Raw genomic sequence first — 57,671 nt, 5'->3', positions numbered from 1 at the left:
TGGCTGAGCGTCATTAAGAAGTGCGGTACTCTTACAGATAGTTTCAAGTTCAAATTGTGCTTGGTGAGCTTTGCTGTAAAGGATGTCGAAGTCAGAATATGGCTGAGTTGGTGTGGTGTCGATTGACTGAATGCCATATAAACCGCTAAGGCTGTGTTTAAAAAGTTTCGAACAAACTTCGTTTTGGCTGGTTGAACGATTTTGTTCGCCATTAGGCGCAGGGGTAATTGGAAGTGCGGCAAATGCCGGTGCACGGCTAAGTACCAAAAGCATCAATGCTGTAGTACGAAGAAATAAGCTCATTCACTCTCCTTAACTTGCTTGTACTTAGAAAATAGGGAACATAAAGGTCGCTAAGTTCGGCAAATCAGGTACTAACTTATAAATGGGGCCATTACGAAAGATTCCAAGGTTTCAGTTTTATCTTGAAGTAGAATCGTGCGTTAGATCACCATTTATCTTTTCTTTATTCTGATTATCAGATAAAGGCGCGTCTCCTATGAGACCGATTACATCCTATCACCGCAGTATTAACCAAAGATGAACGGCATAGACAAATTGAAAAAAAACGTTAGTCTTACCTCTCAAAATGAAAACAGCCGACAAGTAGAAAGTAAAATGAGAGACCAAGAATTTTGGCATAACAAATGGGCCAGCAATCAGATCGGATTTCACTTGGAAGATGTAAACCCGCTATTACCAGTATATTGGAAACACACTAATCCAAAGCGTGAAGATAAAGTGTTAGTTCCTTTATGTGGAAAGTCAGAAGACTTGATTTGGCTAGCGATGAAGCATGATTCGGTTGAAGGTGTTGAGCTAAGCCATATTGCTGTGCGTGCCTTTTTTGCTGAACATTTTTACACGCCAACGGTAACGCCTCTTAATGGCATGCACGAGCTTTATCAATTTGATGAGCTCTCTATTTATACTGGGGACTTTTTCACTGCACCAGTATCTCAAGCCGATATCATTTATGATCGCGCCGCGTTGGTTGCTTTACCGCAAGATATGCGAGAGGAGTATGTAGAGCGTCTCAAGCAACTTTTGAACCCAGGCGGTCGTATTTTGCTTGTTACACTCAACTATCCTCAAGAAGAGATGGCGGGGCCTCCATTTAGCGTGCCGGTCGAAGAGATTGAGCAGTTATTTTCAGGTTACAAAGTTACTTGTTTGAACGTAGATGAAGCTGACGAGAATCATCCTAAAATTGCGAAAAAAGGCTTAAGTCGCTTCTCTGAAGAAGTGTACTTAATCGAGAGTGAATAGGCTCTCTTCGGTTTGGAACACGAAATAGCGCAGCAATTTGAGCTGCGCTATTTTTGTATGAGTGGTTCGTATTTAATAAATGATATTCACTTTTGAAGCACTTTCAACAGCATCTTGAACGGCTTCTTCGGTGGTTTTTCGTCGCGTAAGGACAACACCTAAACGGCGGCGACCATCGATTTCTGGCTTACCGAATAGACGAACTTGTGTTTGAGGTTGAGCTAAAGCTTTGCTTAGGTTTTCAAAGCGAATGTTTGTGGAAGTCCCTTGTCCAAGAATAACAGCAGACGCAGATGGGCCATATTGTACAATATTATTAATTGGCATTCCGGTAAACGCGCGCACGTGGAGAGCAAACTCAGACATTTCCTGCGAAATCATTGTAACCATACCCGTATCGTGAGGGCGAGGAGAGACCTCATTGAAAATGACTTTATCGCCTTTGACAAACAGCTCTACACCAAAGATGCCGTAGCCACCGAGCGCGTTTACCACTTTCTCAGCCGTGTATTCAGCTGCTTTTACTGCGTTTTCTGACATAGTTTGCGGTTGCCATGATTCGCGGTAGTCGCCATCTTCCTGACGATGACCAATTGGAGCACAGAAATGCACACCGTCAACGGCTCTGATGGTCAATAAAGTGATTTCGTAATCGAAGTCGATAAAACCTTCCACGATAACGCGACCTGCACCCGTACGCCCGCCTTCCTGAGCGTAATCCCATGCTTGTGTAACGTCGTCTTCGGTCTTGATAACACTTTGCCCTTTACCTGAAGAGCTCATCACAGGCTTCACCACGCACGGAATACCCACATGCTCAACCGCGGCTTTGAAGTCTTCAAAGTTATCTGCAAAACGATAAGGTGAAGTCGTCAATTCCAGTTCTTCTGCTGCCAAACGTCGGATACCTTCACGATTCATTGTTAGCCTGGTTGCCTTAGCGGTTGGAACAACATTCAGTCCTTTTTCTTCAAGCTCTACCAGTTTGCCGGTTGCGATGGCTTCAATTTCTGGTACGACGTAAGTAGGTTGTTCCTTCGTAATAACTTCTTCTAAGGCGTTCCCATCTAACATGTCGATAACATAACTACGGTGAGCGACTTGCATCGCTGGAGCATTGGCATAGCGATCACAAGCAATCACTTCTAAACCAAGTCTCTGGCATTCAATGGCGACTTCTTTACCGAGTTCGCCAGAGCCTAAAAGTAATACACGGGTAGCATTTGCGCTAGTTGCAGTGCCAAACATAGTGTTCCCTTACAAAATAGAGTGATGAGACAGAAATTGCAGGAGATCATACTGAAGTTTTATGACAAAGCAAACGTTTGCTTTTGGTTTTTAGGTAATAAAAAAGCTCTACATGTTGTAGAGCTTTTTGTTGAATTTGTCGTTTATACGTTGACAAAACTAAGCGGAATATCTGGATTCAACGCTTCCAACGTTGATTGCGTATCGGCTAAGTGACTGATCTTACCTTCAGAGTTTTCTACCAATGCAGCGGTTTTGATGCTGTCAAAGGTTTCACCCGCAAGTAAAACTTGGATTAGCGCAACTTGTAGCGGTGGCAAGCTAGGATTAAACGCTGCATTTTCTGCATAAGCGCCTTGGAATACACGGCCGCTAGTCATCTCTAATGCTAAACCACTCAAGTTGTTGGTGTATGGAGAGTGGCTCATGTTCATCGCTTCAACTGCACTTTGGATGAGTGCGTCTTCATCATCACATGAGAATTGGTGTTTAACTTCTGCCATTAAGCCGGACTCGATACCGAGATCGTTTGGTCCAAAGGCTTCAGGCAGGTATTCATGAAGTGACTTTTCTTCACGTTCTGGGAGCTGGATTTTAAGCTCGTTTGCGGTAGATAACTCATTCATGAACTGGCGGCAGTGACCACATGGGCTGAAGTTGATAGTGATATCCTTAACACCACGTTCGCCTTTCATCCAAGCATGGCTAATCGCAGACTGCTCTGCGTGAACCGTTTGACCCAACTGTACACCAAAGAATTCCATGTTGGCACCGAAGTAAAGGCGACCTGAAAGACCACGAACGATAGCGCCGACATAAAAGTCAGAAAGGGGAGCATAGGAGTACGCTGCGGCAAAAGGAAGTAGCGCAACACGAAGCTCTTTGTCTGATAGACCGGTAGCTGAAAGCAACTGCTCAAATTGTTGAACTGAAAGCGTAGCATCAAAATCATCAGCTTGGATGATAGGAGCAAGTTGTTTGGAAAGTGCTTCTGGAGCGCCTGCTAGCGCCTGTTCAATGCGACTTTTCATGTTGAATCCTTGTTATTGCATGGACAGTTATTCTATGTGAAAGATAGAAATGTTCCGTGCGTTAGATCACGATAAATAATGCAATTGATAATTCTGTTACATAATTAGAGTGAGCTCACACATGTATTCGATTGCACAGGTGTGAAGCGTTATCTCCGTCTCACAATTAACCATATCAGTATATATTCATATGACCAAGGAGCAGGAGTATGTTACTAACGCGACTTTTACCGCTATGCTACTTTATACCTACGTAATCTAGAGCGAGTGGTAGCACCTAGAATGCTAATGCTATGAATGTATATCTCGATCAAGTCCCTTCACGATATTACTGGGTGAGGTTGATAGATAAGATAGGGTTTTGAAAAGGGTAAGGAAGAAGCGGAAAGGCTACGGCCTGCCGGAAGGAGGGCAGACCGAGAGCGCTTAACTATTGATATAGCCAGACAGCCAAAGCAAAAAAGCTTGGAGCCAAAATAGAAGTTATGATCCCACATAAAACCAATGCGAGTGATGAGAACGCGGCATCTATGGGCTGTTTCTCTGCACAAGTAGCGGTGCCTAAGGCATGAGAGACTGTACCCATTGTCAGACCACGTGCAATCGGGTGTTTAATTCCAATCAAATTGTAAATTGGGTATGCCAAAATTGCGCCCAATAAACCGACAATCAGAACCAAGATCGCTGCAACGGCGGCTTCACCACCGAGGTGACTCGATATTTCCATCGCTATTGGTGTAGTGACGGATTTACCCACTAGACTCGCGATTAAACTGATATCCGCTTTGAAAGCGACTGCGATCAAGGTGGTTGTCATCATCGACATCACACTGCCTACTGTGCAAGCGAAAGTGATGATTCGCCAGTTTGCTTTAATTTGTGGTAGTTGTTCATATAGTGGATAAGCCAGAGCAACTACAGCAGGTTGAAGCAAAAAGCTAATTCCTTCGTTATCCGCATAATACGTTTCAAATGGCACATTTAAGTAAGTAAGCAAAGGAATGAGTACTGCGATACTGATCAGCAAAGGGTTTGCTAGAGGATTGTTCACTTTGATTGCGATTTGGCGAGCGATAAGAAAAACCGCAATGGTAACAACTAACCACATATCAGTGTTTCTCCTGTAGCAAGTAATCCAGCAGCCAAGCGAGGCTGACCAGTACAATGAGTGAACCGCCAACTGCGCTAGCAATGATAGGGAGGGCATTAGCGAGTAGCATATCGAAATGTTGCATTAATCCCACGCTAATAGGAACGAACAATAAGATCATATAGCGGATAAATAGCGTGGCGCCCGGTTTGACCCAGTCGACTTTTACAAGCCCAAGAGTCATGGAGAAAAACAGTACGAGCATACCGATGACACTTCCTGGAACGGAAACGCCAGTGAACTTTTGAATGGTAATTCCGATGCCAAGTGCTCCCATGATGAGGAAGATTGAAATGAGCAGTTGGATCAGTTGTAAGAATCGTTCTTTAATCATTTTGACAGTATATAAACAACAAGCACACCATAAGGTGCGCTTGTATTAGGAGGAGTTAGGAAGCTAAGCTCTCTACATAACGGTACACGGATTTTAATATCGCAATCTTCTTTTCGTCACTTTCATGTTCGTGAACTAAGTTTTCTAAATTCAGCATGTACTCTTCAATTTGGCTTTCAAACACTTCTCGACAGTGTAGTGCCCAGCGTCTTTGTTCTTGCTCGTCTAATGTGCCTGGGAAGTTACGCGCACGATAGCGGAACAATAGAGGTTTAATGCGCTTGTCATCAAATTCAATGTCTAATGCAGCAAGATTATTCGGGTCGGTTTCTCGAATGATATCCATAGCTGCGCGATCAGCCGGAGAAAAGAACCCGTCGTAAAGCTGTGTATCGACGTCATCACTTTTATCGAATTTACGCTCGACTGAAAAGAGGCTAATCAGCTTTTCTCTAATTTCAGGATGTTGGCGCAACAAAGCGAGATTAGCGAGACATTGCTGGCGATCAATGCCAATAGACTCCGCATTTTCAGCCGTTAACGTTTTTGCAGGGGCGAGAATAGGGCATTTGTTCAAATGAACTAGTTTAACTGGCACTGGTAGCAATTCACCAAGATCTTCGCGCTTAGTGTAGAGTCTTTCGTGCAGCTCTTCTGCGGATAGCTCAAGAATAGGTTGAGGGTCTTTCGCTAAATCGATGGTGATAACGGCGTTATTATTGGTTGGATGCCAAGCAACAGGCACAATCCAGCTAGTGTACTGGCATTCGCGCCCTAGCATGCCTGAAACGTGCATCAACGGTGTCATGTTGACGATGTCGACTAAATCATTGAGCTTGCGCTTTTGGCGCATAGAAAAAAAGTAATCAAACAATTTTGGTTGCGCTGCTTTTACTTTCTTTGCCATTTCGATAGTCGCAATCACATCTGCCATGGCATCGTGCGCGTTACTATGTTCTATGCCGTTAGCCACAGACAAGTGTTCTAATTTAAAGCTAGTGAAGCCATCTTCGTTTTCTGGCCATTCTACGCCTTCTGGGCGAAGGGCATGGCACGCGCGTAGTACATCGAGTAAATCCCAACGCGAGTTACCGTTTTGCCAACTCCATGCGTATGGATCGATAAAGTTGCGATAACAAGTATAACGGGTCACTTCGTCATCAAAGCGAATGCTGTTGTAGCCTAAACTGGTGGTATTTGGTCTCGCGAGTTCAGCGTGAATCTTAGCGATAAACTCTGGCTCAGAAAGGCCTTCTTGAACCGTTTTTTGCGGAGTAATACCAGTAATAAGCGCAGCTTCAGGAGACGGAAGATAATCAGCTGGTGGTTGACAGTACATGACTAAAGGCTCGCCGATGATATTAAAGTTTTCATCTGTACGAACACCAGCAAACTGGCTTGGGCGATCTTTCGCGGGGTTGGTTCCCCATGTCTCATAATCAAAGAAGAAAAAAGTGGGCTGATTATCTTGGTGCATTCTGCTTACCGTTTACAAAACCGATGACAGTATTAGACCATTCAACGCCTTGACTAGCAACGAAAGATGCAAGTTGAATTTTTGAAAATGAAAAAAGCCGATGGCGAACCATCGGCTTGATATTTTACGTTTATCGCTTTGGAAGGAATTTGAGTTCTATGCTCGTGTTTCTTCCAATGTTGCTTCACTTTCTGGTGACTTCAGCACTCGGCTAGCAATTGTACCCGCAGTCATTGAGCCTGAAACGTTTAGTGCGGTACGTGCCATGTCAATCAATGGTTCAATAGAGATAAGTAGCGCCGCGATGGTCACAGGTAAGCCCATTGCAGGAAGAACAATCAAGGCTGCAAACGTTGCACCGCCGCCAACACCTGCAATACCAAATGAACTGATGGTGATAATCGCAATCAATGACAGGATAAAGTGTAGATCAAGTGGGTTGATACCCATTGTTGGAGCTACCATCACTGCAAGCATTGCAGGATAGATACCCGCACAGCCGTTTTGGCCGATAGTGGCACCAAACGATGCTGATAGGTTTGCAATCGCTGGTGGTACGTTAAGCTTCGTGATTTGCGCTTCTACGTTTAGTGGAATTGTTGCTGCTGAGCTACGAGATGTAAACGCGAAGGTCAGTACAGGCCAGATTTTCTTAAAGTATTCCGCAGGGCTAACGCCGACAAAAGAGACTAATACGCCGTGAACAACAAACATCAGTGCGATAGCAACATAAGACGCCACAATAAAGCCAAGTAGGTTTAGGATGTCGCCTGCGCTTGATGTCGCTACCACTTTTGCCATCAGTGCTGCGATGCCGTATGGCGTTAGGGCCATGATCATCTTCACTAATCGCATAACGATAGATTGAGCAGCTTCTACGAAAGTACGAATCGGTGATTCCAACTCTGCTTTTTCCATCATCACTTTACGAGCGGCGATACCAGTTAACACGCCGAAAATCACTACAGCGATAATCGATGTCGAGCGAGCACCTGTTAGATCAGCAAATGGGTTGGTTGGAATGAAACTAACTAGCATTTGAGGAATAGTTAGGTCACTTACTGTACCGGCACGGCTTTCTAGAACGGCGATACGAGCGGTTTCACGCGCACCTTCAGTTAACCCTTCTGCTGAAAGGCCAAATGTTGTTGTCACCAAGATACCGATAAGTGCAGCAATTGCAGTCGTTACTAGAAGAACAGAGATGGTCAGGCCAGAAATTTTACCTAAAGATCCACCTTTCTCCAATTTAACAACTGCAGAGATCATCGATACCAATACTAGTGGCATGATGACCATTTTCAGTAGACCAACGTAGCCACTGCCTACAATGCCTACCCATTCAAGTGTTTGAGCAATTGCGCTGTTGCCTTCACCGTGAATGAGTTGCAAAGCAAGACCAAAAAGAGAACCGGTAACAAGACCGATCAAAACGAGACGTGAAAGAGTATGTTTCTTTTGTTGCTGACTAAATAGAAAGAACAATATGCCAACAAAGACGGCTAGAGAGGCTATCACTGCAAAATTCATAATTTGACCTTATCAACCAACCGAAGTGGCGGTTGTTTTTTATACGGGGTTTTATACGGATGTATTTATGGAGCGTAAGATAACGCTCGTGATATAACTTTAAAAATGACAAACGGGTATTAGCTAGATCTAAAATGAATATAAAAACGAGATCTAAGTCGCGTGAGAGCGTGAATTAGCACGTTAATTGTACAAAATGGTTATTCGTAGTGATGCAGTAAGTCACGCATTTCTTTCCTTTGTAAGTAAACCACCGAGTCTTCTTGATAACTGAAAAGTTGATAAATCATCGCTTTGGCGACATCTTCTGCTCGAATCGGTAAAAAGTTGGACAGTTTGCCAAGCATGAATGGGCGAATTACCTTAAACAGAGTTTGTACTAACTTCTCGTCCATTCTTGGGCTTTGACGTTGACCAACAAGCGGGCCTGGGCGAACAAATACGATTTCCTCAAAATCCATAGCTTCGATTCGTTGTTCCATTTGTCCTTTACAAGCTAAGTAATGGGATGGCGATTTACTATTTGCACCGAGGCTAGAAACAACCGCAAGGCGTTTAACTCCGATTGTTTTCATCTGCTGGGCGACTTTACACACCAGATCAACATCTACTCTACGCAAATTATCCTTACTGCCTGCTTGCTTAAGGGTCGTGCCTAAACAGATAAAGCCGATGGTTGGTGTTGGTTGGTTCTCATCCCATTGGTGGATAGAAAGGTCTGCATCAATGAGAGGAATAAGCTTGTTTTCCACATCTAGGACGCCATCGAGTGGGCGGCGAGAAAGATAATATAGGGTTCCAACACCTGATTGATTTATGAGGTTTGCAATGACTTTTGAGCCTACTAAGCCAGTTGCACCGGCGATGATTGCGCAGGTGTTGTTATCCATATCTTTTCTCCTATATGGGAACATAGTCTAAGCTATTGTAGCGGATTTCAACGAGTTACTTATAATCTCGTGCAAGAAAGGTGAGACGCTCTGCGAACTCGGCAGACTATCCTGAGATAAACTTGATTAGCGCTGCCCCAATTGGATGCAAGTGTATACAATAGTGGGCGCGCAAAAACTGTCGCTGAACAAGACCTCTTGAACAACAGAACACCTCTCACCCAGACAACATCAAAGGAACGTAAAAAATGGATGACTCTTTTGCTGCGGAGATACAAGCACGCATAGATAACAAAACCAAACCCGTCGGTTCTTTAGGCTTATTGGAAAAGGTGGCACTGCAGTTAGCTCTTATTCAAAGTCAGAATAAACCTCAGCCAGTTGATTCCATCGCTATCTGCAAACCAAGCATGCTGGTATTTGCTGGAGATCACGGCGTTGCAGAGGAGGGCGTGAGCATTGCGCCAAGCGAAGTCACTCAGCAAATGGTGGCTAACTTTCTCGCTGGCGGCGCAGCCATCAACTGTTTTTGCGACATTAATGGCATTCAACTCAAAGTAATAGATTGCGGCATGTTGGCTCCTATTGATGTGCTGGTTCCAGAATTTAAATCCCATCCCAACTTGGTTGAACAACGGTTGGGTAACGGTACGGCTAATTTTTCTAAACAATCAGCGATGTCCCCAGAACAAGTGGCGTTAGGTTTAGAATATGGTGCGAAGATTGCTGAGCATACCATTTTGCATGGTTCAAACCTCTTAATGTTCGGCGAGATGGGCATCGGTAATACCAGTTCGGCCTCAGCACTGTTATCGGCGCTGAGCTCATTAGATATTGATTATTGTGTTGGCGTTGGCACCGGAATCAATCAACAGCAGTTGAGCCGCAAATATAAACTGGTAGCACAGGGGGTAAACCGATGTCGAGGTCTTGATACCAAAGCGATTCTCGCACAGGTTGGGGGCTTTGAAATCGTACAAATGGTGGGCGCTTTTTTAGAAGCCAAGCGGCTTAAAACTCCAGTTTTAGTGGATGGGTTTATCGTATCGGTAGCGGCTTATATTGCGACGTTGTTAGACGAAGAAACGCGTGAATACATGTTGTTTGCCCATCGCTCTGAAGAAAATGGACATAAATTTGTATTGGAACATCTTAAAGCCGAACCTCTGCTCGACCTTGGTTTACGGCTAGGGGAGGGAACAGGAGCCGCTCTTGCCTTACTCTTGTTAAAAGCTGCCGCCCAGTTTTACAACAAAATGGCGAGCTTTGAGAGTGCAGGAGTTACAGTTTAGTGTCAGTCCCTGATAATTCTGAGAAAGTCACGCCGTCATCGTTAAGATACCAGTGGGAGTTATTTCTATTAGCTACCAGTTTTTTTAGCCGCTTACCCGTGCCCCAAGCGTTGCCTTACAGTGAAGAACGCATGAATCAGGCAGGCCGTTACTTTGCGTTAGTTGGTCTCGTGCTTGGAGCACTTTGCGCTTTGGTATTCTCGCTCACCTCAATTTTTTTTCCAGAGTCGGTTGCCATAGTATTAACGATGGTGTTTAGCTTATTGTTAACTGGGGCTTTTCACGAAGACGGCTTGACCGATATGGCGGATGGCATTGGCGGTGGCATGACCGTAGAGCGACGCCTCTCTATTATGAAAGACAGTCGTATTGGCACTTATGGTGCCGCCACTCTCATTATGGCGTTATTGGCTAAGTATGTTTTTTGGAGTGAACTGGCTAACTTGCCGCACTTTTGGTTGGTCATTGTCGTCGCTTACACCGCAAGCCGAGCACTAGCAGCGACGCTTATTTATGACATGCCTTATGTCAGTGACAGTGATACGTCGAAAAGTAAACCGCTAGCAAGTCGCCAGTCTTCTCTAGAAGTCTCCATTTTGTTGTTTACTGGTGGCGTAACATTGCTTGTGCTTGGTTTCGCGGATGCGATCTTGATATCGCTTGTTCTCGTGGTATTTCGTTTGATGTTCAAACGTTGGTTAACCAAGAGAATTGGCGGCTTTACGGGGGATTGCCTTGGCGCAGCGCAACAGTTGTCGGAACTGCTTATTTATCTCACTATGATTGGGTTGTATCACTCCTCATGAAGCAATTGATACTCGGTGGCGCGCGCTCTGGGAAGTCGCATTTGGCAGAAAAAACAGCTAAGCACTTATCGGTCGCTTCTCATCGATCATTACACTATGTTGCAACCGCGCTGCCATTTGACCAAGAAATGCGAGAGCGAATAGCGCATCATCAAAAGCAACGCGGGGGCGAGTGGCAAGAGCATGAATGCCCCCTTCATTTATCTGAGTTACTGACAAATTTCGCTACCACCGATGTTGTATTGGTCGACTGTTTAACCTTGTGGCTCAACAATTGGATATTTGAGTTAGGTGATGAATGTTCCAATGAGAAGCTAGAAGCAGAAATTGAAAAGCTTATAAAGATGGTACGTGGCTCAGATGCGACGTTAATATTCGTCTCTAACGAGGTTGGAATGGGCATTGTGCCTTTGGGGGCGGTTAGTCGTTATTTTGTGGATAATGCAGGACGGATGAATCAAAAACTAGCCAGTGTTTGCCATCGCGTTACCTTTGTTGCTGCTGGTTTGCCGTTGGTTCTTAAAGAGTAGGATGGAACAAAATGAAAACACTCAATATCTATCTTGTGCGTCATGGAAAAGTAGACGCTCCACCAGGACTCCATGGCCAAACAGATGTAAAAGTTACGCCTGCTGATCAAGAGAGTATTGCTCGGGCTTGGGCCGAGAGTGGACGAGGTGTGGGTGGAATAATTTCTTCTCCGCTTTCACGCTGTCAAGAACTGGCAAACATCATTGCTGAACAGCAATTATTACCAGTAATGACGGATGAGTCTTTACAAGAGATGGCATTTGGTGATTTTGATGGTATGCCTTTTGATATGCTCACTGAGCAGTGGAAAAAGCTAGATGCTTTTTGGCAATCGCCAGCACAACATACGTTGCCGAATGCTGAGAGCTTAAGCACATTTTCTGAGCGCATATGTCGCGTTTGGTCTCAAATCATCAACGATATCAATGACAATCTACTTATCGTCACGCATGGTGGCGTCATTCGTATGATTCTTGCTCATGTATTGGAGTTAGATTGGCGTAACCCAAAGTGGTATTCGACGTTGTCGATAGGAAACGCTTCTGTCACGCATGTAACAATTACCATAGATGAGCAAATTTACGCCTCGGTGCGTTCGATTGGCGTACCTCTTTTAACTCGTTAATTTATAAATATTAAAATGCCCAGAACGATATTGCTTACGGGCATAGTCACGGAAGATGTCAGTGGAAGCCCATCTGCTAGGTGCAGGAAGCGAAAATTGACTCAGTTACATAAAAAGGAAATATAGAAATGACAACGCCGAGTTGGGATTTGTCCATCGTTTATAACGACCTTTCTGACCCACGAATTCAAGACGATATTGCTCTTGTGGAACAATGTATTGATCTTTTGAATAAACAATCAGCAGATTGTGGCAACGTAGAGATCATGCAAAATGCGATTTTAACCAATGAAGCCGCGAGTCGTTTAGCGGGTACAGTTGCAAATTTTGCGAGTTGTTATGCTTCTGTTGATGCAACAAACGCCGAAGCGAAATCGTTACTTGGTAAAATGACCCGCATCTTTTCGGAGCTTTCCCAAGCGTTCAGTCCCTTTGATTTGACATTAACTCATGCCGACGAAGAGTTTATCTTGCGCGTGTTAGACCATGAGAATCCTGATATCAGTGGGCAAGCTTTTTCTATCTTGAATTCTAGAAAGTTGGCGGATACTCGTCTTAGCAACGCAGAAGAACAGTTACTGGCTGCGATGAGTGTGGATGGCAAATCGGCTTGGGGTAACCTATACGATAACCTGACTGGCTCATTGAAAGTGAAGCTTAAGTATGTAGATGGTAAGAGTGAAGAGCTTGGGTTTTCTCAAGCGGCAAGCATTCTTTATGGTTCTGAATTCGAGCGTCAAGAAGCCGCGTGGCGAGGCGTACAAGATGCAATGCAAACGCATCAAGAATCATTCGCTGCGATTTTGAATGCGTTAGCAGGATGGCGCTTAACTGAAAACAAAAAGCGTTCTACGAAGCGTGAAGTTCACTTCCTAGAGCCGAGTTTGCATGGTAGCCGAATCCAAGCTGAAACTTTAAATGCGATGATGACCGTAGCCAAAGACAGTCGAGCTATTGGTCAGAAAGCAGGTTTATTGATGGCGCAAGTACATGGTCTGGATGAGATGAAACCTTGGAATCATCTGGCGGCTATGCCTGCTTTGAGCGGTGAAGTGAAGGTTTACGACTTTGATGAAGCGATTGATGTTATTTGTGAAGCATTTGAAACAGTAAACCCTGAGATGTCGGAGTTTGTCCGTTTGATGGTACAAAATGGTTGGATTGATGCCGCGCCAAATGCTAACAAGCGTCTTGGCGCATACTGCACCAAACTGCCAGCAACGCGAACACCACTTGTGTTTATGACTTGGAGTGGCAGTCGGTCAGACCTTATGACTCTGGCACATGAACTTGGCCATGCGTTCCATAACTGGGTTATTCGTGATTTGCCACTTTGCCAAACTTACTACCCAATGACGTTAGCAGAAACCGCCTCTATCTTTGCAGAAAACATCGTTCGTGATCATTTGATTTCGAAAGCTGAGAGCGTTGATGAAAAGCTCGAGATGTTGTGGGAAGAGTTGTCATCTGCGCTAGCTTTAATGATCAACATTCCGGTTCGCTACGAGTTTGAAAAATCGTTTTATGAACGCCGCCAGGATGGAGAGTTAACCGCAGATGATTTCTGTGAGTTGATGTCAGAAACTTGGAAAGAATGGTATGGCGACGTAATGAGCGAACCGGATCCGTACTTCTGGGCAAGCAAGCTGCACTTTTCTATTGATAGCGTGAGCTTTTATAACTACCCATACCTATTTGGTTTCTTGTTTAGCAAGGGTATCTATGCACAGCGAGAAACCAAAGGCGAAGCGTTTTACACCGATTACATCAATTTGCTGCGCGATACAGGCTGCATGATGGCGGAAGATGTCGTCGAAAAGCATCTGTCGATGGATTTAACCCAGCCAACGTTTTGGCAGCAGAGTGTTGAGCTAGTGCGTGAAAAAGTCGATGAGTTTGAGCGTTTACTCGCACAGCGCGGCTAAGTTTTTCGCAGTGTTGATGCATAATCTGCTTTATAGCTACAAAAATTTGATCAAATCATAATGATCTTAATCATGGCTGTGGTAAAGTTCACAGCCCTAACACTTTGTAATTGTTTGAAAATTAAACGCCTCAATGCTTGATTTGAGTGCCTGGCGCGAAAAGGCATCGGATTTTCGAGGGAAATAGTGATTTCTACTCATAAGTGAGATCGCAGCAACAAAAATCCTTTGTACAATTTATTAACATATCCGCCGTGCTATTAAGGAGTAACGCATGACGAAGTCTCTCTTTCGCCAATCGTTTTTAACTGACACGTTAGATGTTCATATTGATGTTGCACCAGCGGAGCAGGTGCTTTCTAGCGGTGTAAAACTTAAACTCTATCAGCGTGGTGTATTAGAAGTAATCCCTGCGAATTATACTCAGGATACGAAGAACATCATCATCTCTTGTGGGGTTCACGGAGATGAAACCGCACCGATGGAGCTGGTGGATTCCATTATTCAAGACATAGAATCTGGGTTCCAGACGGTCGATACCCGTTGTCTGTTCATTATCGCTCACCCAGAGTCCACTCTGGCGCACACGCGATTCCTCGAAGAAAACCTCAACCGTCTGTTTGACGAAAAAGAACACAAACAGACAAAAGAGCTTGTTATCGCCGATACACTTAAGCTGCTTGTTCGAGATTTTTATCAGGATACCGACCCGACAACACGCTGGCACCTTGATTTACACTGCGCGATTAGAGGCTCGAAGCACTATACGTTTGCAGTAAGTCCTAAGACTCGTCATCCTGTGCGCAGCAAGGCATTGATCGATTTCTTGGACAGTGCACACATTGAAGCTGTGCTCCTGTCAAACTCACCATCGAGCACGTTTAGCTGGTACAGTGCCGAGAACTTTGGTGCGCAGGCTCTCACGATGGAGCTTGGACGCGTGGCTCGTATTGGTGAAAATGACCTCGATAAACTGACCGCGTTTGATTTGTCTTTACGTAATTTGATTGCGGAAACGAAGCCAGAGCACCTACCAAAACCATGCATTAAGTATCGCGTAAGTCGCACAATCGTTCGTTTGAACGAAGACTTTGACTTTATGTTCGACGATAATGTTGAAAACTTCACCTCATTTGTTCACGGCGAAGTGTTTGGTCATGATGGCGACAAACCACTAATGGCGAAGAATGAAAACGAAGCGATTGTCTTCCCGAACCGCCACGTCGCAATAGGTCAACGTGCAGCTCTGATGGTTTGTGAAGTGAAAACCCGTTTTGAAGAGGGTGAGTTGGTTTACGATTAATCCAACATTGCTTTGAGAAGTTAATTGCAATTTACCGAGGCTTAACTGTAAGGTTAAGCCTCGTTTGTTTTTATCGGCCGCTATGGATTTTCAACAACTTATCCTGAACAAGGAACGACGCTGGCAACGTAACCTGATGGTTATGTCGATCGTGCTCGCTGTACTCTCTGCCATTCACTTGATGGTCGGAGAAATTTTCCTTTCTCCTTTTCAATCCTTATCTGCATTTGAACAGAAGTTATTGGTGGACTTGCGTTTACCGAGGTTAGTGTCTGCGGCAATTATTGGTGCTGCGTTAGCGGTATCTGGCGCGACGTTACAAGTGTTGCTTGGGAACGTGTTGGCTGAACCTGGCGTGCTTGGTATCTCTGGTGGCGCAAGCTTAGCAATGGTCTTAATCATGTTCGCGTCACCTGTTCTTCCCACCCCGATTGTTTTTATGTTGGCAGCGATTGCAGGCTCGATGGTATTCACGTTTGTTTTGGTGGCGATAGCAAGGGCAATGGACCTGACGACGGCTCGATTGCTTTTGGTTGGGGTCGCATTGGGTATTTTATCGAGCGCGATTGTGACGTGGGCATTTTACTTTAGTGATGATCTCAGTTTACGCCAACTGATGTATTGGTTAATGGGTAGTATTGGCGGTGCAAGTTGGTATCAACATACCGTTACTTTGGTGATGTTACCGGTGCTCATCTGGTTATGTTGTAAAGGCAAGTCGCTTGATAAATTGATGCTGGGTGAGATTCATGCGACCCAATTGGGTGTCGATGTGCATCAAATGCGTTGGAAATTGATCCTCGCCATTTCTGTTTTGGTGGGTAGTTCAGTCGCTTTGGGTGGCATCATCAGTTTTGTTGGTTTGGTGGTGCCGCACTTGTTGCGTTTGGCTTTTGGTACGGAAAACCGTTATTTATTGCCACTTTCTGCAATATCTGGTGCTGCGTTGCTTGTATTTGCTGACATCGGCGCAAGACTGTTATTGGACTCCGCAGAGTTACCTTTAGGTGTCATGACAACATCGATTGGCGCACCTATTTTCATCTGGATGCTGGTGAAGAGTCATGATGCACGTTAAACATATGTCGGTTGGTAGTCGATTATTGCCTCTTTCTTTTGAATGCAAAGCTGGCGAAATCGTACATATCGTTGGGCCTAATGGTTCCGGTAAGAGTACTTTATTGGCTGCGATTTCTGGTACGTTAAGTCACCGAGACGGTATGAGTGGTGAAGTGTACGTTGGCAACAAAAACTTGCTTACTTTACCGTTGTCAGAGCAAGCTCATGTTCGAGGTTATTTGTGTCAGCAATCGCGCCCAGCGTTTAATGTTGATGTGTTTCAGTATCTCGCTTTATCTCTGCCAAGTGGTGCTGAGATTGCGGATATCAAAGTGCGTGATGCCGTCAATATGGTGGTGGAGCTGGTACAACTGCAAGATAAGCTTCATCGCAGTATTCAAACATTATCCGGTGGTGAGTGGCAGCGTGTCCGATTAGCAGGCGTATGTTTGCAGGTGTGGCGTACCATTAATCCTTTTTCGCAGTTTTTAATTTTGGATGAGCCAGCAGCACCGTTAGATATTGCGCAAGAGGGTCTGCTCTATCAATTGATTAACGCTATGGCGGCGCAGGGAATTGGAGTATTGGTTGCTAATCACGATCTCAATCGCACATTAAAGCACGCAGATAAAGTATTGCTGCTTAACAACGGTGTGCTGCACTCATCAGGAAGTGCCGATACTGTGCTAACGGAAGAAGCTCTCGGGGAAGTGTTCAATACTCAAGTCAAAAAGGTCATCGTAGATGAGCAACCTTATTTAATCTTTGATTAGTATTTAGGGACAATAAAAAAACGACCTACTTGAGGTCGTTTTTTTAATCGAGAAAGCCAAACTCAACGCTTATTGAGTTAACGGTTTTAGATCTGCTGGGCGGTAGTAAACAGATTTGAGTACTTTGCCTTTACGAATGGTTTTACCTTCCGATACGAAATCTTCGGCGCATTTCGCGATGATGTATTCACCTTTCTGCACCGCCATCAACTTGATGCCTTGTTCCGCGTAGAATGCTTCTGTTTCTGAGTACTCTTGCTCGTTACGGCATACTTTGCTCATGTTGCTTGAATGGACTTCATCCCAGCAAGGAATAAATTCGATACCACGGTTTACCGCAACGTTTAATAGAAGATCAATTAAGTAGCTGATCGCCAGGTTGTCTTCTACTTTGCTGTGGCCAAGATGAACGAGACGGCCCATTAATACATACACGCTGTCTACGATGGCATCTGCTTGCTCAGTTTTACAATCTGCTTCTGCTAGCTCTGTTAGCTCTTCGATCGCCAAAGAGGTGTGTAGTGTGTCTGCTTGCGTATCAAGGCTTGCAGCGTCTGCGACTGGTAAGTCGAACGTACTACGGAACTCGGTGATATCACGGTATAAGTGATCAAAAATCTCTTGGGTTAGCTTTGACAGTTGCATTCTAATTTCCATTGAATCGATTGAAGCGGCAATGATACCAAACCGCACTTTGAACCCCAAGGGCATTGCATCTAACTGGTGATAAATCTGCCTTTGGGAATGGTGGTGCTTAACGAAATAGGTAAGGGAACAGCTTTTTACGTTCTTCCTCTGAAAGGGCGGAAACACGAGCGATGTTCGTATCGGGAATGGATTCAGGATCAGGATAGTGTTTTAGTACCTTTTCCATACTCTCTTCGCGAATCAAATGGAAGATCGGGTAAGGAGAACGATTGGTTAGGTTTTCGTCGTCTTCAGGCCTTGCGCCGCCAAAACAGTAATCAGGATGGAAAGTCGCTACTTGGAAAACACCTTCCCAGTTTTGCTGCTTAATTAATCCTTCAACCCAATCTATGCAAAAGTTGTAGTCCCAGAAATCTTGTAGCATGTTGGGAACCACAACCAACGTGGTCTCAAGTTGTTCGGGTTCTGTGTTACTCAGCTCAATCAGCTGCAATAAAATATCTTCTAGAAGCGCTTCTTCTTGAGTCGCTTCACTAACAAAGATTTTGATTTGTTTATTACGTTGCGGCTTGGCAGCAAATGGACAAAGGTTGAGACCGATTACTACATCGTTGAGCCATTGATCGACCTGTTGAGTGATCGCTTCGATATCTGTGTTTTGTGTTGAACGCGTTGACATACGACTTTCTGGTTTTTATTAAAGTAGCGCAAGCATAGCAGAGTTGGTTATCCAAGTAACCAGAGAGGTATTACGCAAATGAGCGTACCTTAGCTACTCTTTAAACTCGCAGCGTCAGGTGTTTGGTCAGTATGCTTTCTTTCGGCAATGTGTTTCAAATACGCAATTGCAGCAAACATCGCTAGGTAGACTGCGCTTCCTCCCATAAGAACACTCGACCAACCACCATGTTGCCAACAATAAAGAAGTAAGAATCCTCCTAAGCTACCGCCTACGTAGTAGTGTACTAAGTAGAGCGCTGTCGCGGTGGCTTTGGCGCGAGTGGCGTTCTGACCGACCCAACCGTAGGCGAGGGTATGAGTAAAGAAGGCACCAAAACTTATCAGCAACAACCCAAATAGCATTGCAGTCAAGCTTTCAACCGCCGCAATCCACATCCCCGCCATGCTCACTATCGCGCCTAAGAACATACCGAGGATTGATGAATAACGTTTACTCCAGTGGCCTGCGCAACGAGAGGAGAAAGTCCCTCCCAAGTAACAAATAAAGATCAGTGAGGCCAACCCGACGGGCACATTGTGAGGTTCACTCACCAGACGGAAACCCATGACGGAGTAAAGGTTGACGAACAAAGCAAAGTTGAGTCCTCCTATCAGCATTGCGAACCACACGCGTTGGTTTTTAAAATGACCAATAAGCGCACGATTTTGATAGCGCAAGCTGCTTGATGACGGGGTGAAGTTGCGCTGTGTTGGCAATAAATAGTGAACGCCAATGACACCAAGAAGAGTGAACACCATCATAACTTCAATGGCGACATCAACACTGAAATTGTCCGCCAATAAGCCGCCGCTAATACGCCCTGCAATACCGCCTAATGAGTTAGCCGCAATGTACGTTCCAATTGCCATCGAGAAAGCGTGCTTGTCGAGCTCTTCTGCCATGTAAGCCACGGCGACTGCAGCAAAAGCTGCGAGCGCGACACCGATCAGTGCTCGACATACCACCAAAAACAGAAATGAGTCACCAAATAGCATCAAAGCGGAAAGGGTAGGAATCGAAAACAGACCAGCCATCATGACTGGCTTTCTTCCCACTGATTCTGACAACACAGCCATTGGAACGAGGCTAAAAGAGAGAGCGAGTGTTGAGGCCGCAAATAACCAGTTCACTTGCGTTTCTGAGATCGTGAAAATTTGAGCAAAAGTGGGCAGCATTGGCTGTAGTAGGTATAAATTTGAAAAAACCAAGAAGGAACCAAGCGCTAGCGAGAGCGTAATGCGTTTGTATTCCGGTGTGCCAAAACTGACCATGAATCCTGCCTAATGTGAGCAAATGGAGAGACTGTGATCAATCTATCAGTTCGTTATAAATTAAAAAAATATATTAAAAATATGGACACCATATATTTTTGATCTAATGGAATCGAAACAACTTAAACATTTTCTGGCGGTCGCTGAACACGGAAACATTACCCATGCGGCGAAAGCCCTGCATATTGCCCAGCCCGCATTAAGCATTTCTATCAAAAAGTTTGAGCAGTCTTTGGGCGTTACCCTATTTCGCCGTGATGATAAAAAAATCAGCTTAACGAAAGAGGGCGAAACGTTATTTGTACATGCTAAGCGGGTGATTCAACAGTTGCACGACGCGCAGCTCGCGATTGATGAGTTGAAAGGTTTAGCGAAAGGCGAAGTAAGACTAGGGACGCCATCAATGATGGGCAGTTATTTCTTTCCACGAATTGTGATGGCGTTTAAAAGCCAATTCCCTGAGTTAAAATTGACCTTGGTCGAAGCTGGAACTCAATCGATTCGTCGTATGCTGCTCAATGGTCAACTCGATATTGGTGTGATCAGTTGTGATAATGTGCCTGATGATCTAGAAACTGACCATTTGTTTACTAGCCAAATGGTCGCAGTTGTTTCACCTGAGCATGAGTTAGCCCAGCGACACGCTCTTACTTTTGATGAGTTCTTTGAACACGATTTGGTTATGTTTCAGCATGGCTATTTTCACCGCGAATTTTTGGATCAGGTGAGTGAGGAGCATGGGTTTACCATGAAGTCATCATTCGAGACCAACTTACTGCCTTTGATTTTGAGTATTGTAAAACAAGAGTTTGCGATTACCGCGTTACTGGAATTGGTGACTCAACATGAGTCGGGCGTTGTTGGCTTACCGTTTGAACCACCAGTGACGCTGGATCTGGCACTTGCTTGGCGCAAGCAGGGGTATTTATCAATAGCAGATCGAACGTTTATCGACTTTATCAAGCGCTACGTTTAAACGCAGCGCAGATTCATCGTCCGAGCACTAGTCGCCTTTGTACATCTTCTCGAAGTTCTTTGGGTTCCAGCCAATCATTACCCGATCACCAATTTTTAAAACTGGCACTGAACGAGCACCAAGCGCATCAAGTTCTTTGCGACCGCGTTGCATCTTAGCATTGCACAAACGATAGTTAATATTTTTCGAATCCAGATAACGTTGAGCATCTTTGCAGTGAGGGCATTTGTCTTTGACGTAAAGGACGACACGTTTCATTGAGTTTCTCTCCATTATCATTGGGAGGCGAAGTTTAACGGCCTTTCACAATAAATGAAAGGCGAAAGCTAAGGTGAAACTGTCCTTTATCTCAGGTATATTGAGCGCCTTTATTTTGTCATAACAGACGTTAATTCTATGCATCCGTCACTTCGATACATTCAAGGCTACCCACAAAACATCGTAGAGCAGGTGAGCTCATTGATAGCGAGTGGCAAGTTTGTTCCTTGGTTCGAAAAGCGTTATTCCGATAGGCACCAAATCAAAAGCGAAAGGGCGCTCTATGAGTACGCCATGGCAATCAAAAACCGCTACATGAAGAAAGCCGCGCCAATCAGTAAAGTTGTCTACGATAAGAAAATTCACGCGGTAAACAACGCGCTTGGTTTGCACAGTGTAATCAGTAGAAACCATGGCGGTAAGCTGAAGTCGAAAAACGAGATTCGCATTGCCAATGTATTTAAAGATGCGCCCGAGCCACTATTAAGAATGCTGGTGGTACATGAGTTGGCACATACTCGTGAGAAAAACCACGACAAGGCGTTCTATCAGTTATGTTGCTATATGGAGCCTGAGTATCACCAACTCGAATTTGATGCTCGTTTGTTTATGATTTACCTCGATTTAAAAGCGAATTTGAATGAAGAACAATAATCACAACGCGAAGCAAGCAAAGCCAAAGGCTTCAATGGCGGGTCAGAAGAAAGACGCGAATAAAGACAAGCCGAAGCGTGTTAAAGACAAAGTTGCGCGCAAATCCCCTCAGCCTGCAGGAAAGAGCGAAGTCGAGTTCATAAAAATAGCGAAGAATGGTTTGCATGAGCGTAATGTTCATCGAGGTCGTTACGATTTTAAAAAACTCGTGGAAAGTGAACCACAGTTAAAGCCATTCGTTATCAAAAATCCGAAAGGGGAAGATTCCATAAACTTCTCTGATCCTAACGCGGTTAAAATGCTCAATAAAGCATTGCTTGCTGCGTATTATGGTGTCGAGTTCTGGGACATTCCCGACACCTACCTTTGCCCACCGATTCCGTGCCGCGCTGATTACATTCACCGAGTGGCAGAACTACTTGATAGTGAAGTAAAAGGTCAGTACGCGCACCAAAAAGTGAAAGCGTTGGACATTGGCGTGGGAGCAAACTGTATTTATCCGATTGTTGGTGTAACAAAATACGGTTGGCACTATACGGGCAGCGATGTCGATCCAAAATCCATCCAATCGGCTCAAACGATCGTAGAGCACAATCGTGTTTTGAAGGGAAAAATTGCACTGGTACAGCAATACAATGATGCCAATATTTATCGAGGTATCATTCAACCGAATGATCGTTATGATGTGACGACATGTAATCCGCCATTCCACCGTTCGGCGGAAGATGCCGCTATGGGCAGCCAGCGTAAAATCGATAATCTAAAAGCAAACCAGCGCAAGAAAGGGCTAAAACCTCAAACCGCACCAGTAAAGACAAGTAAGCCTGCGTTGAATTTTGGCGGTCAAAACGCTGAATTGTGGTGTGAAGGCGGAGAAGCGGCGTTTATCCGAAAAATGGCGAATGAAAGCCAAGCTTTTGCCGCGCAGGTTTTGTGGTTTACAACACTCATATCCAAAAAAGACAACGTTCGCCCGATGCGCAAGCAGCTTGAAAAATTGGGTGTGAAAGCCATTCGTGTGGTTGAAATGAGCCAAGGACAGAAAGTGAGCCGCTTTGTAGCTTGGTCATACATGGATAAGCAACAGCGCAAAGCATGGATTGAACTAAAGTAACGTTGACCGTTTCACACTGAACAATAAAGTAGGAAGCCCGCTGATATCAGCGGGCTTCTCTTTTTGGGAGATCTAAAACTTAATGATGGGCTCACAATCTAGTGAACTGAGAGTGACAAAGGTATCTGTTTTGGCGTAGTACAAGCCACAGGTTTCACCTCTTATCTGCAACGTATATTGGTCTGGAAGATCCGTATAGCTGCCATCCAGCAGTTGATTGTTGTTACCTTTTACTCGTCCTTTTTCAATCAACAAATGCGGTGAGGATTCAAATACGTTATTTGCGATTCTAGGTGCTGGTGTCCCTTGGATTTCTGCGATCGCGTTTTGAATTTCTATGACTGTTTCCGGAGAGTTCTTTTTACTCAATGCTTCAACGGGTTCTTGTGACATAGCTTGACATCCTATCAAAGAAATTGAAGTGCCTAGGAAAAGCGCAACCCGAATCAGCATTCGTAAAAAGTTAGTTGATCTCAACATGAATTGCCTCTGTTCGTAGCGGAGAGCGAAGATCGCTTAACTCCGGAGATGAAATGTTACGCGGCATGGCGTTGAAACTTGAAGGGGATACTGGCGGACAGGTTCCTGTTTCCATGTAGTTTAGCGCCGCAGAAAGCATACCTTCAGACGGATCGCCTAATGGTTTTGTTAGGTCATCATTGACCCAGCAACCTTCCACTCTATTGTTTAAGCCTAGCTCGGTATTGATTTGGCTCTTTGGAGTAGGAATAAAACCATCAGCGAAGTCGCCAAATTTTTTCTCGTTCGCCGACTTGAACTGAATAGTGTAGTACATAGTGCCGCAGTTTTGTTCTGGTGAGAACCCATACGGTTTACCTGTGGTTGTTGAACCTATTTGGATAACCTCCACATCAATGCCGCGCAAAGCGTTGATTAGCAGTTCACTTGAGGAAGCCGTGCCTCCTGAAGTCAGCACATATACGCGCTTTTTGTTCAGTGTCGGAAGCACTTGATCCGAATATTTCTGTGCTGCCCAGTCTATTGCTAGATTCGTAAAGCGATAGATGTTATCCCCATCTTTAATGGTACGCATCACTTTGTCATTATGAATCAACTCACTGAAGACTCGGTTCTGACCAGCACCGCTTAGCATGTAGCCTACTTGCGAGGACTGAAGGACTAAGCCACCGCCGTTGTAACGTAAATCAACGACGATCTCGTCAACATTCTCTGCTGAGAGCGTACTGAACGCCTCAATAAGCGGGGCTTGAGCGCTTGGTTCAAAGGAGTTGTATTGCAGATAGCCGATCCGCATACCATTTTGTGTAATCACTTTGGCATTTTTAACTGGAGAGGTCATGACATCAGAGGCGGTAAGCGTCACGGTTTTCTCTAGACCGCCAACACTCTCAAATGTGAAGGTGTAATCTTGATTGATGTCAGGGTTAAAGAGCGTTTTATTAATAAAATCAATGTCGGACTGACTACCGGTGTTAACCACATCAATATTATTGATTTTCAGAAGCTTATCACCACGAGCAATGCCGCTTCTATCAGCTGGCGAGGCTTCTTCAGTGTAGGAAATACGAACGTCTCGAGGTTGTACGCCACGTAGGAATGCCCAGTTAAAACCAAATCCAGCAACTAAACCGGATTGCGATGATTTCATATCATCCTCATAAGGGACGGTAAAATGGAAGCGATCTTTTGGTTTACCCTTCGCGGTAGTAGCAGAGGTGACCAGCGTATTGAAGTAATCAGTAACAGTTTTGTAGTTTGCTGGATTATTATCAGGAACCTCGTCATACCATAGATACGTTTCGTTAGTAAAAGCTCTTAAAAAGAGTTTTTCGTGTAATGCAGAGCCCAATTTATCTGGATAGGCGGCATAGTTGTCATATGGGTCCAGTCCGACGCGGGGCGTTTCACATTGGTTGATAAACGTTTTCGACGATTGGCTAAAATCATGAACTTTCCATGTTGGACCGTTTGCACTGCTAGTGGACGGAGTAGGTGATGAGCTATCACCGCCGCCACCGCCACAGCCTTGTAATAATGCGAGAGTGACTGCCGTTGCTAAAGAATACTTAAATTTCACTTTTCTATGTCCTTATAAATAATAGAATTATAATTATGTGTTTTGCTTTTGTTTTTATTAGCTAGGTGAATGTATTAATTTAATTTGTTCGTCTGCAAATTTATAGTTAAATAGTGTGAGGTAAATAACGTAAAAAAGTTGTCTTTTATCCTTAAGCTAAATGAGTCATTACTTAAGTTTTCTGTCTATTTCAAAAGATCTAACAAGACAATTAATAAGTGTGAAATTAAGACAAGTTCTTAGTTGACTAAGCGATGCTTGCTAAATCAGAATTAGATTCAGGAAACGCTTTGAATCAATAGTTTGGTAGGGATATATGATGTTATCAGGGGTTTGTTTGATTTATTTGTCTGATGCTTTAACTTAATTTAGTGAGTTGAGCGACGTGCTTTAATAGGCTTCCGTCAATGTTAGGTAAATCATCAGCGAAAAATATCTGAGCACCGGGAGTGCAGCGCATTAATATATTTGTTAGTTCACCTTCATTGTTGGAAGTGTTAACTGCGTTAAGTTTCGCTAATTTATTACAAAGCTCGTCCTCTATTTGCACTTTCTGCTCTTCGGTGAGCCTAATGCGACCTATACATACGCCTGGGTTGATATCATGAGAAAGCGAATCTTGTTGAAATCGCTCTTTGAATAAGGTGTCTAATGCCGTACCTTCTTCCATAATAAATCGACGACCAGAACGGTAAAACAAGCCGTCTCCGAAGTTTTCGACATATCCTAGAATTTCCGCGATACGCAAATAGAATCGTAAGCTTGTATCAGAAAGTCCGTAAGTTTGGGCTATCTCTTGCGGTTTAATATCACGAGAAGTCAGCATATAAATAAAATCAAGTAAATAAGGATGCTCAACGAAAAGGGCGCTCTCTTCATCTGTTAGCATTTGCTCGTTTTGGTGCTGAAGCTCGTTGGCTAAGGTTGCGAGTTCGATGAGATCGGTATTCAGGTAGTTCAGGTAAATAAGTACTTTATCCAAACCTAAAGCTGGATTATGTAGGTGGCGTTTAATACTAGATAAAGGGATGCCACTTTTCTCTGACAAGGAGTTGTAGCAAAGCCCTTCTTCTTTAATCTTTTGTCGTAGCGCTGCGAGTAAAAACTTTGGTCCAACATTCATCCTCGAACATCACCTTATTCGTTATTCCGTTTACTGGCTGATATTTTGCCTTTCAAGCAGCAGGTTTCGAATCGCTGTGCCCGCTTCTAGAATGTGTTTTTTCAGCAGGTACTTGGCGCCTTCGATATCGCGATTTTGGCACATTTCAAACAAGTTTAAGTGCTCTTCTTCTGCCTTTTTAATGCCTGTAGTAAACAATAGCTGCATGCGTATGTATCGGTCACACTTTGTGTTCAGGTTGTAAATGACGTCCATAGTTTCAGGCATGTTGGCTGGCGCATATAGGGCTTTGTGGAACTCGTAGTTGTAGTTGCTCCATTCTTCTACTTCGTCGCCACTGTTCACTACTGACTCGAAACGTTCGCGAACTTCGCGCGCGCGTTCAAGGTCAGCGTCTGTCATATTTTGAATCGCGCGCTCTAAAATGTGGCATTCCACGACAGCGCGCAGTTCAAATAGCTCATTGATTTTCTCTGGAGATAGCTCAGTGACCGTCGCACCTTTGTGAGGTTCAAAGCTAACGAGTCCTTGTGCTTCCAATTGAACTAACGCTTCACGCACAGGAATTCGGCTAACATTAAACTCTTTTGCTAACGCATCTTGACGTAAAGGTTGACCAGTTTTTAACTCGCCCTTCAAGATCTGAGTTCGAATTGCTTCCTCAACGAGCTGAGTGCGCGTTTTAAAAACAGGTTTCTGTGACATTGAAGTCTCCCGTGAAATTAATATTGTATCCAATCCATTTTACTTTAGTAGTTTATTGTTTTTCTGGCACAAACCAACTAGGAAAGAAGGTTTTGAGAAGTAGAGTGAAATAAAAGGCATCAGTTGATGCCTTTTTGAGCCATTTGGTGAGCTTATTGGGAAACTTTGCCATCTATGGCGCGTTGAATACCAAGTGGGTTCGACGCTTTTAATGAATCCGGCAATAAAGATTCTGGCAAAGCTTGATAAGCGACCGGACGCAACCAACGATGAATAGCCTCCGCACCGACAGATGTTGAGGCAGAATTGGTTGAAGCAGGATATGGTCCACCATGAACCATAGCGTAACCAACCTCGACGCCAGTTGGCCAACCGTTGAATACAATGCGTCCCGCGATTTCTTCCAAACTTGGAAGCAGTTGCTTCGCTTGTTCTTCGTCTTCAGCGGTAGTGTGAAGGGTTGCGGTGAGCGAGCCAGTCAGTGAATCACTCAGTTTCAACATGTCATCGAAATCTTCACAGATTACGATTAACGATTGAGGACCAAATATTTCTTCCTCCCATTGTGGGTTTTTACGCCAGTTTTTACTGTCCGTCACGAACAGTGCTGGTGAGACATTGGTCGCTTCTGCTTGTTCAGAACGAGTGACGTTAATGCCTGTTTCGGAAGTTCGCTTATCCACTTCGGATTCATATGTTTCTCGGATTCCTTGCGTTAGCAAAGTGGCCGTTGATTGTTGTCGAATTAACCCTTGAGCGGTTTCGATAAAGGCTTGCGTTTCTGGGCAATTCAAGACAAATACAACGCCTGGTTTTGTACAAAATTGTCCACAGCCCAAAGTCATAGAAGCCACAAATTCTTCAGCCAATGATGCGTTTGCCCGTATGGCTGAAGGGAGAATAAATGTTGGATTAATCGCCCCTAGTTCGCCATAGAAGGGGATTGGCTCTGGTCTTTGCTGGGCTAGATTGAACAGCGCACGGCCACCACCGACTGAACCTGTAAACCCAACCCCTTTAATTTTTGGATGGGTAACGAGTGCTTGGCCAAGTGCACGTTTGTTACCTTGCAATAGCGTGAAGATGGCTTGCGGTAAGCACTCTTTCTCAAGTGCAGCCTCAATACACTCAGCAACAAGTTGACTGGTGCCAGGGTGGGCGGTATGGCCTTTTACAATCACAGGGCAGCCAGCAGCCAGTGCCGAAGCCGTATCACCTCCTGCAGTAGAAAATGCGAGCGGAAAATTAGACGCACCAAACACGGCGACAGGGCCAATTGCTATTTGCTGACGACGAATATCTGGTTTTGGCAGTGGTTGGCGGTCTGGGTTTGGCGTATCGAAGATTGCTTGATAGTGATTACCCGAGCTCACAACCTCGGCAAATAGTCGTAATTGGTTGGCGGTACGTCCTATTTCACCGCTTAAACGTGCTTCGGGAAGGGCAGTTTCTAAATGAGCACGAGCAACGATTTCTTCACTCTTCACTTCCAATTCAGAGGCGATAGAGCAAAGTAAGCTCGATCGCTTTGCATTACTTAGTTGGCGAAACTCACGCGCAACGTTTTGGGCGGCTGAGGCGGCTTGATTAACTTCTTGCTCTCCATGTACCGGAAACGCAATAGGTAGAGGCTCACCAGTAAAGGCGTTGACTGCGTAAAAAGTGGTTGGTTCTTGTGGGGTCATCATTCTTCCTTACTATCCTTATTACTTCACTTCAAATCCGTACGCATATGGGTCTTCATCGTCTACCCATATCGTGTTGTGACCGTATACTTGTGCCCATCCTTCAATGCTTGGCAAAATAGCCGCTTTGCCATTCACTTCGGTAATGCCTTCTATACGTCCTTGAAATAGGCTGCCGATGATACTTTCGTGAACAAAGTCTTCCCCTTGATTGAGTTTGCCTCTTGCATGCCATTGCGCCATACGTGCACTTGTTCCCGTACCACATGGCGAACGATCCAACGCTTTGTCGCCGTAAAACACAGCATTTCGGGCGGTGGCGTTTTCTTGAGTGGGCTCACCGGTCCATAGCACATGAGAAACACCGCATACTGTTGGATCTTCTGGATGTACGCATTCAACCGCTCGAGATACCGCTTCGCGAACTTTTGGTGAAAGCATCAATATTTCATCTGGAGAGTAGTGTTCAAGTCCGGCGTAGTTTTCTTGAGGATCGACGATTACGTAATAGTTTCCGCCATAAGCAACATCGACAGTGAGCTCACCTAAGCTCTCTATGTCCACGGTTACGTCTTGGTGGGCAAGGTAAGCTGGTACGTTAAATATCATCACCGACGTTACCTTGTCACCTTTTATTTGGTAGTGCACTTCGATTTGTCCTGCTGGGACATCAAGTATCAAACGTCCTTCTTTTTTGGGAGTGATAAGGCGGTTCTCGATAGCGGTAGTGACGGTTCCAATGGTGCCGTGGCCACACATTGGTAAGCAGCCACTGGTTTCAATAAACAGAATTGAAGCGTCTGCGTTATCGCTGCAAGGAGGCAAGACAACTGACCCCGACATCATTGAGTGTCCGCGAGGCTCAAACATGAGTGCCTGACGAATCCAATCATAATGCTCAAGAAAGTATTGGCGCTTTTCGCTCATGGTATTGCCTTCGAGTGGAGGCACACCGCCTGCTACCAGCCTAACTGGGTTGCCGCAGGTGTGGGCATCAATACAGAAAAAAGTTCCTTGTCTCATTTTTCGCTCCTTGCTGAAAAAATGGTTGAATTAAACAATAGTGATGTTAACGTAATGTAAAATATATTGTATACAATCTACGTTTTCAAGTGTGACTCGGAGCATATTTATGTTGGTCAAGGATGAAACTAAAAAGGAAAGGATCGCTGTGATAGGTGCGGGGATTATTGGCTTATCAATTGGCTTGAAATTGCAGCAGCAAGGTTATCAAGTCACGATTTTTGATCCCAATGGCGTGGGGAATGGATGCTCTAAGGGAAATGCAGGCCATATCGCGACTGAGCAAATCTTCCCTCTTGCAACGCCAGCGCTGCTTCCACAATTACCTAAAATGCTGCTAGATCCCAAAAGTCCGGTTTCGATCCGTTGGCAAGATATTCCAAACACAATCGGGTGGATGATTCGTTTTCTATTACAAACCAAGCCATCAGCCGCGGAGCGGGCAAAAAACGCGATTAAGAGTCTTAACGAGCGGTCAGTGGAAAGTTGGCGTGGCGTGCTTGATTCAATCGGAAAAGCGCATCTAATAAAAATGAATGGTTCATTGCTCACTTTTGAAAACGAGAAACTGTTTCAGAATTATCAAAGCACGCTTAACTCACTGGCTAAAAACGGTGTGGCGTATCAAGTTTGGACACAAGAGGAGATTCGAGAGCGGATACCTGATCTCAGCCATAAGGTTCGTGTCGGCGTCTTTTTTCCCGATACAGGTCATACGCTAGACCCCTATCAGCTCTGTGTTGAGCTAAGTGAAGCTTTTGAAGTTATTGGCGGTAAGGTTTTACAAAAAGATGTATCTGCGTTGGCGAAAAATGGCGAGGTGCTGGTTGAGTCTCAAACGTATTCATTTGACCGAATCATTGTTGCCGCTGGTGTACATTCTAAGCCTTTGATATGGCAGCTAACCGGAGTCAAAGTGCCTATTCAAGCCGAGCGTGGTTATCACCTAATGGTGGATGACAAGCGTGATGTACTGCCATTTCCTATTAGCTCTGCCGATAGAAAATTCATCATGACTCCGATGTCTGGCGGGCTACGCTTGGCAGGCACTGTTGAGTATGCCGATGTAGAATCACCACCCAATATGAAACGTTCAGAAATGCTTTTTCAGTTAGGCGATGAGATGTTTGAATCGGGGTTAAATCCACTCAAGCAAGGAGAAAAGTGGATGGGTAATCGGCCTTCAACAGTCGACTCGTTACCGGTTATTGATAGCATTTGGGATGGAAATGTATTACTGGCATTTGGCCACCAACACCTTGGATTAACTCAAGCGGCGATTACGGCAGATCTCCTTTTAGAGCTTATCGAAGGAAAGCCTACATCGATTGATCTTTCACCTTTTTCACTACAACGATTCGCCTGAGAAATTTAATATTAAATATTGTATAAAATATATTAGATGCTAATGTTAACTTAATTTTAACAAGGCTGGTGTCCAACAGCCGTACTCGGATGCCTCCAGAAAAACAACCAAAAGGAGTAAAACATGTCACGAATGACCAAAGCACCATTGGCGCTGTTGATTTCAGGAATGCTGTTGGGGGCCTCTGCTTATGCTGAAGACAAATTGACGGTCGTATCTTGGGGTGGTGCATTCACCAAGAGCCAAGTGGAGGCATATCATAAGCCTTTCATTAAAAAAACAGGTGTTGAGATCGTATCCGAGGATTTCAGCGGCGGATTAGCCGAAATTAAAGCGCAGGTGGAAGCGAACAATGTGCGCTGGGATTTGGTTTCTCTCGACAAGCCGGACATTGTTCGTGGTTGTGCAGAAGGGCTATTAGAACCAGTGAGCCCAAGTATTTTGCCTCCGGGAGCTGATGGAACACCAGCACAAGAGGATTTCATTGATGGTGCGATTCACGAGTGCGCAATCAATACCATCGTTGTGTCCACAGTATTAGCGGTGAACGAAGAAGCGTTTAAAGGTAAGGCTTTGCCTAGCAAGTTGACCGATCTTTTTGACCTAAAAACTTTTCCAGGTCGACGTGCATTGCAAAAACAACCTCAGGGTAATCTTGAGTGGGCACTATTGGCTGATGGTGTAAAGCCAGAAGAGGTCTACAGCCTGCTCGAAACCGAAGCGGGGCGTGAGCGTGCTTTTGCTAAGTTGGATACGATCAAATCAGAAGTGCTGTGGTGGACAACAGGTGCCCAGCCACCTCAAATGCTTGCAGACAAAGAAGTGGTGATCGCCTCGGCGTTTAACGGCCGAATCCACAATGCCCGTAAAGATGAAGGTCAACCATTTCGGATTATATGGGACCGTCAAATGGGTTACATGAATGGATGGGCGATACCTAAAGGGAGTGAGAACACAAAGCTTGCATTGGACTTTATTGCTTTTTCTTCAGGAACAAAACCATTAGCTGATCAAGCTAAGTACGTTGCCTATGGGCCTACGCGTAAGTCGTCTTCGGCGGAGGTGAACCCAGACATTTTAGCGAACCTTCCTACCGCACCTCAAAACTTCCAAACCGCCTTCCTGATTAACGATGAATGGTGGTCAGACTACGCGGATGAACTAAATGAAGAGTTCAATACCTGGCTGCTTAACTAGGCATTAATTTTTGTATGGGGCCGAGTTTTCATCCATAAGCGAGGTTCCGTACTTTTCCTCAACTGTATTTATGTTTTCGGAGAAATGATGAAAGTCATCGAAGCACAGCAAGTCGCGCAATGTTTAACAATGAAGTCTCTTATTGAAACGATGCGTGAAATGTACTCGCGGCCAGCAACAATACCTCAACGCCGAGTCATGCCCTTAGAAGAGGGAGAATACGAGGCGTTTGCGCTACTTCCAGCTTGGAACCAGGAGTTGATTGCGGTGAAAGCCTTTACGTATTTCCCGCATAATCCCGAGCAAGGCAAAGATACGCTTGCATCTAAGCTGCTTGTTTTCAGACGAAACGATGGTGAGCCGCTCGCACTCGTGGACGGTAAAGTTTTAACGTTTTGGCGCACCGCCGCAGCTTCTGCGTTGGCAGCTGACTATTTGGCGCGTCCCGATGCTGATCGTCTGTTGATCTGCGGAACGGGCAATCTTGCGCCTTATTTTGCGTGGGCATACGCTGCGGTTCGCCCACTTAAGCAGGTTTATATTTGGGGGCGTAACTCAGATAAAGCCGAGGCGACGGTAGATGCCATTGTGTCATCTTCAGAGTATCAGTCGCTTCCTGATGAGCGTCGGTTCCGTGTTTCAGTCGTAGAAAAAGTGGACCACGTTATCAAACATGTTGACATCATCAGCTGTATTACTGCATCAGCAGAGCCTTTGTTTAATGGCGCAGACGTGCAGCAGGGCACCCATATTGATTTGGTCGGTAATCATGACTTGGACAAGCGTGAATGCGACTCCGAAGCAGTGCAACGAGCACAGGTGTATGTTGATAGCCGTATTAATGTATTAGCCGAAGCGGGCGATCTTCTCATTCCAATTCAAGAGGGCGTGTTCACTTCAGACGATATCAAAGGGGAATTACCGCAGCTTTGCGTCCAACAAATCTCAGGACGTCAAAACGATGAGGTCATTACTTTATACAAATCAGTTGGCAGTGCTTTGGCTGATTTGGCCGCTGTAAAGGCGGTGTTGTTAGAAAATGGCATAGATAGCCATGTCTGAGCATTTTCGCTCGTTCATTTAAATTGCATACAATATACATATAAGGAAAGTAGTTCATGAAAATTGATTGGAAAGGTGTTTATCCGGCGGTCAGTACGCAATTTCGTCAAGATCAGTCAATCGACTTAGACGCAACGCAAACCGTTATAGATAACCAAATTAAAGATGGTGTGAATGGTATTATCTGCCTGGGTACCGTCGGTGAGAACTGCGCGTTGTACCCGGAGGAGAAACGCCAGGTCTTGCAAGCGGCAAAAGAAGTCGTAAATGGTCGTGTGCCTTTGATTGCTGGTACAGCAGAGTCTATTACCACAGCAGCTGTTGATTACATGCAGGATGCGTACAAAATTGGTATCGATGGTTGTATGGTGATGCCTGCCATGGTTTACCGCACGTCTGAGAGCGAAACGTTCGAATATTACCGCACACTAGCAGAAGCAACGCCAGAAATGCCAATCATGATTTACAACAACCCGGTTGCTTATGGTGTCGATGTAAACCTCGACATCATGGCGAAACTGGCTGAGTTTGAAAGTATTGTAGCTATCAAAGAGTCGACCACTGATACTCGTCGTATCACCGAGCTTTACAATAAATTTGATGACCGCTTTACCGTGTTCAGTGGTGTTGATGACATCGCTCTTGAATCATTGATGCTAGGTGCGACCGGCTGGATTTCTGGTTTAACCAACGCATTCCCAGAAGAGTCCGTTGCGATTTATAAACTGGCAAGCCAAGGTCGTTATGCTGAAGCGTTAGAGATCTACCGTTGGTTCTTACCCCTACTGCGTTTAGACACCATTCCTACGCTGGTTCAGTGCATAAAATTGGCCGAGCAAGTCTGCGGACGTGGCTCTGAACAAGTTCGTGCGCCACGCCAACTCTTACAAGGTGAAGAGCGTCAACAAGTCATTCAAATGGTTGAACATGCGTTAGAAACCCGCTTAGACCTATCCAAATACAATCTGTAATTGTGCTGTTTAGTAGAGCGTTAACTGACGCTCTACTCATTCGTAATATTCAAAAAATGAGAAGAGGGAAGTCATGAGCACGGAAAACAAGGACTATGTCAGCTTTCAACACGTTAAGAAAACCTACGATGGCACGAATTTGGTGGTGAAAGACTTCAACTTAGATATTGCTCCTGGAGAATTTGTTACTATGTTGGGGCCGTCAGGATCGGGCAAGACCACTTGCTTGATGATGCTAGCAGGCTTTGAAACTGCGACCGGTGGAGACATTTATATCGATGGCGTTCCTGTCAATCATCTCGCGCCGCACAAGCGCGATATTGGTATGGTGTTTCAAAACTATGCGTTGTTTCCACATATGACCATTGCTGAGAATCTTGCGTTTCCTTTAAAGGTGCGAAAACTCGACAGTGACACGATTCAAAGCAAAGTTCAGAGTGTATTAGAAATGGTCGAGCTTGAGCATGTTGCGACTCGATACCCGAAGCAGTTATCAGGTGGTCAACAACAGCGTGTTGCGTTAGCGCGAGCATTAGTGTTTGAGCCTAAACTCGTATTGATGGATGAACCACTAGGCGCGTTAGATAAGCAGCTGCGTGAGCAAATGCAGATGGAAATTAAACATTTGCATGAAAAGCTTGGCATTACCATTTTGTATGTGACGCACGATCAAGACGAAGCTCTCACTATGTCCGACCGTATTGCGGTTTTTAATCACGGTGAAGTGCAACAACTCGCGACATCAACCGAGCTTTATGAATCTCCGAGTAATACGTTTGTTGCGCAGTTTATCGGAGAAAACAACCAACTCTCAGGTTTAGTCAAAGAGTGGAACGGAAAGTATTGCCAAGTGCTCGTTGGGAAAGAGTTATTTACTGCGAAACCTGTCAGAGTCTCTGAGCAAGGGCAGAGAACAACACTTTCCATTCGACCAGAAAAGATTGTTATTCAACCAGAGAAAGCGTCTTGCGAGAACCAAGTCTCGGGCGTCCTACGAGAATTGATTTATCACGGTGATCATTATCGTCTGGTCGTCGAAGTAGAGAGCGTTGGTCACTTCATCGTTAAAGTACCTAACGATAATCGTAAACACTTGCAGTTAACGCCTGGCTCAATTTGTCGTATTGGTTGGCAAAGTGACGATTGCCATGCTCTTGATGGGACACAAACTCAAAGTAGCGAGGTAGCAGCATGAGTCGAGAGCTAACCGCATTAGATTCTGTATTGGAAATCGAACGCCAAGTTCATGAGCAAGAAACCAATCTGAAAGCGCAGTTGCAAAAGGCCGAGCGCCGAAAAAAGCTTCGCTCCATTATGCTCACAACGCCATTGGTGTGTTTTATTCTGCTTACGTTTGCTTTTCCTATCCTCGACATGCTTTATCGAAGCGTGGATAACCGAGAAATATCCCTGTCACTACCACAAACTATTCAAGCCTTAGAAAGTTGGGATTATCAAGGTCAGCCTCATCAAGAAGTCATTGAGGCATTCTCTGTTGAGGTACTTGCGCTTTATCAAAGCAAAGAGCTACCGAAAATAGCCAACCGGATGAATATTGAAGAGTCTGGTATGCGCAGTTTACTCATGAAAACCGGCAGAAAGTTGTCTCGTTTGACGTCGCTGCCGAGCTCGGTGACACAACTAGCTAAGCTGGATAAGCGTTGGGCTAATCCTAAATATTGGGCGGCGTTTAAGAATCTTAGTGGCGCATTAACATTCAGTCATTATCTTGCAGCGCTAGACTTGCAAGTGAATGAGTTTGGAGACATTGAGCCCCAACCAGAAAAACGCCAAATATACGTCGACCTTTTCTTTAAAACTTTTTGGATGTCTATTTCAATCACCTTAACTTGTTTGGTGATGGCGTACCCCGTTGCTTACCTGCTTGCCAATTTACCTGATAAGCGCGCGAACTTACTTTTAATTATTGTGCTGCTGCCATTTTGGACATCATTGTTAGTCAGAACCACGTCTTGGATTGTTCTGCTGCAAAACCAAGGGGTCATTAATGATCTCCTTATTTGGTCGGGTTTTACTTCTGAGCGAATTCAGATGATTCACAATACCTTCGGAACGGTGGTGTCTATGGTGCACATTCTGTTGCCTTTTATGATCCTGCCTCTGTATAGCGTAATGAAAGGAATTAGCCCAACTTATTTCCGAGCCGCTCGTTCTCTAGGCGCGACGCCTTTCATTGCGTTCATCAAAGTTTATATGCCGCTTACGTTACCGGGTATAGGTGCGGGGGCCTTGCTTACTTTCATTCTTTCTATTGGCTTCTACATTACGCCCGCTTTGGTTGGTGGAAGAAGCGGACAGATGATCTCCAATATGATTGCCTATCATATGCAGACATCACTGAACTGGGGGATGGCTGGCGCATTGGGTGGACTGCTTTTGTTCGTTGTACTGGTTCTGTTTTATATGTTCAACCGTGTGGTTGGCATTAACAACCTTAAGGTAGGGGGATAACCATGGCATTACCAAACTATGCATCAAAAGTAGAGCGAGTTGCTTACGCAGGTTACTTAGCTTTTTGTGGGGTGGTGCTGTTCTTTTTAATCGCTCCAATTCTGACCATCATCCCGTTATCGTTTAATGCAACGCCTTACTTTACTTTTACCGAGGGGATGTTAAACCTTGACTCGGCAGCGTATTCTACTCGCTGGTATCAAGAAATGTTTACTAGTGATCAGTGGCTGTTGGCGCTGAAAAACAGCACGTTTATTGCTTTTATGGCGACACTCGTTGCAACAGGGCTAGGAACTCTGGCGGCGTTGGGTTTAGCAAGTAGTAACTTGCCTTTTCGCAATACGATTATGGCGCTGTTGATCTCACCCATGATCGTACCAGTCATTATCTCTGCTGCTGCGATGTACTTTTTCTACACACGCTTTGGCTTATCACAAACTTATTTAGGCATCATTTTGGCACACGCTGCGTTAGGTACGCCTTTTGTCGTCATTACCGTTACTGCGACGTTAAGCGGCTTTGACCATAGCTTGGTAAAAGCGGCGGCTAGCTTAGGCGCAAACCCTGTTTATACTTTCAGACACATTACCTTTCCGCTGATTCGTCCGGGGATGATATCTGGCGGCTTGTTTGCTTTTGGCACCTCGTTCGACGAGGTTGTGGTGGCGTTATTCCTGACTGGGGCAGAACAAAAAACCGTTCCGAGGCAGATGTGGTCAGGAATTCGAGAGCAAATTAGTCCGACCATATTGGCGGTCGCTACGTTGTTGATTTTTATGTCGGTGTGTTTGCTCGTGACATTAGAAGTTTTGCGTAGACGTAATGTACGCATTCGAGGCATTCAAGAGTAACCAAACTTTTTCTTTGTTGGTCACTTTGCACTTTTGTTTAGGGGCACCTCAATTTTTGACCAAATGCGCCTCATTGTAGGCGCTTGTCTTTTTTGTGTATCTTCAGCGATGACTGACATATCACTCTGGTAGCTTAATGCCAGCTTGCTCGAAACGTGCCAAAGGCGACTTGTTTGATTGCTGATACCAACTAGCTGGCATGTTTGATTTAAGTCGCGCTTTTTCTTCCTTGCTAATCACAACATAATGCAAAAACGTATCAAGTGTGGTTCCCATCACGTCAAATGTCATTTCCCCATCTTTGCTGATGGCTTTCAATAACCCAACCACGGCTTCCTCGAGGACTAACGGTTCAACCACCGCCTTTTTTCGCTCTTTTATTGATGTTGAAGCGGGCAGTCTTGCACGTGCCGTCTCCCAGCAAACTTTGTTGGTTTTACTGACAAGGTTGTGCTTGTAGCAGTAGTAACTGAATAAAAAGCGTGGCAGATTTTGCCAGCGTTCGGTTTGGACTTCTAACCAAAGGTGTTGTAGCTCAATATCAGCGTCGGTCATAAATATTATGGAAGATTATTAAAGTAGTGGCATTCTAACGTTTCATCAGCGATGCCGTCTATGATTCGGTTACTTCCCATCTTTATGTTGACACTTTGATTTTCAATGAAACAGTGACTTCTTATTACTGTAAATAGTGAGTGATTTGTCCAGTTTCTGACATTAGTGTTTGACTTGGGTAGTAGAGTGTGGGCGTTTTTTGTTTTGAAGCGTCAATATACATCATCACATACTTACGTCTTACTCTTTCTGAAATAAATACTTTTATCAAAGTAACTGTGTGATTTTCATTCAAATAGTATGTGTTTCATGGTGATGAAAATTCTGTTTATTGCGCTACAATCGAGTGTCGTTCGTAGAATGTAGCCTAATGACGAAAACCTTGCGTCTTCTATCTGGCTTTTTGTGTGCTACTTTTTAATAAGTATCTTTTGGGTGGGTTTTTATGTTTGGAGTTAAAAGAAATGCTGCTATCTCTGGCTTGTACCAAGCGAGTGAACTTAAAGCAAAGCTGTTCTCCAAGGATTTGGAAATCTTAAGACTTAGAGCTGAAACTGAGTTTAATAAAGTGCTTGATGAGCTACTAAGAATTAAAGATAACAATTCAAGGCTTCGTGAAAGTGGGCTTATTGATAAGCTTGAGCAAGAGAAGTCTAAATGGAACAGTGATCAGCTCAAAGACATCGAGCAACGTATAAGTAATGTCGAGTTCTGTATTAAGGATTGTGCTTTATATGTCAGCAACATAGAGTCCCAATTCGCTGAGGATAGCGGTTTAGGATATGGTGAACTGAGCAGTCGTTCCCTTGAAGACGAGTTGGAAACACTATCTTTTAGTAAGATCCTTAACGCATCTGCACATGAGTACTTTTATAACTCTAAAGAGTATGAAATGTACCTTGAAAACACACCAAATACCGAATTTTTGCACGCGTTAAAAGAGCAAATTACCGCACTCTTCGACCACAAAGCAGCCTAGAACCTACAAAGTATTCGCCCATTGCCCGATTCCTTCTGCAGGGGCTTTGATTCGCGAATTTTTACCGACCCACTTTGGAGTATACCTAGCCATTTAACGTGCTGGGTATACCCGTTTAACTACACGTTTCTTCTCTAGATCATCTCTATTTTTTAACAAATACGAATTTTAAAAGCTCACTCCGTGTTCCTTCTGGTACCAAAAACTGATACCGCCACATCTATTTGTTAACAAAATGTTTCTTCTTATCTTGCGAGTAGATTATATGGAGATGCTCTTGCAGTAATAAGGGCAGTGGCGATGCAAAAGACGTAATGCATCTAAGGAAAACTCAATATAGAAGAAATTAGATGGAACTGAAGACTTTGAGTGTCGCGATTGCGACAACATTAACCAGCACTGGCGTATTTGCGTTAAGCGAGCCAGTTTCTCAAGTTACAGAGCAACATGCACATTCGGCTCATACACACGGTGTTGAATCCAATCGAGTTGAATACCAACCAACCGCAACTCTCCCTATTCAGCCCTCCAAGGCAACTCGAGTACAGTCACTTGAAAGTCTTGATGAGTCGAGCACTGCTTGTGATTTGGAAGCATTGGTTACCGAAAGCAGTAACCAATTGATCGGCGAAATTTTAAGTCAGGGCGCGACGTGTGTGAACCAGCTATTCTCTGCTGAAAGTCGGATTCAAGAGTCGGTATTTAGCTCCGATCATATGTACAACATTGCGAAGCGTACTACGACATTGGCGAAGGGGTATACAGGTGGCGGGAGCGATGAACTAGAAACGTTGTTCTTATACTTACGCGCGGGTTATTACGCCGAGTTTTACAATGACAACATCTCATTTATTGAATGGGTCACACCAGCGGTGAAAGAATCCGTGGATGCGTTTGTTAATAACGCAAACTTCTATGAGAACAGCGACCGTCACGGCAAAGTGCTTAGTGAAGTCATCATCACTATGGATAGTGTGGGCTTGCAGCACGCGTACTTACCGCAAGTGACCCAGTGGCTTACACGTTGGAATGATCAATACGCCCAGCACTGGTATATGCGCAATGCGGTTAATGGTGTTTTCACTATTTTGTTTGGTGGGCAGTGGAACGAGCAATTTGTGCAAGTAATTGGTAACCAAACAGACCTTGCCAAAGCTTTAGGCGATTTTGCTCTGAGGGCGTCATCAATCGGTGCTGAAGATGAGTTTATGGCCGCGAATGCGGGGCGAGAGCTCGGGCGTCTGACCAAGTATACGGGTAACGCGAGTTCTGTTGTGAAGAGTCAGCTGAGTCGAATCTTTGAACAGTATGAAATGTATGGTCGGGGTGACTCGGTTTGGCTTGCGGCGGCGGACACCGCTTCATATTACGCAGATTGTAGTGAGTTCGGAATTTGTAATTTCGAAACTGAGCTAAAAGGCTTAGTGCTATCGCAAACTTATACTTGTAGTCCAACAATTCGAATATTGTCCCAGAATATGACACAAGAGCAACACGCGGCCGCATGTTCTAAAATGGGTTACGAAGAGGGTTACTTTCATCAGTCATTAGAAACGGGTGAACAACCAGTAAAAGATGACCACAATACTCAGCTTCAAGTCAATATCTTCGATTCAAGCACCGATTATGGTAAGTACGCAGGGCCAATTTTCGATATTAGTACTGACAATGGCGGTATGTACTTGGAGGGCGATCCTTCCCAGCCGGGGAATATTCCCAACTTTATTGCTTATGAAGCCTCTTATGCGAACGCGGATCACTTTGTCTGGAACTTAGAGCACGAATACGTGCATTACTTAGATGGTCGATTTGATCTCTATGGAGGGTTTAGTCATCCAACTGAAAAAATAGTGTGGTGGAGTGAAGGCATTGCAGAGTATGTCGCTCAAGAAAATGACAACCAAGCAGCACTTGAGACGATTCTAGACGGCTCGACATATACCTTAAGTGAGATTTTCGAGACTACTTATGATGGGTTTGATGTCGATCGAATTTATCGTTGGGGGTACTTAGCTGTACGTTTTATGTTTGAAAATCATAAAGATGACGTAAACCAAATGCTGGTGGAAACACGCCAGGGGAATTGGAGCAATTACAAAGCAACGATCACCCAATGGGCGAATTTATATCAAAGTGAGTTTGAGCAGTGGCAGCAAGCCCTTGTCTCAAATGGTGCACCTAATGCAGTCATAACCGCAAACAGTAAGGGGAAAGTCGGTGAAAGCATTACATTTAGCAGTGAAAACAGTACAGACCCAAACGGGAAGATCGTCAGCGTCTTATGGGACTTCGGTGATGGCTCGACAAGTACACAAACCAAGCCGACGCACCAATATGGGAGTGAAGGGGAGTATTCGGTCAGCCTAAGTGTGACAGACAGTGAAGGCTTGACGGCAACCGCCACTCATACTGTTGTTATCTCAGCGTTGGGCGGTAATGACACATTGCCACAAGACTGCGCGGTGCAAAGTAAAGTAAGCGGTGGACGCCTAACAGCAGGAGAGCCCGTTTGCTTGGCAAATCAACAAACCATTTGGCTGAGCGTGCCAGCGGTGAATGAGAGCTCAAATCTGGCGATAACGACGGGAAACGGTACGGGCAACCTAAAGCTTGAATACAGTAACTCTGGTTGGCCGGATGGTACTAATCTTCACGGGTGGTCAGATAATATTGGTAATGGAGAGTGTATTACGTTGTCAAATCAGAGTAACTACTGGGGCTATGTTAAAGTATCTGGTGACTTTGAGAATGCCGCCATCGTCGTTGATTTTGATGCTCAGAAGTGTCGTCAATAGGGCATTTTAACTGCATCATTTTAATTTAATTGATCGCCTCGCTAACATTGCGGGGCGTTTTTGTTTTTCACGCCGTTATCTCTATAAAAAAAACCAGCCCGAAGGCTGGCAAACAAGGAGTTTGAGATGAAAATGAAAACGTTATAAAGCTTGCTGATATCCTATTTCTCAATAAGTTGGGTTGTGCGTTGAAGCCAGTTTTTATCTTGCGTATCAAGAAAAGGGCTAAGTGCTTGATAGACTCGTGAATGGTAATGATTGAGCCAGTCTAGCTCTGCTTGATCTAGCATTGATAAATCAAGGGCGTTGGTCGCAATTGGAGCAAGAGTGATGGTCTCAAAACCGTAAAACGTGCCGAACTCATTTTGTTCTACTTCTACAACTTTAAGAATGTTCTCTATTCTTACCCCGTACTCACCTTCGCGATAAACGCCTGGTTCATTAGTAATGACCATACCCGGTTTTAGTTCAACCTCGTGGTGGCTTTGCGAGAAATTTTGTGGGCCTTCGTGAACATTCAAGCAAATGCCCACGCCGTGTCCAGTGCCGCACTTGTAATCAATACCATGTTGCCATAAGACGCCACGCGCCATGATATCAAGATTGGCACCCGTAGAGCCTTTCATGAATCGAGTCTGAGTCAGTCGGATGACCGCTTTGAGCACCAAGGTATAATCTTTGCGCTGCTTAATGGTCGGTGACCCGAAGTGGAAAGTACGGGTGATGTCTGTTGTCCCGCCAAGGTATTGGCCACCAGAATCGACGAGAAAGAAGTTGCTTTCATTGACTGCCGCATTGCTTTCTTCATCGGCGGCATAATGCATTTTTGCCCCGTGAGCCGCGAAGCCTGCGATAGTGCGGAAACTGTCACTCACATAATGTCGGGTTTGACGGCGATAGTGGTTCAGTTGTGCCTCAGCAGACAATTCTGTAACGAATCCGCTTGGAACTTGCTCTTCTAGCCAGTTCATAAACCTTACGATTGCCACACCATCATCTGTTAATGCCTGCTCTAGGCTGGTTAGTTCGGTCTCATTTTTTATGGCCTTCATTGCCGTTACAGGGCAAGCCATTGGTTTTAGATTCACATTCCGTTCAATCGAACTCACCAATAAGCTGTCTGTGTGGGTAGGGCTAAAAGCGAGCGATAATCCCTCACATTGCTGATTCAAATACTGACTTACGTAGTTGTAATGGCGAATGTGTACACTCTGCTCGGTCAGCGCTCTTTCAACGTCTTGAGGCAGTTTGACCTTATCAATAAACAGTGTCGCAAGTGATTGCTCTACGATTAGATAGGCTTCAGAAACTGGGCAGTAATTCGTATCACCACCTCGAATATTCATTGTCCACATGACATCATCTAGCGTTGACACTAATAAGCTATCTACTTGGTTCTCGGTTAACAAAGAACGGATTCTCGCTAACTTATTTTCTGTGTCAACGCCAGCAAAAGCGGTGGGGTGCTCGAATACGGGTGCACTTGGGCGAGGTGGTCTTTCAAGCCAAATCGGTGTGAGCAAATCTAGGTCGAGAATGATCTTAATGTTTTTCGCTTCAAAGGCTTGTTTGAGGCCTTGATAAAAAGCGTAACTGATGGCGCGCCCGTCAACCGCGACAATACTGTTTTCTGGGAGCGTGGTAGCCAGCCATTTGGCAATTGTCGGCGTTTCTGGTTGTTTGGCTTTAAACAGTTCAAGTCCTGTGCCGTGTAACTGTTCTTCAGCTTGAATATAGTAACGACCATCAGTCCACAGGCCACCACCTTGTTGGGTAATGACGACATCGCCTGCTGAGCCGGTAAAACCTGAAATCCAGCTTCGCGCTAACCAATGATCCGCTGAGTATTCACTGTTATGTGGGTCATTGTTGGTCACGATATATGCAGACACGTTGTGAAAGGACATTGCCTCACGCAATAACGTAAGGCGTTGGTTTACTGAGTTAGTATTGTTCATTAAATGGTTCCTAAAGTCATATTTGAGCAATAGATATGATGCTGCTCCGAGCCTGTTTTTATTGGGTTCTGTTGCCCACATACTTCTGTTGCTTCTGGGCATCGAGTACGAAAAACGCAACCGCTCGGTGGATTAAGTGGAGAAGGAAGGTCGCCGGGCAATAGTTGTATTTCACGGTCACGTGCTAATTGCGGATTAGCTATCGGGACAGCAGATAACAGTGCTTTGGTGTAGGGGTGTTGTGCATCATCAAATACTTTATCGTAACGTCCTACTTCCATAGGTTTACCAAGATACATCACCATAACGCGGTCGCTGATGTGGCGCACCACGCTTAAGTCGTGCGCAATCATCACCAGTGTTAACCCCATTTCTTGTTTAAGATCATCTAGAAGATTGATGACCTGAGCTTGTATGGAGACGTCTAGCGCACTAACGGGTTCATCACACACGACCAAATCTGGATTGAGAATTAATGCTCTGGCAATGCCCACACGCTGGCATTGACCTCCGGAAAATTCATGTGGATAGCGGTTTCGCTGGCTCGCCAAGAGACCCACTTTATCCATCATAGCGATGACACGCTTTTCTACCTCTGCCCGTTTAAGCTTTGGCTCGTGGGTGAGCAGTGGTTCGGCGATGCATTCTGAGATGGTTAACCTCGGATTCAAACAAGCGGATGGGTCTTGAAACACCATCTGAAATTCTCTGCGTCGAGAGGAAAGCTCTTTTTTACTAAACCCGAGCATGTCTTGACCTTTCCAAGTCAACTCGCCATGTGTAGGTTCAATTAAGCGAAGTAAGGCGCGTGCAAGTGTTGATTTTCCGCAGCCTGATTCCCCCACAATGCCAAGTGTCTCACCTCGGTAAACATCTAAGTCGATACCATTGACCGCTTTCACGATTTTACGTCGACTTGGAATAAGATGACGTGAAACAGGAAAGTGGACGTTTAAATCACGAGCAGACATGAGGACTTCTTTTTTATTCATAATGCCTCCTTAAGCTTTTATTTGAATGGGAGTGATAACACTGGGTGCTTTAACGTGACAGGCAATGGACTGGCTCGTGTTTAATGGAGAAAACCGTGGGGTTTCGTATTGGCAACGCGTCTCTCGATGCTCGCACCGCTCTCTAAACGGACACCCTTGATGGTTAATCAACGCACTTGGTGGGTTACCTGGGATGGTTGGTAAACGCGGCATATCTTCAGTGATGGAAGGAATCGCCTTTAGCAGGCCTTGAGTGTAGGGGTGCGCAGGTTGAGCGAACAATGTCTCGGTATCTGATTGCTCCATTTTTTGACCACCATACATGACCAATACGCGATCACACATCTCGGCGACGACGCCCATATCGTGAGTGATCAGTAAAATAGCCGTATTGAACTCTTGTTGTAAGTCTCGTAATAGCGTCAAAATTTGAGCTTGAACGGTTACATCTAACGCGGTGGTTGGTTCGTCTGCAATTAACAACTCGGGCTTACACAACAAGGCCATCGCTATCATGATTCGCTGACGCATTCCGCCAGATAATTCGTGAGGGTATTGATTCATCCTAGTTTCGGGAGAGGGAATACGCACCGCATCCAACATGTGAATCGATTCAATTTTTGCTTGTTTTCGGGTCATTCCTTTATGAATCATGAGAACTTCACAAAGCTGTTTGCCAATTTTCATAAATGGGTTGAGTGACGTCATCGGATCTTGAAAGATCATTCCGATTTTCTCTGCACGGATGCGGTTGAGCTGCTTTTTAGACATCGCGAGTAAATCATCACCGTGGAACATTGCGCTTCCAGACACGGCGCCGTTATCCGCGGTTAACCCCATTAATGCGAAAACAGACTGGCTTTTTCCCGAACCTGATTCCCCAACAATCCCAAGAGTTTCGCCCGCTTTAATCGAGTAGGAGAGATTACTGACCGCTTGCACTTGCCCATCTGGCGTATCGAAGCGCACGTTCATGTTTTCAATAGATAGCATGGGTTTGTCCTTATCGGTCTTTCGGGTCAAGAGCATCACGCAAGCCATCGCCGATGAAGTTAAAACAAAAGAGGGTGGCAACTAAAAACAGAGAGGGAAAAAGCAGCATCCACAATGCAACGTCAATCGTTTTTGCGCCTTCGGAAATTAGGATTCCCCAGCTCGTGTCTGGTGGTTGAACACCAAGCCCTAAGAAGCTCAAAAACGATTCGAACATAATGAATCCTGGTACCATTAAGGAGGAATAAACCATCACGATCCCAAGAACATTAGGCAGAACATGGCGTCGGACAATTGTCAATTTAGAAACCCCAATAGAGTGTGCGGCTTCGATGAACTCTCTCTTTTTTAGACCGAAGGTGACACCACGTACAACACGGGCAATGCCCAGCCAAGATACCATTCCGATCACGATAAAAATCAGGTAGATGTTGTTGCCAAAAAGGGTAACAAACAGGATAACCATAAACATAAATGGCACCGAATCGAGCACCTCAATAATGCGCATCATTACGCTATCGACAACGCCGCCAAGATAGCCGGAAATACTTCCCCAAATCGTACCAATAACAACGGCGACTAAGGCGCCAACAAAACCTACCAAAATAGAGAGCCTGCCACCTTGCATCGTGCGAGCGAAAACATCTTGCCCGAGATCATCGGTACCAAAGTAATGGCCACTGCTCAGTGAAGGTTTCCCTAGCTCGTATGGATCGATGAGCACTTCCCAGTCAATTTCATCATGGCCAAAAGCGGCAAGAGAGGGGCCGAAAGTGATGCATAAGGTAATGAACGCCAAAACATACACTGATGTCATCGCGGCTCTGTTTTTACGAAATCGAGTCCATGCATCCTGCCAAAGACTGCGACCTTCGACGGCTTCAATATTGTCGACGACTTGATCTTGAAGAGCTTGTGTATCCAGTTTTTTGATCGTTAACATGCCGGACTCCTAAACGCGTATACGAGGGTCGATAATCGTATATAGCAAGTCGACCACAAGGTTAAAGAAGATAGTGAGTGAAGCGACAATCAGAGTAATGCCCATTACTAGGCCGTAGTCGCGGTTGAGAGCCCCAGACACAAAGTGTTGTCCCATGCCACCTGTACCAAAGAAAATGTCGATAATTACCGAGCCTGTCACGACAGACACAAACGCAGGGCCGAGCATCGCAACGACGGGAATCAGGGATGGTCGCAAAGCGTGATGGAATAAAATGTAGGTTGTGGACAAACCTTTGGCTTTTGCCGTTCGAATGTATGGTTGGTTGAGCGTTTCAATCATTGCGCCACGCATGACGCGTGCAATACTCGCAATGGAGCCAATCGCCAGGCTGAGCACGGGAAGAACAAGAAAAGCCAGCTTTCCTCCTTCCCAACCACCAGCAGGGAACCAGCCGAGCTGAATAGCGAAGATCATGACTAAAACTGGAGCAAGCACGAAAGCCGGAACCACAACTCCAGTCATCGAAAGTGTCATCAGGCCGTAATCTAGGCGGCTATTTCGGTTCAATGCCGCAATGGTGCCAAGTAGCATGCCAAGTGGAACGGAGATACAAAAAGAGAGTACGCCTAATACTGCTGAAACTGGCCATGATTGTGCGACGAGCTGTGTAACACTGAAGTCTTGATAAACGAAGCTCGGACCGAGATCTCCTTGTATGAAATTACCAATGTAAATCCAAAACTGAGTAAGGAAGGGCTGGTCCAAATGGAATTTTGCTTCGATATTCGCACGTACCACCTCTGGCATAGGCCGTTCCATATCAAATGGCCCCCCTGGTGCAATGTGCATCAGCCAAAATGATACGAGTGCGATGAATAGAAGCGTGGGGATAGCGATAGCTAATCGCTTAACAATGTACCAAATCATGATCCATCATCCTTTGGTCATCCGAAATCACTTCGAACGGTTATGAATAAAAAATGGTCTGAGCTCAGGTTGCCTTCTCCACCGAGAGATATGAGGAACGGCAAGTAAACATTGAACTTGCCGACTCAGACCGAAAACATGCTTTTAGTGGGCTTTTACATAGACATTCTTGCGGTAGTACGACGACTCAGGGTTTGTCAGTTCGTAGCCGCCCACGTAAGGCTTGATGAGGTATTGATCGTTACCCGGACGATAAATAGGAATAATGGCCATGTCTTCAATCAGCATGCTTTCTGCTTGTAGATACAGTTCTGATGGGTTGCTCATGGTCTTTGAGCGAGCCATTAACTCGTCGTATTGCGGGTTGTTATATCGAGAATCGTTGTACTCGCCACTAGAAACGAAGATATCCAACCATGTAGAGGCTTCATTGTAGTCGGCCGTCCAGCCGCCGCGAGTAATGTCGGTCGGCTCTTTAAGTGCGTAGAACACTTTCGGTTCTAGCTGTTTTATCGTGACTTGCGCACCCAATCGGCTTTTCCACATGCCTGCCATGGTGGTTGCCATTTTTACGTCCATCGAGAAAGTTGGTACGGTAAACGTTAACTTAAGCGGATTGCTTTTATCGTATCCAGCTTCTGACAGTAATTGCTGCGCTTTTTCGATACGTTTATGGCGGTTCCAAGTTGCGAACTCAGGAGTGTGAGATTTAAAACCATCTGTTTGAGGTGGCACAAGGGTATACATTGGAACCCCACCGTTTCTCAAAATAGCACTCGTTAACAGTTGACGGTCAATGGCATATGAGAGGGCTTTACGAACTCGCACGTCTTTTGTTGGCCCTTGTTGAGTGTTGAGGTAATAGAATGTGGAGCCAAGAGACGCACTGGTGCTTGCCACTTCTTGTGGGCGTTGTTGAATTAACTTTTTCTTCTGAGCGGCAGGAATGGAAACCGCTTGGTCTATCTCACCAGCTAGGTAGCGGTTTAGCACTACGTTTGCATCACCAATTGGTAGCCAGGTGACTTTTTCCAGCACTACATTGCTTGCGTCCCAATAATGTGGATTTTTAACCATCACCAGTTTTTCGTTAACTTTCCATTCAGAGACAGTAAACGCACCATTTGTAACTATATGTTCTGGCTGGGTCCAACGATTGCCATGTTTTTCAATGGTCGCTTTATGAACGGGGGCAAGCACTGGATGACTTAATAGTTTCGTAAAGAAGGGAATAGGCTCTTCTAGTGTTACCTGGAACGTTTTTTCATCCAGCGCCTTCACGCCCAAAGACTCGGGTGCGGCGTCGCCCTTCATAATCGCTTGCGAGTTTTCGATATTTGGAATGGCCGCAAACCAAGCGTATGGTGAAGCAGTGCTTGGATTCAGTAAGCGTTGCCAGCTGTAGACAAAATCTTGTGCAGTGACCGTTTCGCCATTTGACCATTTTGCATCACGTAAGTGGAAGATATAAACCGTATTGTTGTCATTGACTGACCAAGATTCAGCAACACCAGGAATGGTTTTACCTTGCTTATCTTGAATGACCAGACCTTCAAACAGGTCTCGACCGAGATTGAAAGCGGGCTCTGCGGCTTGCTTGGCTGGGTCAATAGAAGTAACTTCAGCCCCATTGTTTAGCGTAATTTCTTGTGTCTCATCGAGGGTCACACCTACGGGATACGGCGCGGCATAGCTTGATGTTGCCAGTATTGGACTCATCATCGACGCTAATAAAAGCAACTTAGGTAATTTCATCCTTGTCTCACTCTTTTCATCCTGAAAGATGCCAAAAATGTATATTGTATAAATTGTCTACACAATCGAGTTTTAACATTACTGTAACAGGGTGTCAGGTGTTGAGCTGTCTAGTCTCAAAAAGTGAGCTAGGGGAATTTCTTTGAAGATCTGATATCAAGTTGGCATGACGGGAAGTAATTTTGCTTCGATACAAATTAAAATCCCCTTCAAGCACAGGCTAGAAGGGGAAGATAGTCAGTCTGCTTTTCAAAAGGCATGACGTTAACTGACTAGGAAATGTTTCACGAACTCAGTGATTTTGACCATATCACTTACCGCGATAAACTCTTCTGTCGTGTGTACTTTTGCCATGCCAGTTGAAAGGTTGACAGTTGTGAGACCTTTCTTGTTAAAGTTGTTGGCATCGCTACCGCCGCCAGTGCCTTTTGTGAAGGCGTCAATTCCCAACTCTGAAAACGCTGCTTTTATAGCGTTTACGTGTGGGTGGTTTTCTTCAATAACAAAAGCGTCGTAGGCTCGGCTAGATTCAATTTCGACTTCTGCACCGTGTTTTTCACAGACAGACTCTAATGTTGAGATCATATGATTGACCTGAGCATCTAGGTTATCGCCATTCAGGGAGCGTGCTTCTGCCACGATTTTTAATTCAGGCATAACAATGTTTGTGGCCTGACCGCCGTTAACCATACCGATGTTGGCTGTCGTTTCTTCGTCGATGCGAAGCAGCTTCATTTGGTTGATAGCATCAGCCGCCACCATGATCGCACTGATGCCTTCTTCTGGCGCAAGCCCTGCGTGTGCTGGTCGACCTTTGATTTTTGCCATGATCTTTTGCTGGCCTGGGGCTGCGGTCACAATGGTGCCAATAGGGCCACCCGTATCTAACACGATTGCTTCCGTTGAATTGACGTGTGACATATCGAAGTATTGTGAACCGAATAAGCCGCCTTCTTCATACACGGTGAAAGCAAGTTCTAACGTTTTGTGCTCACGGTTTTCCGCTTGAATACAACGAACGGCTTCCATGATGGCAGCAATACCAGATTTATCATCGCCACCAAGAATCGTATTGCCTTTTGAACGGATAACGCCGTCTTCGATGATTGGCTCAATGCCAATACCTGGAGTGACCGTATCCATATGGCAGCTCATTAGAATAGAGCCGTCTTTTTTGCCGTCTAAACGGGCGTACACGTTAAAACCGTTAGAAATATGCTCAGGTACTGGAAGTTTGCGTACGGTAAAGCCTAGCTCGCCTAGCTGTTCTGCCAGTGTTTCTGCAATTTGTTTTTCGTTTTTTGATTCGCTGTCGATACGTACTAGTTGGCAAAAGTGTTCAACTAAGCGTTCTTGATTGATGTGTGTCATTAGATGTCTCTTTTTCTGATCGAGCGTGAAGCCTTGTGGCTCGGCTCGATAGGGAACAGAGCACCACTTATGGCACAGTTACTTTTGAATAAAACTGAGGTGAATCAATAAAGGGGTATCCATGACACGATTCTGACCGATGAGCCTTTCGAACTGTATGAAGCGTCACGAAACATTACTTTTGATGTTTTGCAGGATCAAATGAATAAGTCGGATAGAAATAGGGGGCAATAGACTTTCCATCCCCTTTTGCTTTTTGAGCTACGTTGCCAAGATAAAATGCCAAAGTAACAACTTGTTTACATTTTAGGTGTTGGCGTAAAGCCGAAAATATCAATCTAATATATTGAAAATAAGCAGTTTGTTTGATTTTTGCGAAAGTGTATTCGATGTGTCTTCTGCGTGTAACATATATTTTACAATTGTGCGTAAAAATCGCCAAGATAAAGATTTCTCCCCACGTATTCCAATTTCTCAAGACCTGCGCCAAGTTAGAAAAATAAGTCCAAACAAAAGCTACTGAGACAAGGAGAAAGTCATGGTTGATGCATATAACCCACTAGGAACAGACGGATTTGAGTTTGTTGAATATACCGCTGCAGACAACAAAGGCATTCAACAGCTTAAAGATCTGTTTATATCGTTAGGTTTTGCGGAAATCGCAAAGCATCGCTCAAAAGAAGCGTGGTTATATCGACAAGGTGACATTAGCTTTATTGTGAATGCGCAGCCGCATAGCCAAGCTGAGGGATTCGCCAAAGTTCACGGTCCGTCGGTTTGTGGCATGGCATTTCGTGTGAAAGACGCCACCGTTGCTCTGGCGCATGCGTTAGAGAATGGCGGTAAAGAATATAAAACGGAAATTGGGCCGATGGAGCTAAGCATTCCTGCTATTTATGGCATCGGTGAAAGCTTGCTTTATTTTGTCGATCGTTATGGAAAGCAGAGCATTTATGATGTCGATTTTCGTTTTTATGATGATGCTGATGAGCGTTTATCAAAAGCGAATGTTGGTCTTTACGAAATCGACCACTTAACGCACAACGTTAAGCAAGGCAACATGGATGTCTGGTCTGGTTTCTATGAGCGCATTGGTAACTTCCGCGAAATTCGTTATTTCGATATCGAAGGTAAGCTGACAGGTCTTGTCAGCCGTGCGATGACCGCACCTTGCGGCAAAATCCGAATTCCTATCAATGAGTCGTCAGATGATAAATCACAGATTGAAGAGTTTATCCGTGAATACAATGGCGAAGGTATTCAACACATCGCATTGACCACAGACGACATCTACGAAACGGTCAAAACCTTGCGTGAGCGAGGCATGGACTTTATGCCAACACCAGATACTTATTACGAGAAAGTCGATCAGCGTGTTGAAGGCCACGGTGAAGATGTAAGCAAGCTTCGTGATTTGCAGATTCTTATTGATGGTGCGCCAACGAAAGATGGCATCTTGCTACAAATCTTTACTCAAACCGTTATCGGCCCTGTGTTCTTCGAAATCATCCAACGTAAAGGCAATGAAGGCTTTGGCGAGGGTAACTTTAAAGCGTTGTTTGAATCGATAGAAGAAGACCAAATTCGCCGAGGAGTATTGAGCGATGCATAAATGGATCACATTCCCTCATCGGGAGGGAGTTTGCTCTAAACAAGCGCATGCTGACTTCCCGGAAGAGGCAATTTATGAACGTGAGGCAGGTCGAAGTGGCTTCTTCGGCCCCGCAACACATTTTCATCATCAACATGCCCCAACGGGGTGGTCTGAGTGGGAGGGCGAGCTACGTCCACGAGCGTTCGATTTTAATCTAGTCGAGAAAGCCAGCCATATTACCCCTTGGGCAGTCCCGCATCTATTACACAACGCGAATTGTAAAGTTCGTGTTTGGCGTATGGATGAAAAAATGGACTTCTTGGTGAGAAATGCAGATGGCGACGAACTGCTATTCATCCACCAAGGTACGGCAGATCTCTACTGTGATTATGGTCATTTGAAAGTGAGCGAAGGGGATTATGTCATGATCCCGCGCTCAACGAGCTGGCGTTTAGAGCCAAGCGAGCCGATGTTCATTCTGATGATCGAAAACACCGATGCGGCTTATACATTGCCCGAAAAAGGCATGGTTGGAAACCACGCGGTGTTTGATCCGGCGGTTTTAGAAACGCCGTCGATCAACGATCAGTTCCGTGCTCAATATTCTGAGAATCAAACACAGGTTCAGGTGAAACGCCACGATAAAGTCAGTGTTATCACTTACCCATTCAACCCGTTGGATGCGATTGGGTGGCATGGTGATTTGGCGGTAGTAAAAGTGAACTGGCGTGATATTCGTCCACTTATGTCACATCGTTACCATTTACCGCCTTCTGCACATACTACATTTGTAGGAGCAGGATTTGTGGTGTGTACCTTCGTTCCTCGTCCAATTGAAAGTGATCCTGGAGCGCTCAAAGTACCGTTCTACCACAACAATGACGATTATGACGAAGTCTTGTTCTACCATGCAGGTGATTTTTTCAGCCGTGACAACATTGAAGCAGGCATGGTGACATTCCATCCAGCAGGATTTACGCATGGTCCTCACCCGAAAGCATTCAAAGCAGGGCGAGAGCATAAGAAGACTTTCACCGACGAAGTTGCGGTCATGATTGATACGCGTCACGCACTTCAGTTTTCGGATGAGCTGGAAAAAGTAGAAAACAAAGAATACGTCTATAGCTGGCAAGAGAAGTAAGAGGCAAGGATGAAATTAGCAACCAAGAAAAATGGCACTCGTGACGGTTTGTTGATGGTCGTGAGCAAAGACTTAACGCGCTGCGTACCAGCGACAGAAATTTTCCACCCCATGAACTTAGCACCGACGATGCAGGTGGCACTTGATAACTGGGATACGCTAGCACCGCAACTGGAAGAGCTATACGTTGCACTGAACAATGGCACGGTTGCAGGGTATGAAGAGTTTGAAGCGCACTACTGCGAGTCGCCGCTTCCTCGCGCTTATCAGTGGGCTGATGGCAGTGCTTACGTAAACCACGTTGAGTTGGTTCGAAAAGCTCGCGGCGCTGAAATGCCAGAGAGTTTTTGGACGGACCCGTTGATGTACCAAGGAGGCTCTGATGCCTTTATTGGACCTTGTGACAACATCGAGTTTGCGAGTGATGAATGGGGTATTGATTTCGAAGGTGAAGTGGCTGTGGTAACTGGTGACGTACCAATGGGCGCGAGTGTTGCAGAGGCTCAGGAGTCGATTCGTTTGATCATGCTGGTGAATGATGTCTCACTGCGTGGGCTAATTCCCGCAGAATTAGCTAAAGGGTTTGGTTTTTTCCAATCTAAACCTTCTTCTGCGTTTTCTCCTGTGGCAGTAACACCTGACGAACTCGGCGAAGCGTGGTACGAAAACAAAGTGCATTTACCATTGGTCTCGACCTACAACCACAAGCCGTTTGGTCGCCCAAATGCGGGTATCGATATGACGTTTGATTTTGCAGACTTAATTGTTCATGCGACTAAAACGCGCCCGCTATCTGCTGGGGCAATTATAGGTTCTGGCACGGTATCTAATAAGCAAGGCACCGAACATGGCACTTCGATTGAGGAGGGTGGTGTTGGTTATTCATGTATCGCGGAAGTTCGCATGATTGAAACCATTCGTGATGGTAAGCCGTCGACTAACTTTATGTCGTTTGGAGATTCAATCAGATTGGAAATGTTCGATGCGGATGGCAACAACATATTCGGCTCGATTGACCAACAAGTTAGCCAATATCTCAAGCACTAACAATGCTGGTTGGGAGACGATATGAGCGATAGCATGATTTTATACGGATACTGGCGATCATCGGCGGCGTATCGTGTGCGTATTTGCTTGAATCTTAAAGAGTTATCGTATGATTCAAAATCGGTACACTTGGTGCGCAATGGTGGCGAACAACACAGTGACGAGTACCATGAGTTAAACGCTTCTGAACTGGTTCCTTTGCTGGTGGATGGGGAGGTTCAGTTAACCCAGTCACTGGCGATCATTCAATACTTAGAAGAACACTACCCGGATGTCACTGTGATCCCCGAGCAAACGCCGCTTCGATACCAAGCGCTAGCTTTGGCTCAGGATATTGCAATGGAGATTCATCCCCTGAATAACTTAAGAGTTCTACAGTATTTAGAGGGGGAGTTAGCTTGCGAGCCAGAGCGCAAAGTCGCTTGGATTCATCACTGGATCCACAAAGGTTTTACAGCATTAGAAGAGAAACTTCAGAAGCATCGTAAACTAAATGGTGATTGCAAGTTTAGCCTGACAAGCTCGCCATCTATTGTCGATATTTGTCTGGTACCACAATTTTATAACGCACAACGCTTTGGTGTAGATACCTCTCTTTATCCAACCATTAACGCTGTTGTGCAGTCATGCAATCAACTGCCAGCTTTTATTGATGCGATGCCAGAGAATCAGCCAGACGCTAATAGTTGATTCTTAGCATACATAATGTATTAACAAAATTTAAACGAGCCAATCCAAGTGTGTGATTGGCTCGTTTTTATTGGTGAGCAAAATTTTCTGTTTCTCGCTATCGTCGTGGCGCCTCAAAATTGCGAGGTTTTGTTGCTCTGCATAACATTTCCATTTACGCTTTGAGCAACGAGTTGTTTTGGATGCACTTTATTTATGACCAACATTTTTATCATTGTTGTTCTTCTGGTTTTATTCTTCTTTGTTATTCAAAAGTACGTGATTAAGCACGATGACACGCGTGATTATCCTTATCGCTCGAAAGGCCCTCTGCTCAGAGGTCAAGAGGGTGCGTTCTATAATGCGTTAAGAGCGGCGGTCGGGGAGCATGCCGTAGTATTCGCGAAAGTAAACATGTCCAGTTTGGTTACGCCGAAAGAAATCAAAAATAAGAAGCAGTTTTTTGTCGCGAACAATCGTATATCTCGAAGCTATTTTGATTACGTTATTTGTGACCCAAGGACACTAGAGCCGCGCGTTATCGTTGAATTGGATAATGGGCAGGAGCTAAACAAGGGTAAGATAGAAAGACAAAAGTTATTGATTCATGTTTGTAAGACGGCCAACCTGCCTTTAATTGGCGCCTCGGTAAAGCACAGTTATCAAGTTGGGCGATTACGTCGTTTGCTTGCGGCACACATTGATTTGATTGAGCCCGATAAAGAAGTGCGCTTTTGCAAAAAATGCGGCAGTCCGATGATCATTAAAACCGCAAGCCAAGGTGAGTTCAAAGGGAGACGTTTCTTTACTTGTAGCCGTCAGCCGAATTGTACATACACCGAAAATTATAACGTTGTGTTTGAGGCGGATGACTAAACACGACAATTAACCAGCAGAAATAAGGGGCTTTGATTAGAGATGATCAAAGCCTTTTTTGTATCTGTCCTCAAGGCAAGACCTATACTTTGAAAAAGAGTGCAGAATAGGGCAGCCATATGCGATACGGATGGATTTTGTCAGCATTGTTCATCGCATCTAATGTTAGTGCGATACCTAATTTGAAACCACTAGAGTGTGAATTGACAGAGACACCCCAAGATCATTTCTTGTTTTACCGAGAGCAAATGGTTTACCACAGTGAGCAGTTTGTCATATTTCAAAACTTCAAAGGCAGGGTGAGCACTCAAGTGGACGTCAAAACAGGAGAGTTGATTCGTACAACCTATATCGGCGAACCATTTAAACCTAAATATCAGATTTTGTTCGGCACTTGCCCTAAGGTACCGCAAACCTTACAGATTTGGATGCTCAGTGAAGTGCCTTACGACAATTAAGTGAGATAATAAAAGTTATATAGATCACACTTTTAATCCATGAAGGATTCAGCTTTGCTGATAAAATCATCTGAAAACGCGTGTTGAGTTTACATTTTCGCCAAACGGTTCAAAGTTGGTAAATTTGTGCTTGCACCACCGTTCGCTTATAGCTAATATCCTCGTCGTTCCAGAGAAATGCGTCCGTAGCTCAGCTGGTTAGAGTATCGCCTTGACATGGCGGGGGTCGGTGGTTCGAGTCCACTCGGACGCACCATTCTGAATTGAATGGTTAGGAACATAAAAATTTGGGTCCGTAGCTCAGTTGGTTAGAGTACTACCTTGACATGGTAGGGGTCGGCGATTCGAGTTCGCCCGGACCCACCAAATTTTAAAAAAGCCCACCTTTTGGTGGGCTTTTTTGTGTCTGTAATTCATTAATACTCAAATAAAACTACTTCTTTTCTTGTCCCTTGTTTTTGCTCTGCGTTAGCCCCTTGTTAAAGATAAAAGCGCACTACCTGATCCGCAACACAACCTCAAAACCCTAAATGCAATGCATAAGGTGCATACGCTTCAAACCCACTAGAGCCGTCTATAAATTGTGTTGCGTGCCACTTGCTGTGGCACTAGAGACACTGACTATTAATCTAAATTATCTGGCGTGTGAAGATTGGTGCCGCATATTGTACATTTGTAGTCACCAGTCGCTTCGCCTTCCATTAATGAGCCAATTATTGCTGCAAATAGACCAGAGAAGAAACCTTTAGCTTTTTTCTCGGTCTTTTCCTGCGCTTTAGAGAAGCTTTCGTACCGATGTAGCGTTACTTCTTTACAGTTACAGCAAAACGCTCTTGTCTCTTCAGAACCGTACATTTTTACCAATTGATTTACTCCCTGTAAGTTAATTTCCCCAAGTGGCGTTATGTTCAAGGGTAAGTCACACAAGACTGATGTGTGACTTACCCTAAACACTAAAACTAATGTCATGTAAAACACCACATGTTATGAATGATTATTTAACGCCTTGTTATCCGAGCTTTCTAACTCTGCTGATTGAATAGTTGTGGCAATAAGCTCTTCAAATAGATCTAATTGCCCAGCAGGTATCAATTGATTTTGTATAGCTTTTCGTTTGTTTGAGTCAAATAGCCGCTCTGTTAACCAACCAATTAGATACATCAGTGAAAGACAGCCACCGGCCGTCGCTACATTACCGTCTATCACGAGAGGCAGA

Annotated in this window: 55 protein-coding genes and 2 tRNA genes (2 of these 57 cut by a window edge); 29 read left to right on the top strand and 28 right to left on the bottom strand. The window is 44.8% G+C overall.

Annotated features, from left to right (window positions below):
- Window positions 1-303, bottom strand: the 5' portion of a protein-coding gene (locus tag R7E00_RS12835; RefSeq protein ID WP_005377897.1) for a phosphoribosylglycinamide formyltransferase. It extends 477 nt beyond the left edge of the window; the window shows 303 of its 780 coding nt (coding positions 1-303); it begins with the start codon at window positions 301-303; the stop codon falls past the left edge of the window.
- A 315-nt stretch (window positions 304-618) separates the two neighbouring features.
- Between R7E00_RS12835 and R7E00_RS12830 the strand changes: the two genes are divergently transcribed.
- Window positions 619-1,269, top strand: a complete 651-nt coding sequence (locus R7E00_RS12830; protein WP_021707633.1) for a thiopurine S-methyltransferase — start codon at window positions 619-621, stop codon at window positions 1,267-1,269.
- Window positions 1,270-1,341: 72 nt separating this feature from the next.
- Here the strand turns inward: R7E00_RS12830 and purT are convergent, their stop codons facing one another.
- The 7 genes from purT to R7E00_RS12795 form a co-directional block, all read right to left on the bottom strand.
- The gene (gene purT / locus R7E00_RS12825) at window positions 1,342-2,517 is read right to left on the bottom strand and encodes a formate-dependent phosphoribosylglycinamide formyltransferase (protein WP_033905149.1); all 1,176 of its coding nucleotides are present in this window, start codon (window positions 2,515-2,517) and stop codon (window positions 1,342-1,344) included.
- Between the two features lie 143 nt (window positions 2,518-2,660).
- The gene (gene cdd / locus R7E00_RS12820) at window positions 2,661-3,548 is read right to left on the bottom strand and encodes a cytidine deaminase (protein ID WP_258475586.1); all 888 of its coding nucleotides are present in this window, start codon (window positions 3,546-3,548) and stop codon (window positions 2,661-2,663) included.
- 430 nt (window positions 3,549-3,978) lie between these two features.
- The gene (locus tag R7E00_RS12815) at window positions 3,979-4,656 is read right to left on the bottom strand and encodes an LrgB family protein (RefSeq protein ID WP_005385454.1); all 678 of its coding nucleotides are present in this window, start codon (window positions 4,654-4,656) and stop codon (window positions 3,979-3,981) included.
- Between the two features lies 1 nt (window position 4,657).
- Window positions 4,658-5,032 (bottom strand): CidA/LrgA family protein, encoded by a 375-nt coding sequence (locus tag R7E00_RS12810; RefSeq protein WP_005385452.1) that lies wholly within the window; start codon window positions 5,030-5,032, stop codon window positions 4,658-4,660.
- A 55-nt stretch (window positions 5,033-5,087) separates the two neighbouring features.
- Window positions 5,088-6,509, bottom strand: a complete 1,422-nt coding sequence (gene sbcB, locus R7E00_RS12805) for an exodeoxyribonuclease I (protein ID WP_132936599.1) — start codon at window positions 6,507-6,509, stop codon at window positions 5,088-5,090.
- Between the two features lie 156 nt (window positions 6,510-6,665).
- On the bottom strand, window positions 6,666-8,039 hold the full coding sequence (locus R7E00_RS12800) for an L-cystine transporter (protein WP_047100707.1): 1,374 nt from the start codon (window positions 8,037-8,039) through the stop codon (window positions 6,666-6,668).
- A 200-nt stretch (window positions 8,040-8,239) separates the two neighbouring features.
- A complete protein-coding gene (locus tag R7E00_RS12795; protein WP_047100706.1) occupies window positions 8,240-8,929 on the bottom strand; it encodes an NAD(P)H-binding protein in 690 nt (229 codons plus the stop codon).
- Window positions 8,930-9,177: 248 nt separating this feature from the next.
- Between R7E00_RS12795 and cobT the strand changes: the two genes are divergently transcribed.
- The 8 genes from cobT (at window position 9,178) to btuD (ending at window position 17,243) form a co-directional block, all read left to right on the top strand.
- Window positions 9,178-10,221, top strand: coding sequence for a nicotinate-nucleotide--dimethylbenzimidazole phosphoribosyltransferase (gene cobT / locus R7E00_RS12790; protein WP_047100705.1), 1,044 nt, complete (start codon window positions 9,178-9,180; stop codon window positions 10,219-10,221).
- Window positions 10,221-11,027: an adenosylcobinamide-GDP ribazoletransferase gene (locus tag R7E00_RS12785; protein WP_115385892.1), complete on the top strand. Its 807-nt coding sequence runs from the start codon at window positions 10,221-10,223 to the stop codon at window positions 11,025-11,027. The genes cobT and R7E00_RS12785 overlap by 1 nt, the downstream gene beginning before the upstream one ends.
- Complete coding sequence (cobU, locus tag R7E00_RS12780) at window positions 11,024-11,557, top strand: bifunctional adenosylcobinamide kinase/adenosylcobinamide-phosphate guanylyltransferase (protein WP_047100703.1); 534 nt, start codon at window positions 11,024-11,026, stop codon at window positions 11,555-11,557. Before R7E00_RS12785 ends, cobU begins: the two co-directional genes overlap by 4 nt.
- An 11-nt stretch (window positions 11,558-11,568) precedes the next feature.
- Window positions 11,569-12,183: an alpha-ribazole phosphatase gene (gene cobC, locus R7E00_RS12775; protein WP_017820880.1), complete on the top strand. Its 615-nt coding sequence runs from the start codon at window positions 11,569-11,571 to the stop codon at window positions 12,181-12,183.
- Between the two features lie 128 nt (window positions 12,184-12,311).
- Window positions 12,312-14,108, top strand: a complete 1,797-nt coding sequence (locus R7E00_RS12770; protein WP_213907217.1) for a M3 family oligoendopeptidase — start codon at window positions 12,312-12,314, stop codon at window positions 14,106-14,108.
- A gap of 274 nt (window positions 14,109-14,382) precedes the next feature.
- Complete coding sequence (locus tag R7E00_RS12765; RefSeq protein ID WP_017820882.1) at window positions 14,383-15,411, top strand: succinylglutamate desuccinylase; 1,029 nt, start codon at window positions 14,383-14,385, stop codon at window positions 15,409-15,411.
- A gap of 82 nt (window positions 15,412-15,493) precedes the next feature.
- Window positions 15,494-16,489 carry a vitamin B12 ABC transporter permease BtuC gene (gene btuC / locus R7E00_RS12760; protein ID WP_054576447.1) on the top strand — a complete coding sequence of 332 codons (996 nt, stop codon included), beginning with the start codon at window positions 15,494-15,496 and terminating at the stop codon, window positions 16,487-16,489.
- Window positions 16,476-17,243, top strand: a complete 768-nt coding sequence (gene btuD / locus R7E00_RS12755; protein ID WP_017820884.1) for a vitamin B12 ABC transporter ATP-binding protein BtuD — start codon at window positions 16,476-16,478, stop codon at window positions 17,241-17,243. The genes btuC and btuD overlap by 14 nt, the downstream gene beginning before the upstream one ends.
- 69 nt (window positions 17,244-17,312) lie before the next feature.
- Here btuD and R7E00_RS12750 read toward each other — a convergent pair whose 3' ends face one another.
- From R7E00_RS12750 to R7E00_RS12740, 3 genes are all read right to left on the bottom strand, one after another.
- Window positions 17,313-17,888 (bottom strand): nucleoside triphosphate pyrophosphohydrolase family protein, encoded by a 576-nt coding sequence (locus tag R7E00_RS12750; RefSeq protein ID WP_005377875.1) that lies wholly within the window; start codon window positions 17,886-17,888, stop codon window positions 17,313-17,315.
- 109 nt (window positions 17,889-17,997) lie between these two features.
- Window positions 17,998-18,570 carry a DUF1415 domain-containing protein gene (locus tag R7E00_RS12745; protein WP_025766766.1) on the bottom strand — a complete coding sequence of 191 codons (573 nt, stop codon included), beginning with the start codon at window positions 18,568-18,570 and terminating at the stop codon, window positions 17,998-18,000.
- An 89-nt stretch (window positions 18,571-18,659) separates the two neighbouring features.
- Window positions 18,660-19,883, bottom strand: a complete 1,224-nt coding sequence (locus tag R7E00_RS12740) for an MFS transporter (protein WP_054576448.1) — start codon at window positions 19,881-19,883, stop codon at window positions 18,660-18,662.
- A 106-nt stretch (window positions 19,884-19,989) separates the two neighbouring features.
- On the opposite strand from R7E00_RS12740, the gene R7E00_RS12735 reads away from it, so the two are divergent.
- A complete protein-coding gene (locus R7E00_RS12735; protein ID WP_005389786.1) occupies window positions 19,990-20,859 on the top strand; it encodes a LysR family transcriptional regulator in 870 nt (289 codons plus the stop codon).
- A 27-nt stretch (window positions 20,860-20,886) separates the two neighbouring features.
- Here the strand turns inward: R7E00_RS12735 and R7E00_RS12730 are convergent, their stop codons facing one another.
- Window positions 20,887-21,117, bottom strand: a complete 231-nt coding sequence (locus tag R7E00_RS12730) for a glutaredoxin family protein (RefSeq protein ID WP_005377871.1) — start codon at window positions 21,115-21,117, stop codon at window positions 20,887-20,889.
- Between the two features lie 138 nt (window positions 21,118-21,255).
- Here R7E00_RS12730 and R7E00_RS12725 point away from each other — a divergent pair, with 138 nt between their 5' ends.
- Both R7E00_RS12725 and rlmF read left to right on the top strand, forming a co-directional pair.
- Window positions 21,256-21,771 carry a M48 family metallopeptidase gene (locus R7E00_RS12725; protein ID WP_053350412.1) on the top strand — a complete coding sequence of 172 codons (516 nt, stop codon included), beginning with the start codon at window positions 21,256-21,258 and terminating at the stop codon, window positions 21,769-21,771.
- Entirely contained in the window at window positions 21,758-22,885 is a 1,128-nt protein-coding gene (rlmF, locus tag R7E00_RS12720) for a 23S rRNA (adenine(1618)-N(6))-methyltransferase RlmF (protein ID WP_262606113.1), read from the top strand. The genes R7E00_RS12725 and rlmF overlap by 14 nt, the downstream gene beginning before the upstream one ends.
- 72 nt (window positions 22,886-22,957) lie before the next feature.
- On the opposite strand, the gene R7E00_RS12715 is transcribed toward rlmF, so the two are convergent.
- The 6 genes from R7E00_RS12715 to R7E00_RS12690 form a co-directional block, all read right to left on the bottom strand.
- Window positions 22,958-23,278: a hypothetical protein gene (locus tag R7E00_RS12715; RefSeq protein WP_053350410.1), complete on the bottom strand. Its 321-nt coding sequence runs from the start codon at window positions 23,276-23,278 to the stop codon at window positions 22,958-22,960.
- Window positions 23,279-23,348: 70 nt separating this feature from the next.
- Complete coding sequence (locus tag R7E00_RS12710) at window positions 23,349-24,944, bottom strand: S41 family peptidase (protein ID WP_262606112.1); 1,596 nt, start codon at window positions 24,942-24,944, stop codon at window positions 23,349-23,351.
- A 358-nt stretch (window positions 24,945-25,302) separates the two neighbouring features.
- The gene (locus tag R7E00_RS12705; protein WP_005377865.1) at window positions 25,303-26,067 is read right to left on the bottom strand and encodes a hypothetical protein; all 765 of its coding nucleotides are present in this window, start codon (window positions 26,065-26,067) and stop codon (window positions 25,303-25,305) included.
- A 30-nt stretch (window positions 26,068-26,097) separates the two neighbouring features.
- Entirely contained in the window at window positions 26,098-26,772 is a 675-nt protein-coding gene (locus tag R7E00_RS12700; RefSeq protein WP_053303155.1) for a GntR family transcriptional regulator, read from the bottom strand.
- Window positions 26,773-26,924: 152 nt separating this feature from the next.
- Entirely contained in the window at window positions 26,925-28,457 is a 1,533-nt protein-coding gene (locus R7E00_RS12695) for an aldehyde dehydrogenase (NADP(+)) (protein WP_053350408.1), read from the bottom strand.
- A gap of 21 nt (window positions 28,458-28,478) precedes the next feature.
- Window positions 28,479-29,480 (bottom strand): 4-hydroxyproline epimerase, encoded by a 1,002-nt coding sequence (locus R7E00_RS12690; protein WP_262606111.1) that lies wholly within the window; start codon window positions 29,478-29,480, stop codon window positions 28,479-28,481.
- A gap of 109 nt (window positions 29,481-29,589) precedes the next feature.
- Here R7E00_RS12690 and R7E00_RS12685 point away from each other — a divergent pair, with 109 nt between their 5' ends.
- From R7E00_RS12685 to R7E00_RS12655, 7 genes are all read left to right on the top strand, one after another.
- Window positions 29,590-30,846, top strand: a complete 1,257-nt coding sequence (locus R7E00_RS12685; protein WP_262606110.1) for an NAD(P)/FAD-dependent oxidoreductase — start codon at window positions 29,590-29,592, stop codon at window positions 30,844-30,846.
- 123 nt (window positions 30,847-30,969) lie between these two features.
- Complete coding sequence (locus tag R7E00_RS12680; RefSeq protein ID WP_132936605.1) at window positions 30,970-32,043, top strand: polyamine ABC transporter substrate-binding protein; 1,074 nt, start codon at window positions 30,970-30,972, stop codon at window positions 32,041-32,043.
- Window positions 32,044-32,130: 87 nt separating this feature from the next.
- Entirely contained in the window at window positions 32,131-33,105 is a 975-nt protein-coding gene (locus tag R7E00_RS12675) for an ornithine cyclodeaminase family protein (protein WP_225466656.1), read from the top strand.
- A 56-nt stretch (window positions 33,106-33,161) separates the two neighbouring features.
- A complete protein-coding gene (locus R7E00_RS12670) occupies window positions 33,162-34,076 on the top strand; it encodes a dihydrodipicolinate synthase family protein (RefSeq protein ID WP_005377851.1) in 915 nt (304 codons plus the stop codon).
- A gap of 73 nt (window positions 34,077-34,149) precedes the next feature.
- Window positions 34,150-35,271, top strand: a complete 1,122-nt coding sequence (locus R7E00_RS12665) for an ABC transporter ATP-binding protein (RefSeq protein WP_262606109.1) — start codon at window positions 34,150-34,152, stop codon at window positions 35,269-35,271.
- A complete protein-coding gene (locus tag R7E00_RS12660) occupies window positions 35,268-36,548 on the top strand; it encodes an ABC transporter permease (protein ID WP_171344740.1) in 1,281 nt (426 codons plus the stop codon). Before R7E00_RS12665 ends, R7E00_RS12660 begins: the two co-directional genes overlap by 4 nt.
- 2 nt (window positions 36,549-36,550) lie before the next feature.
- Window positions 36,551-37,399, top strand: a complete 849-nt coding sequence (locus R7E00_RS12655) for an ABC transporter permease (RefSeq protein ID WP_171344739.1) — start codon at window positions 36,551-36,553, stop codon at window positions 37,397-37,399.
- Window positions 37,400-37,519: 120 nt separating this feature from the next.
- Here the strand turns inward: R7E00_RS12655 and R7E00_RS12650 are convergent, their stop codons facing one another.
- The gene (locus tag R7E00_RS12650) at window positions 37,520-37,954 is read right to left on the bottom strand and encodes a hypothetical protein (RefSeq protein WP_258457678.1); all 435 of its coding nucleotides are present in this window, start codon (window positions 37,952-37,954) and stop codon (window positions 37,520-37,522) included.
- Between the two features lie 445 nt (window positions 37,955-38,399).
- Between R7E00_RS12650 and R7E00_RS12645 the strand changes: the two genes are divergently transcribed.
- On the top strand, window positions 38,400-38,933 hold the full coding sequence (locus R7E00_RS12645; RefSeq protein ID WP_054574080.1) for a hypothetical protein: 534 nt from the start codon (window positions 38,400-38,402) through the stop codon (window positions 38,931-38,933).
- A gap of 350 nt (window positions 38,934-39,283) precedes the next feature.
- Window positions 39,284-41,728, top strand: a complete 2,445-nt coding sequence (locus R7E00_RS12640) for a collagenase (RefSeq protein WP_262606108.1) — start codon at window positions 39,284-39,286, stop codon at window positions 41,726-41,728.
- A gap of 161 nt (window positions 41,729-41,889) precedes the next feature.
- Here R7E00_RS12640 and R7E00_RS12635 read toward each other — a convergent pair whose 3' ends face one another.
- The 7 genes from R7E00_RS12635 to R7E00_RS12605 all read right to left on the bottom strand — a co-directional run bounded on the left by R7E00_RS12635 (window position 41,890) and on the right by R7E00_RS12605 (window position 50,670).
- Window positions 41,890-43,686: an aminopeptidase P family protein gene (locus R7E00_RS12635; protein ID WP_137281919.1), complete on the bottom strand. Its 1,797-nt coding sequence runs from the start codon at window positions 43,684-43,686 to the stop codon at window positions 41,890-41,892.
- Complete coding sequence (locus R7E00_RS12630; RefSeq protein ID WP_005388959.1) at window positions 43,686-44,678, bottom strand: ABC transporter ATP-binding protein; 993 nt, start codon at window positions 44,676-44,678, stop codon at window positions 43,686-43,688. Before R7E00_RS12630 ends, R7E00_RS12635 begins: the two co-directional genes overlap by 1 nt.
- Before the next feature lie 9 nt (window positions 44,679-44,687).
- Window positions 44,688-45,671, bottom strand: a complete 984-nt coding sequence (locus R7E00_RS12625; protein WP_031781271.1) for an ABC transporter ATP-binding protein — start codon at window positions 45,669-45,671, stop codon at window positions 44,688-44,690.
- Window positions 45,672-45,681: 10 nt separating this feature from the next.
- Window positions 45,682-46,614, bottom strand: a complete 933-nt coding sequence (locus tag R7E00_RS12620) for an ABC transporter permease subunit (protein ID WP_005377839.1) — start codon at window positions 46,612-46,614, stop codon at window positions 45,682-45,684.
- Window positions 46,615-46,623: 9 nt separating this feature from the next.
- Entirely contained in the window at window positions 46,624-47,544 is a 921-nt protein-coding gene (oppB, locus tag R7E00_RS12615; RefSeq protein WP_005377838.1) for an oligopeptide ABC transporter permease OppB, read from the bottom strand.
- Window positions 47,545-47,688: 144 nt separating this feature from the next.
- Entirely contained in the window at window positions 47,689-49,299 is a 1,611-nt protein-coding gene (locus R7E00_RS12610) for a peptide ABC transporter substrate-binding protein (protein WP_262606107.1), read from the bottom strand.
- A 264-nt stretch (window positions 49,300-49,563) separates the two neighbouring features.
- Window positions 49,564-50,670, bottom strand: a complete 1,107-nt coding sequence (locus tag R7E00_RS12605) for a M20/M25/M40 family metallo-hydrolase (RefSeq protein ID WP_262590713.1) — start codon at window positions 50,668-50,670, stop codon at window positions 49,564-49,566.
- A 538-nt stretch (window positions 50,671-51,208) separates the two neighbouring features.
- Between R7E00_RS12605 and hppD the strand changes: the two genes are divergently transcribed.
- From hppD to R7E00_RS12565, 8 genes are all read left to right on the top strand, one after another.
- Window positions 51,209-52,282: a 4-hydroxyphenylpyruvate dioxygenase gene (hppD, locus tag R7E00_RS12600; RefSeq protein ID WP_005377835.1), complete on the top strand. Its 1,074-nt coding sequence runs from the start codon at window positions 51,209-51,211 to the stop codon at window positions 52,280-52,282.
- Window positions 52,275-53,405: a homogentisate 1,2-dioxygenase gene (locus tag R7E00_RS12595; protein ID WP_005388948.1), complete on the top strand. Its 1,131-nt coding sequence runs from the start codon at window positions 52,275-52,277 to the stop codon at window positions 53,403-53,405. Before hppD ends, R7E00_RS12595 begins: the two co-directional genes overlap by 8 nt.
- A gap of 9 nt (window positions 53,406-53,414) precedes the next feature.
- Window positions 53,415-54,452: a fumarylacetoacetate hydrolase family protein gene (locus R7E00_RS12590; RefSeq protein WP_005388946.1), complete on the top strand. Its 1,038-nt coding sequence runs from the start codon at window positions 53,415-53,417 to the stop codon at window positions 54,450-54,452.
- Between the two features lie 21 nt (window positions 54,453-54,473).
- Window positions 54,474-55,142, top strand: a complete 669-nt coding sequence (gene maiA / locus R7E00_RS12585) for a maleylacetoacetate isomerase (protein ID WP_005377832.1) — start codon at window positions 54,474-54,476, stop codon at window positions 55,140-55,142.
- Between the two features lie 195 nt (window positions 55,143-55,337).
- A complete protein-coding gene (locus R7E00_RS12580; RefSeq protein ID WP_047100684.1) occupies window positions 55,338-55,997 on the top strand; it encodes a DUF2726 domain-containing protein in 660 nt (219 codons plus the stop codon).
- Between the two features lie 119 nt (window positions 55,998-56,116).
- Window positions 56,117-56,455 (top strand): hypothetical protein, encoded by a 339-nt coding sequence (locus R7E00_RS12575; RefSeq protein ID WP_262606105.1) that lies wholly within the window; start codon window positions 56,117-56,119, stop codon window positions 56,453-56,455.
- A 179-nt stretch (window positions 56,456-56,634) separates the two neighbouring features.
- Window positions 56,635-56,711, top strand: a tRNA-Val gene (locus R7E00_RS12570).
- 33 nt (window positions 56,712-56,744) lie between these two features.
- Window positions 56,745-56,821: transfer RNA gene (locus R7E00_RS12565), tRNA-Val, on the top strand.
- Between the two features lie 258 nt (window positions 56,822-57,079).
- On the opposite strand, the gene R7E00_RS12560 is transcribed toward R7E00_RS12565, so the two are convergent.
- Together R7E00_RS12560 and R7E00_RS12555 are read right to left on the bottom strand one after the other, a co-directional pair.
- Window positions 57,080-57,310 (bottom strand): hypothetical protein, encoded by a 231-nt coding sequence (locus R7E00_RS12560; RefSeq protein WP_005377829.1) that lies wholly within the window; start codon window positions 57,308-57,310, stop codon window positions 57,080-57,082.
- A 129-nt stretch (window positions 57,311-57,439) separates the two neighbouring features.
- A protein-coding gene (locus R7E00_RS12555; protein WP_262606104.1) for a DJ-1/PfpI family protein crosses the window boundary here: on the bottom strand, window positions 57,440-57,671 show its final stretch. Its footprint extends 407 nt past the window's final position; 232 of the gene's 639 nt are visible here — the last part of the coding sequence; its start codon lies beyond the right edge, outside the window — the gene reads right to left on this strand; its stop codon occupies window positions 57,440-57,442.

It is taken from the genome of Vibrio sp. Vb1755 (assembly GCF_033338635.1).
GTDB classification, from domain to species: domain Bacteria; phylum Pseudomonadota; class Gammaproteobacteria; order Enterobacterales; family Vibrionaceae; genus Vibrio; species Vibrio alginolyticus.
The sequence above is the reverse complement of the archived record's forward strand: the minus strand, read 5'-3'. Positions and strand labels throughout refer to the sequence as shown.

Coding starts and splice junctions, on each gene's coding strand:
- R7E00_RS12830 (WP_021707633.1), top strand. CDS start 619: ATGAGAGACCAAGAATTTTGGCATAACAAATGGGCCAGCAATCAGATC.
- purT (WP_033905149.1), bottom strand. CDS start 2,517: ATGTTTGGCACTGCAACTAGCGCAAATGCTACCCGTGTATTACTTTTA.
- cdd (WP_258475586.1), bottom strand. CDS start 3,548: ATGAAAAGTCGCATTGAACAGGCGCTAGCAGGCGCTCCAGAAGCACTT.
- R7E00_RS12815 (WP_005385454.1), bottom strand. CDS start 4,656: ATGTGGTTAGTTGTTACCATTGCGGTTTTTCTTATCGCTCGCCAAATC.
- R7E00_RS12810 (WP_005385452.1), bottom strand. CDS start 5,032: ATGATTAAAGAACGATTCTTACAACTGATCCAACTGCTCATTTCAATC.
- sbcB (WP_132936599.1), bottom strand. CDS start 6,509: ATGCACCAAGATAATCAGCCCACTTTTTTCTTCTTTGATTATGAGACA.
- R7E00_RS12800 (WP_047100707.1), bottom strand. CDS start 8,039: ATGAATTTTGCAGTGATAGCCTCTCTAGCCGTCTTTGTTGGCATATTG.
- R7E00_RS12795 (WP_047100706.1), bottom strand. CDS start 8,929: ATGGATAACAACACCTGCGCAATCATCGCCGGTGCAACTGGCTTAGTA.
- cobT (WP_047100705.1), top strand. CDS start 9,178: ATGGATGACTCTTTTGCTGCGGAGATACAAGCACGCATAGATAACAAA.
- cobU (WP_047100703.1), top strand. CDS start 11,024: ATGAAGCAATTGATACTCGGTGGCGCGCGCTCTGGGAAGTCGCATTTG.
- cobC (WP_017820880.1), top strand. CDS start 11,569: ATGAAAACACTCAATATCTATCTTGTGCGTCATGGAAAAGTAGACGCT.
- R7E00_RS12770 (WP_213907217.1), top strand. CDS start 12,312: ATGACAACGCCGAGTTGGGATTTGTCCATCGTTTATAACGACCTTTCT.
- R7E00_RS12765 (WP_017820882.1), top strand. CDS start 14,383: ATGACGAAGTCTCTCTTTCGCCAATCGTTTTTAACTGACACGTTAGAT.
- btuC (WP_054576447.1), top strand. CDS start 15,494: ATGGATTTTCAACAACTTATCCTGAACAAGGAACGACGCTGGCAACGT.
- btuD (WP_017820884.1), top strand. CDS start 16,476: ATGATGCACGTTAAACATATGTCGGTTGGTAGTCGATTATTGCCTCTT.
- R7E00_RS12750 (WP_005377875.1), bottom strand. CDS start 17,888: ATGCAACTGTCAAAGCTAACCCAAGAGATTTTTGATCACTTATACCGT.
- R7E00_RS12745 (WP_025766766.1), bottom strand. CDS start 18,570: ATGTCAACGCGTTCAACACAAAACACAGATATCGAAGCGATCACTCAA.
- R7E00_RS12740 (WP_054576448.1), bottom strand. CDS start 19,883: ATGGTCAGTTTTGGCACACCGGAATACAAACGCATTACGCTCTCGCTA.
- R7E00_RS12735 (WP_005389786.1), top strand. CDS start 19,990: ATGGAATCGAAACAACTTAAACATTTTCTGGCGGTCGCTGAACACGGA.
- R7E00_RS12730 (WP_005377871.1), bottom strand. CDS start 21,117: ATGAAACGTGTCGTCCTTTACGTCAAAGACAAATGCCCTCACTGCAAA.
- R7E00_RS12725 (WP_053350412.1), top strand. CDS start 21,256: ATGCATCCGTCACTTCGATACATTCAAGGCTACCCACAAAACATCGTA.
- rlmF (WP_262606113.1), top strand. CDS start 21,758: ATGAAGAACAATAATCACAACGCGAAGCAAGCAAAGCCAAAGGCTTCA.
- R7E00_RS12715 (WP_053350410.1), bottom strand. CDS start 23,278: ATGTCACAAGAACCCGTTGAAGCATTGAGTAAAAAGAACTCTCCGGAA.
- R7E00_RS12705 (WP_005377865.1), bottom strand. CDS start 26,067: ATGAATGTTGGACCAAAGTTTTTACTCGCAGCGCTACGACAAAAGATT.
- R7E00_RS12700 (WP_053303155.1), bottom strand. CDS start 26,772: ATGTCACAGAAACCTGTTTTTAAAACGCGCACTCAGCTCGTTGAGGAA.
- R7E00_RS12695 (WP_053350408.1), bottom strand. CDS start 28,457: ATGACCCCACAAGAACCAACCACTTTTTACGCAGTCAACGCCTTTACT.
- R7E00_RS12690 (WP_262606111.1), bottom strand. CDS start 29,480: ATGAGACAAGGAACTTTTTTCTGTATTGATGCCCACACCTGCGGCAAC.
- R7E00_RS12685 (WP_262606110.1), top strand. CDS start 29,590: ATGTTGGTCAAGGATGAAACTAAAAAGGAAAGGATCGCTGTGATAGGT.
- R7E00_RS12680 (WP_132936605.1), top strand. CDS start 30,970: ATGTCACGAATGACCAAAGCACCATTGGCGCTGTTGATTTCAGGAATG.
- R7E00_RS12675 (WP_225466656.1), top strand. CDS start 32,131: ATGAAAGTCATCGAAGCACAGCAAGTCGCGCAATGTTTAACAATGAAG.
- R7E00_RS12670 (WP_005377851.1), top strand. CDS start 33,162: ATGAAAATTGATTGGAAAGGTGTTTATCCGGCGGTCAGTACGCAATTT.
- R7E00_RS12665 (WP_262606109.1), top strand. CDS start 34,150: ATGAGCACGGAAAACAAGGACTATGTCAGCTTTCAACACGTTAAGAAA.
- R7E00_RS12660 (WP_171344740.1), top strand. CDS start 35,268: ATGAGTCGAGAGCTAACCGCATTAGATTCTGTATTGGAAATCGAACGC.
- R7E00_RS12655 (WP_171344739.1), top strand. CDS start 36,551: ATGGCATTACCAAACTATGCATCAAAAGTAGAGCGAGTTGCTTACGCA.
- R7E00_RS12650 (WP_258457678.1), bottom strand. CDS start 37,954: ATGACCGACGCTGATATTGAGCTACAACACCTTTGGTTAGAAGTCCAA.
- R7E00_RS12645 (WP_054574080.1), top strand. CDS start 38,400: ATGTTTGGAGTTAAAAGAAATGCTGCTATCTCTGGCTTGTACCAAGCG.
- R7E00_RS12640 (WP_262606108.1), top strand. CDS start 39,284: ATGGAACTGAAGACTTTGAGTGTCGCGATTGCGACAACATTAACCAGC.
- R7E00_RS12635 (WP_137281919.1), bottom strand. CDS start 43,686: ATGAACAATACTAACTCAGTAAACCAACGCCTTACGTTATTGCGTGAG.
- R7E00_RS12630 (WP_005388959.1), bottom strand. CDS start 44,678: ATGAATAAAAAAGAAGTCCTCATGTCTGCTCGTGATTTAAACGTCCAC.
- R7E00_RS12625 (WP_031781271.1), bottom strand. CDS start 45,671: ATGCTATCTATTGAAAACATGAACGTGCGCTTCGATACGCCAGATGGG.
- R7E00_RS12620 (WP_005377839.1), bottom strand. CDS start 46,614: ATGTTAACGATCAAAAAACTGGATACACAAGCTCTTCAAGATCAAGTC.
- oppB (WP_005377838.1), bottom strand. CDS start 47,544: ATGATTTGGTACATTGTTAAGCGATTAGCTATCGCTATCCCCACGCTT.
- R7E00_RS12610 (WP_262606107.1), bottom strand. CDS start 49,299: ATGAAATTACCTAAGTTGCTTTTATTAGCGTCGATGATGAGTCCAATA.
- R7E00_RS12605 (WP_262590713.1), bottom strand. CDS start 50,670: ATGACACACATCAATCAAGAACGCTTAGTTGAACACTTTTGCCAACTA.
- hppD (WP_005377835.1), top strand. CDS start 51,209: ATGGTTGATGCATATAACCCACTAGGAACAGACGGATTTGAGTTTGTT.
- R7E00_RS12595 (WP_005388948.1), top strand. CDS start 52,275: ATGCATAAATGGATCACATTCCCTCATCGGGAGGGAGTTTGCTCTAAA.
- R7E00_RS12590 (WP_005388946.1), top strand. CDS start 53,415: ATGAAATTAGCAACCAAGAAAAATGGCACTCGTGACGGTTTGTTGATG.
- maiA (WP_005377832.1), top strand. CDS start 54,474: ATGAGCGATAGCATGATTTTATACGGATACTGGCGATCATCGGCGGCG.
- R7E00_RS12580 (WP_047100684.1), top strand. CDS start 55,338: ATGACCAACATTTTTATCATTGTTGTTCTTCTGGTTTTATTCTTCTTT.
- R7E00_RS12575 (WP_262606105.1), top strand. CDS start 56,117: ATGCGATACGGATGGATTTTGTCAGCATTGTTCATCGCATCTAATGTT.
- R7E00_RS12560 (WP_005377829.1), bottom strand. CDS start 57,310: ATGTACGGTTCTGAAGAGACAAGAGCGTTTTGCTGTAACTGTAAAGAA.